Here is a 57671-nt window from a genome sequence, read left to right on the forward strand (position 1 = left end):
CCGACGTTCCCGCGGGAACGTCGGGCGCTTCGGTCTCTGTACAGAGCCTGATCAGTCCAGGGGCCGGCGGGTCGCGCCGTAGGTCGCCGAGCGCACCAGGTGCGCGTAGACCTTGAGCGCCTGGGAGACCGTCCGCTCGCGCTGCTCGGGACGCCAGGGCAGCGGGCCCTTCGCCGCGCGGCGGCGCGCGATCTCCTCCTCGGGGACGTCGAGCTCGAGCAGGCGCTTGTCGACGTCGATGATGATCCGGTCCCCGTCCTCGACGAGGCCGATCAGGCCGCCCTCGGCCGCCTCCGGGGAGATGTGGCCCAGCGAGACTCCGCTGGTGCCCCCGGAGAAGCGGCCATCGGTGATGAGCGCGCAGGTCTTGCCCAGGCCCCGCCCCTTGAGGAAGGACGTCGGGTACAGCATCTCCTGCATGCCCGGACCGCCCTGGGGACCCTCGTAGCGGATCACCACGACGTCCCCGGCCTGGACGGTCTTGTCGAGGATCTTCTGGACCGCCTCCTCCTGGGAGTCGCACACCACGGCGGTGCCCTCGAAGTGGAAGAGGTCCTCCGTGATGCCCGCGGTCTTGAACACGGAGCCCTCGCGGGCCAGATTGCCCTTGAGGACCGCGAGGCCGCCGTCCTTGGTGTACGCGTGGGGAACCGAGCGCACCACGCCGTTCTCGCCGTCGGTGTCCAGCTCGTCCCAGGTGTTCGTGGTCGAGAAGGCCTGGGTGGTGCGCACGCCGCCCGGCGCCGCATGGAACAGCGCCTCCGCCTTCGCCGAGGCGCTGCCGCCGCGGATGTCCCACTCGGCGAGCCAGCTGGACAGGTCCGGGGAGTGGACGGTGTGGATGGCATGGTCCAGCAGCCCGGCGCGGTCCAGCTCGCCGAGGATCGCCGGGATGCCGCCGGCGCGGTGGACGTCCTCGACGTGGGCGGTGCCGTTGGGCGCCACCTTGGACAGCGTGGGCACCAGGCGCGAGATGCGGTCGATGTCCTCGAGGGTGAAGTCCACCCCGCCCTCGATCGCGACGGCCAGGATGTGCAGGATCGTGTTGGTGGAGCCGCCCATGGCGACGTCCATCGCCATCGCGTTGGAGAAGGCCGCCTTGGTGGCGATCGAGCGCGGCAGCACCGACTCGTCGTCCTCCTCGTAGTACCGGCGGGCCAGCTCCACGATCGTGCGGCCGGCCTCGAGGAAGAGCTCCCGGCGGAAGGCGTGGGTGGCCAGCGTGGTGCCGTTGCCGGGCAGCGAGAGTCCCAGCACCTCGGTGAGGCAGTTCATCGAGTTGGCGGTGAACATGCCCGAGCAGGAGCCGCAGGTGGGGCAGGCGTTCTCCTCGACCTCGGCGAGCTGGGCGTCGGTGACGGCATCGTTCGCCGACAGCGCCATCGCGTCCACCAGGTCGATGCGCCCCTCGGTGACGCCCTCGACCGGCTTGCCGGACTCGGAGGGGCCGCCGGAGACGAACACCACCGGGATGTTCAGCCGCATCGCGGCCATGAGGTGGCCGGGGGTGATCTTGTCGCAGTTGGAGATGCACACCAGGGCGTCCGCGGTGTGCGCGTTGACCATGTACTCGATGGAGTCGGCGATGATGTCGCGGCTGGGCAGGGAGTAGAGCATGCCGCCGTGGCCCATCGCGATGCCGTCGTCCACGGCGATGGTGTTGAACTCCTTGGAGATGCCGCCGGCCTCCGCGATCGCGCTCGCGACGAGATCGCCCATGTTCTTGAGATGGACGTGCCCGGGGACGAACTGCGTGTACGAGTTCGCGATCGCGATGATCGGCTTGCCGAAGTCGCCGCTGGTCATGCCGGTCGCGCGCCAGAGGGCGCGAGCGCCGGCCATGTTGCGGCCGTGGGTCGAGGTGCGGGAGCGGAGCTGAGGCATGGCGCCATGCTACGCCGGTATGCGAGATGGCGGTGTCACCATCCGGACGAAGGACGAGGATCACCTCCGGCGAGCCGCCGGGTTGGCGATCCGTCCGCTGTACAGCAGCGAGGAGGCCTGATCGCCGAGGTCCACCATCTGCAGGGTGTTGCGCAGCTGCAGCCGGTTCAGGCACGAGTGGGCGAAGGTCGGAGCCCGCAGGTCCACGCCTCCGCTCGTGCCCCGACGCAGCGCGGGATGCTCCCCCTCGTACTCGTCGAGGACGGCGGCGACCTGGTCCCAGAACGCCGCGGCGGGCAGCAGGCCGTCGACGTCGAGGATCGCACAGAGGTGGCGCAGCACCCCGTCGAACACATCGGTGAGGATCGACAGCGCCTTCTCCGACTCCGGCACCTCGGCCCGGATCCGCTGGAGGCGGGCCGGCAGCGGGCCCTCGCCGAGCACGGCGACCTCCTCGCCCACGTCCTTGAGGAAGGCACCCACCACACGGTGACCCCGAAGCCGCAGCACGAGGTTCTCACCGTGCGGCATCGCCACCACCTCGTGGGCCTGCAGAGCGTGGACGAGGGGCACCAGGTACGCGCTCAGCACGTCCCGCAGCCAGGTCCGGGCCCCGATCCCGGAGGCGGCGACCAGGGCGGAGGCCAGCGCACGACCCTCGTGATCACGGTGCAGGAGCGCGGCCATCGTCATCAGCTGCTCGTCCTGCCCGACCAGCGGGACGGGGTTCTCCCGCCACAGCGCCGCGAGCATCTTGCGGTGCGGGTTCGAGGAGGCGGTGCGGTGGTAGGCGTCGCCGGTGTACCCCAGGGCCGCCCGCTCGCGGAGCACGGAGAAGCCGTGCGCCGCGAAGACGGGATCCTGCGCGACGAGGTCGGCCACCCAGTCGTTGATGGCCGGGGTGTCCCGCATGTACTCCGGCGAGAGGCCGCGCAGGAAGCCCATGTTCTGGATCGCCAGCGCGGTCTTCACGTAGGGCGCTCCGTCCCGGCCGTGCTCGAAGAAGGTGCGCAGCGACTGCTGGGGCTGCAGCGCGGCTCGGCCCGGCCCGAGGGGGACGAGGTCTCCCCGACCGATGTCGGCGGCGAAGCTGATGGCGAGACGGTGGCTCTCCTGCCAGGGATGCACGGGCAGCAGGTGGTAGCCCTCGGGGTCGAGGCCTCGTCGGCGGAGGATCCCGGCGAGTCGCTCGAGCTCCTCGGGGCCGAGGGCCGCGAGGAGATGCGCCTCCTCGTCCAGGCCCTCGCCCAGGGCGAGATGGCTGTGCTCCCGCCGCACGGCCACCCACTCGAGGTGGACTCGGGGTCCGAGCTCCGGGGCGAAGGCGCGATAGTCGTCCAGCGACCAGCCGATGCGGCCGTTGGCGGCCAGGAACCCGGGGTGCCCCTCGGTCATCGCGGCCTCGATCTGCTGGAAACCTGCGTGCACCAGCGCGGGCGTGCCCGGGCGGTCGCCGGCCAGGGCGCCGCGGAGCTTCTCCGCCCCGGCGGCCAGGGTGGAGGAGAGCTCCTCGAGGTAGGTCGAGACCAGGGCCTCGGGCAGTCCGAGCGCGTCCTGCATCTCGAGGACGAACTCGAGCGCGTCGAGCTCCGTGCGCTCCTCCTCCTGCCACCGCTGCACCGAGTCCTCCTCGATCGCCCAGTGCTCGAGCGGGAGCACGCGGGCACGGAAGGTGTAGCGCACCGGCGCGCCCGGCACCTCGAGCAGCCATCGGCCCGCGCCCAGCGGCTGCGGGTGGAGCATGCGCTCGTGGGAGAACTCGGCGATCGCCTTGGTCACGAGATGGCGGTGGGAGGCGGCCACCAGCTCCGGCGTGAGGTGCTCGTAGCGTCCCCGGGCCCTCCTGCCGATCGCGGACCGGGCGAAGTCCTCCGGGGTGCACAGGCTCAGGGCCGCGCGCTTGAGGAGGCCCTCCTGCGTCAGCTCGACCTCGTCCAGCACCCGGAAACCGGCGGCGGTGTTCTTCGCGAGGACGGGAGCGTTGCGCACGTCCGGCTCGACCACCACGCGGGCGGCTCCGAGCCGCTCGAAGCACAGCCGCATCGTGGCTCCCATGATCCGGTCGGTGAAGCCTCGCTCCCCCGCCCCGTCGGGCGGGGCGACGAGCAGGTGCATGCCGAGGTCCCCCGGCCGCTCGGCGAAGACCTCCGCGGGCAGCTGGGAGGCCGGACGGTAGGTCTCCACGTAGGCGGCGTCGCGCCCGTCGACGGAGAGGATCCAGCCGTCCTGCTCGTGATCCGCGGCGACGCCGGCGAGATGGCGCCGCACCTGCTCCGGGGAGTGCTCCTGCATCTGCCAGGCCCAGGCACGGGGATGGGTCAGCCAGGCGTGGACCGCCCCGGTGTGCTGCGGAGGGTCCAGCGGTGCCACGGTGATCTGTCCGGTCTCGACGCTCATGCGAGGTCCTCCTGGAGGGTGCGGTGCGCGGCGGGAGCCTGGTCCCCGTCCGGCAGGCCGAAGGTCTGGAAGGCGATGCGCTGCTCGCAGCGGTAGGGCTCGCGCCCGGTGACCTGGGCGAGCACCCGGGAGGCGCGCCAGGGTCCGAAGCCGAGGTCCGGGGCGGTCACGCCGTGGGTGTGCTCCTCGGTGCCCAGCAGGTGGACCTGCCCGGCGGTGTCCAGGGCGTAGTCGCGGTCCGGGGCGGGGCGCCCCTGTTCGTCGCGGCGGAGGCGGTCCCCGAGCGGATCGAGCAGGTCCAGGGAGCGCGGTGCATAGCCGGTCGCGGCGAGGATCGCCCGGGTGCGGTGGACGGCGGAGGTGCCGAGCTGGCCGTGGCGCAGGGTCAGCGCCCAGCCGTCCTCGGCCCGGCGGACGCCCTCGACGGCGGTCTCGGTGAGGAGCGTGGTCGGGACCTCGCGACCTCCGGCCGAGAGCCGGTACAGGGTCTCGTGGATGTCGTCGACCAGATCCCCGCTGATGCCCTTGTGCAGGGCGCGCTGGCTCCGGGAGAGGGCCTCGCGACGCTCCGTGCTCAGCGAGCGGAACAGGTCCGTGTACTCGGGGGAGGTCATCTCGAGGCTGAGCTTGGTGTACTCCATCGGGAAGAAGCGCGGGGAGCGGGTCACCCAGTCCACGCGGGTGCCGCGGCGGCTGCCCTCCTCGATCAGGTCGCGGTAGACCTCGGCGGCGGACTGCCCGCTGCCGACGATCGTCACCGCCCCGCTCTCGAGCAGGCTCTCGCGGGCGGCGAGGTAGTCGCCGCTGTGCACGACGGGGCCGGCCGAGGGATCGGCCGCCGCCGTCCGTGCCGCCGCGGACAGGGCCGGAGGCATCGTCGGGGCGGTGCCGACCGAGACCGCGACGTGCCGGGTCAGGTGCTCCTCGGTCCCGAGCACGGCCCCGCCGTCACCGAGCACCTCGGCCCGTACCCGCAGCAGGCCGCTGCCCGCCTCCTGGACGGCGACCACGCGGCGCCGCCAGCGCAGGGTCCCCAGCTGCGCGGCCACCCAGCGGCAGTAGTCGTCGTACTCCGAGCGCAGCGGGGTGAAGGACTCCCGGATGTAGAAGGAGTACAGCCGTCCGGTGTCCTTGAGGAAGCTCAGGAAGGAATACGGGGAGGTGGGGTCCGCCATGGTGACGAGGTCCGCGAGGAAGGGGACCTGGATGGTGGCGCCCTCGAGCATCATGCCGGGATGCCAGGCGAAGCCGTCGCGCTGGTCCAGGAACACCGCGTCGACGTCGTCCAGGGGGTCCGCGAGGGCGGCGAGCCCCAGCCCGAAGGGCCCGATCCCGATCCCCACCAGGTCGTGCACGTGCGCGCTCATCGGGTCTCCTCCGTCGCGGCCAGAGCAGCTCCGGCGAGCAGACCGCGGGCGGTGGCGCGGACCAGGTCCAGGACGGCCGTCACCTCGTCGACGCGTGTCCCGGGGTTCAGCAGGGTGAGCTTGAGCCAGGCGCGGCCGTCGACGGTGGTGCGCGCGACCATCGCCCGGCCGGACTGCATGAGGATCCGCCGGATGAGGGGCACGAGACGATCGGCCTCCTCCTCGTCCACCCCCGCGGGACGGAAGCGGAAGAGGACCGTGGAGAGGTCGCCGCGCGGCAGCACCTCCATGTCCTCGGCGTCCTCGAGGAGCCCGTGGACCTGCGCGGCGAGATCGCAGACCGCATCGACCATCTCCCCGATCCGGTCGGGTCCGACGGAGCGCAGGGTGGCCCAGAGCTTCAGGGCGTCGAACCGCCGGGTGGTCTGCAGGGACTTGTCGACCTGGTTGGGCTCCGCCTCGGGCCCCAGCGCCTCGGCGGCGGGATTGAGGTAGTCGGCGTGATGCGAGGTCGCGGCGAGGGAGGCCGGATCCCTGACGAGCACGGCGCTCGAGGAGACCGGCTGGAAGAAGGTCTTGTGGAAGTCGACCGTCACGGAGTCGGCCGCGGCGATCCCGTCCAGCAGGCCGCGGCGGCGCTCGGAGAGCAGCAGGGCCCCGCCGTAGGCGGCGTCGACGTGGAGCCAGGCGCCGTGCGAGCGGCAGATCCCGGCCAGCGGGCGGAGCGGGTCGATGAGGCCCTGATCCGTGGTGCCGGCGGTGAGGGCGACAGCGAGCACGATGTCCCCGGCGGCGTCGAGCGCGGCGAGGTCCTCGGCCAGTCGTTCGGGGTCCACGCGACCGTCGGCCGTGGTGGCGAGCGTCTGCACCGCCTCGGGGGCGAGGCCGAGCAGCTGGGCCGCGCGGCCGATCGAGAAGTGAGCGGCGGGGCCGGCGAGCACCCGCAGACGGGGCATCAGCTCCGCACGCTCGCCGCCGTGGCGGCGCAGCACGGCCTCGCGGGCCAGGAACAGCGCCTGCAGGTTGGACTGGGTTCCTCCCGAGGTGAACACGCCGTCGCCCGCGGCGTACCCCAGTCGCCCGGCGGTCCACTCGACCAGCCGGCGCTCCATGAGGGTGCCCACGAGGGACTGGTCATAGGTGTCCACGGAGGTGTTCACGGCGGCGAGCATCGCCTCGGCCGCGACGGCCGGGATGAGCACCGGGCAGTTGAGGTGAGCGAGGTAGGCGGGGTGGTGGAACCACACGGCGTTGCGCGCGTAGAGGTCGTCCAGCTCGCGCAGCGCCTCGACGTCACCGACGCCCGCACCGTCCAGGTCGGTGCTCGCGACGCGGGCGGCCAGCTGGGCCCGGTCCGGACCGACGGAGGGGGCGTCCACGGTGCGGAACCGCTCCGCGAGGGCATCGACGACCCCGTGCAGGAGGTCCGCGTAGTGATCGGCGCTGTGCGCGCCCAGCAGGGCGCCGTCGGCGGACGGCGCGGCGATCCCGACGCGCGCCGGGGCCGGGTCGAGAGGGGTGATCGTCGTGGTGGTGGTCGTCATGGGCGAGAGCGTCCTCCTGGTCCGGGCACCGGAACGTCCAGTGTCATTAGGATTGCCTACCCTAATTACGAAAAGGTCACGGTGCGCAACTCCTCAGCGGCCCATCGTGAGATCGGACACCCGGAGAGTGGGAACGGAGCGGGGCGCCGACGGCCCACACAGCACAGGACGGGCCGCCCCCTGCAGGGGCGACCCGTCCTGTGCTCGCGGTGCGTCGAGGCGCTCAGCCGACGCCGAGCTTCTCCATGATGATCTCCCGGACCCTGCCGGCATCGGCCTGGCCGCGGGTGGCCTTCATGATCGGGCCGATCAGAGCGCCGATCGCCTGGACCTTCCCGCCCTGGATCTTGGCGACCACGTCGGGGTTGTCCGCGATGGCCTGGTCCACGGCGCCGGTGAGCACCGAGTCGTCGGAGACCACCGCGAGCCCCTCGGCCTCGACGATCGCAGCCGGGTCGCCCTCGCCCTGGAGCACCTTGGCGAGCACCTGCTTGGCGATCTTGTCGTTGATCTTCTTCCCGTCGACCAGACCCTGCAGCTCGGCGATCTGCGCCGGGGTGACCACGAGGGTCTCGAGCTCGACCTCGCGGTCCTTGGCGATGCGGGCCAGCTCGCCCATCCACCACTTGCGCGCGCTCTGCGCGCTCGCACCGGCGACGACGGTCGCCTCGATGAGCTCGAGGGCTCCGGCGTTGATGACATCGCGCATCTCGAGATCGGAGTAGCCCCACTCGCCCCGCAGGCGGCGACGACGCGCCGCCGGCAGCTCCGGCAGCGAGTCCCGGATCTCCTCGATCCACTCGCGGCTCGGGGCCACGGGGACCAGGTCCGGCTCCGGGAAGTAGCGGTAGTCCTCGGCGTCGGACTTCACACGCCCGGAGGAGGTGCCGCCGGTGTCCTCGTGGAAGTGGCGCGTCTCCTGCACGATGCTCTGCCCGGCGTCCAGCACGCCCGCCTGGCGGGAGATCTCGTAGCGGACGGTGCGCTCGATGGAGCGGAAGGAGTTGACGTTCTTGGTCTCGGTGCGCGTGCCCAGCGGCGCCGAGGCGTCCGCGCGCAGGGAGACGTTGATGTCGGCGCGGACGTTGCCGCGCTCCATCCGCGCCTCGGAGACCTCGAGCGCCCGGAAGATGTCGCGCAGGGTCCGCACATAGGCGGCGGCGACCTCGGGGGCGCGGCCCCCCGTGTCAGGGATCGGCTTGGTGACGATCTCGACCAGGGGCACGCCCGCGCGGTTGTAGTCGACCTCGGAGTGGGTCGCCCCGTGGATGCGCCCGGTGGCGCCCCCGACGTGGGTGTTCTTGCCCGCGTCCTCCTCCATGTGGGCGCGCTCGATCTCGACCCGGACGATCTCTCCGTCCTCGAGCTCGACGTCGACCCAGCCCTCGAAGGCGATCGGCTCGTCGTACTGCGAGGTCTGGAAGTTCTTGGTGAGATCCGGGTAGAAGTACTGCTTGCGCGCGAAGCGGCAGGTCTCGGCAATCTGACAGTTCAGCGCCAGGCCGATCCGGATCGCGAACTCCACCGCCTTGCGGTTGACCACGGGCAGCGAGCCCGGCAGGCCCAGCGAGGTGGGGGTGATCGCAGTGTTGGGCTCGGCGGCGAAGATGTTCGGCGCGCCGTCGAACATCTTGGTGGCCGTGCCCAGCTCGACGTGGACCTCGATGCCGAGGACCGGGTCGAAGCGGGCGATGGCGTCGTCGTAGTCGACGAGCGCGGGTGCGGTGGTCATCACTTGGCTCCTCCTGCCAGGGCGGTGAGCTCGGGGGCCTTCGCCAGCAGCGGTCCGCCCCAGGCGTCCTCGAGCAGCGCCTCGAGGGCGCCGCCCACCTGGTACAGGCGCTCGTCGGCCCGGGCCGGGGCGAGGAACTGGATGCCGGCGGGCAGGCCGTCCTCGGCGAGGCCGCTGGGCACCGAGATGCCCGGGGTGCCGGCGAGGTTGGCGGGAATGGTGGCGATGTCGTTCATGTACATCGCCAGCGGGTCGTCGACCTTCTCGCCGAGGCGGAAGGCGACGGTGGGAGCGGTCGGCGAGGCGAGCACGTCGACCTGCTCGAAGGCGGCGGCGAAGTCGCGCTGGACCAGCGTGCGGACCTTCTGGGCGCTGCCGTAGTAGGCGTCGTAGTAGCCGGCCGAGAGCGCGTAGGTGCCCAGCAGGATGCGGCGCTTGACCTCGTCGCCGAAGCCGGCGCCCCGGGTGGCCTTCATGACGTTCTCCGCGGTGGGGTGGTCCTCGGGGATCACGCGGAGGCCGAAGCGCATGCCGTCGAACTTCGCGAGGTTGCTCGAGGCCTCCGAGGGCATGATGAGGTAGTAGGCGCCCAGCGCGTAGCGGAAGTTCGGGCAGGACACGCGGACGATCTCCGCGCCGGCACGCTCGAGCTGCTCGAGCGACTCGGTGAAGCGGGCGCTGACCTCGGGGGCGAAGCCCTCTCCCTCGAGCTCCTCGATGACGCCGATGCGCAGGCCCTTCACGTCGCGGCTCCGCGCCGCCCGGGCGAAGGAGCCCACGGGGTCGGTGAGCGAGGTGGAGTCGTGCACGTCGTGACCGGCGATCAGCTCGTGCAGCAGGGCCGCGTCCTCGACGGTGCGGGTCACGGGCCCGGCCTGGTCCAGGGAGCTGGCCATGGCGATGAGGCCGTAGCGGGAGACGGAGCCGTAGGTGGGCTTGACGCCCACGGTGCCGGTGACGGCGCCGGGCTGGCGGATCGAGCCGCCGGTGTCGGTGCCGATCGCGAGCGGCGCCTCGTAGGCGCCCACGGCTGCGGCGCTGCCGCCGCCGGAGCCGCCGGGGATGCGCTCGCGGTCCCAGGGGTTGCGGGTGGGGCCGTAGGCGCTGGACTCGGTGGAGGAGCCCATGGCGAACTCGTCCATGTTGGTCTTGCCGAGGATCGGCAGGCCGGCCGTCCGCAGCGCGGTGACCAGGGTCGCGTCGTACGGCGGGATCCAGCCCTCGAGGATCTTCGACCCCGCGGTGGTGGGCGTGCCCTCGGTGACCACCACGTCCTTGACGGCGACGGGCACCCCGGCGAGCGCGTGCAGCTCCTCGCCGCCGGCGCGGCGGGAGTCGATGTCCCGGGCGGTGGCCAGGGCCTCCTGCTCACCGACGTGGAGGAAGGCGTTCAGGTCGCCGTCGACGGCGGCGATGCGGTCCAGGTGGGCGCGGGTGAGCTCCTCGGAGGAGACCTCCCCGGCGCCCAGCGCGGCGGCCTGGGCGGCGGCGCTGCGGCGGATCATGTCGGTCATCAGGTCACTCCTCTCCCAGGATCTGCGGGACGGCGAAGCGACCTCCCGAGGCCTCGGGAGCGCCGGCGAGGGCCTGCTCCTGGCTCAGGGTGGTCGTCACGACGTCCTCGCGGAAGACGTTGGTCATGGCAATGGGGTGGGACGTCGCGGGCACGTCCTCGGTGGCGACCTCGGACACGGAGGCGACAGCGTCCATGATGGAGTCGAACTCGCCGGCGAAGCGGTCGATCTCCTCATCGGTGAGCTGGATCCGTGCGAGGTCGGCGAGGCGTGCGACGTCATCTCGTCCGATCGAAGGCATGGGGGCATTCTAGGTGGACGCGCGGGGCGTGCGCGCCCAGCGGTCCGCGGCGGGACGACGGGTGGGCTCGCTCACCCGTCGGACGCCACGCGGTAGTGGTAGGTGCCCACGCGCCGGGCGCCGAGGGCGCGGTAGAGGCCCTTCGCAGCGGTGTTCTCGCTCTCCACCTCGAGCAGCGCCCGCTGCGCGCCCTGCATCGCGGCGAGGGCGAGGAGGGAGCGGGTGAGGTCCCGGCCCAGGCCGCGGCGGCGGTGGGCGGGGTCGACGGCGAGCAGGTTCAGCACCGCGACCTGCTCGCGCCCGGCCTCGACCAGCGCGGCGCGGCCGACGGCGCCGGCTGCATCAGTCCCCTCAGCGGGGAGGCTCACCTGGATCGCGGGGGTGCCCGCGCAGATGTCGCGCAGCGTCTCCCGCGCGCCCTCGCCGGGGCGGGGCGCGAGGTGCCAGGCGGACTCGAACCAGTCCGGATCCAGCGCGCCGACGGCGATCCGCGCCGTGGCGGCGGGTGGGGCGGCCGCGGCGGTCCCTGCCAGCGGCAGCTCCCAGATCTCGCTGCGGCCCCGCATCGCCTCGCCGCGCTCCCGCAGCAGCGGGTCCAGACCGGTCGGGGAGACGCCCTCGACGATCCGGTGCACGGGGGCCTCCCCCGCGGCACGGACCAGGGACTCCACGCGCTCGAGGGCCGCCTCGAGCGCGTCCCGGTCCTCGGGGGCCTCGAGTGCGACCACGCTGTGGGCGCGCCGGGTCACGCCGCGGGAGCGGAGCACGGCGAACCCGTCGATATCCAGGCGCTGCAGCGGGCGCCATCCGGCGATCAGCGCCTCGAGCCGTCGCGAGGGGGACAGCGGGCGGGGCGCGGCGGGCGAGGTGCGGCGGGAGCGTCGGGTCACCGTGCCGATCGTAGCGACAGCGCGCCGCGGCGGCGGCGCCGAGTGCCACCGCCCGGTGGCCGTCGTCGAGGCCGAGGAGTAGGCTCGATACGCCCGCCGACCACCCCGGCGGCACCCTCACGCAGGGACGTAGAAGGGACCACGCCATGTCCGTCGATCCGCACATCGACCTCGAGTCTCATGACCCCGAGGACGGCGAGGAGCGCTCCGAGGACCCCCGGATCCGCGAGGCGGAGGAGCTCGAGGCGAAGATGCGCCGCGCCCTGGCCACCAAGGAGGATCCGCTGAGCGACGACGAGTCGACCTCGGAGCGTCTGCGACGGATCGAGAAGCAGAGCGGCGCCGCGGAGTCCTGAGCTCCGCTCACCGCTGCGGCGGATCGGGCGGCGGCATGAGGACGAAGGGCAGGTACAGCACGCCGGAGAGGTTGTAGGGGAAGGTGATCCGCATGATCCCCTTGATGCCCCAGTGCATCCCGAACGCCCCCAGCGCGAACAGCCGCCCCAGCCGGCGGTCCAGCACCGCCAGCGGGGCGCCGAGCTCGAGGACCAGCGAGACCGTCGCCATCGCGGTGAACAGGTGCTTGTACGGGTACAGCGCCCGCGCCAGCGGTGACCCCTGCTCCCCCAGCATCTCCTTGCGCAGGGCGTCGAAGGCGATGTGCCCCCGCATCGTGCCGCCCTCGATCCACCGCGCGCCGTCGCCCCCGGAGAGCTTCGCCAGGCCCGCGATGAGATAGGTCAGGGAGACCGCCGCGTTCATGACCGTCGGCGTCGCCCCGTACATCCACGAGCGCCGGGCGGGCAGGAGGGTGCCGTCCCGCCGCAGCGCGTCGACGCTCAGCGCGTCGGCCGACGGCGCGGCGCCGAGCACCATCGTGTGCAGGACGAGGGTGTTCTCGTGGTGGTACACCATCGACCAGGAGTTGCGGTAGGAGAAGTTCCAGGTCTGCAGCGCCGCGTGCAGCGGGCCCGTCACGCGGTGCGCGATCCCCGCGGTGAACAGCGCCCCGGTCACGAGCGAGGCGTCCAGCAGGGCGTCCGCGACCCGCGGAGGCAGCGGCCGACGCAGGATCCGGGCCGGTCCCACGGGGTCGAAGCTCGCGGCGTCGGTGCGGTGGACTCCCCGGTACAGGGACCGCCGTCGGCCCACGTGCCGGAGGTGGTAGGCGCCCACGGCCAGGCGCAGCACCGCGGGGGTGGTGGCCGCGGCAGTCGGGGCGAGGCGGCGACGGGCGGTGGAGGCGAGGCTCCGCAGCGCGGCGGGCAGGGCGGCGCGGATCATCACCGCACCCCCTGCTCACGACCGGGGACGGCGGCGGTGCCGCGCACATCCAGCCGGCTGGTGTACTCCTGCGGATCGGCGCCCAGCATGTAGGGGTCCACGAGGTAGCGGCCGCGCAGCACCTGCACCGTGACGATGTCGCGGTCCGCGCTCCGGTCCCTCGAGGCGATGCGCTCGGCGGCGAGGTCGGCGAGGTGCTGGCCCTCCCCCGCGCGCACGCGGCGCCGCAGCTGGCGCCGCACGGCGTTGAGCCCGCCGGTGCCGAGGTAGGAGTAGTGCAGAGGTCGCGCGGCGCCGTCCGCCGTCAGCCCCAGCAGGTGGGTGACCCAGTAGTGGGAGCCGCGCTTCCCGGAGAACATCGGGTAGTGGCTGAAGGGGAAGGAGTCGCGCACTTCCGTCTGGTCGCGTCCCAGGCGGCGCATCGGCAGTGCGACGGCGGTCAGCAGCGCGGCGGTCGCCGCACCGGCCAGCCACCGGGTGGTGTCGGTGTCGGGGAGGGATGCCCCGGCGGTTCCCGGGGTGGCGGTGTGCTCGCTCATGGCCTCACGCTAGGAGCGGGGCATGAGACCCCCGGTGAGAGGGTGATGAGAGGGTTCTCAGAAACTGTTCAGGTCCTGGCGTGGGACCGCTCCTCCCCCGGGCCGCTGCGTCCACGGCGGCGCCGTCGTCCCTCGCGCGTCGGCCGCAGTCGTCACACTGGGGGCATGGAACAGAGCACCGCCCCCGCCGCCTCCCCTTCTCCGCTGCGTGAGGAGGCTCGGGAGGCGCTGCGTGCCCTGACCGGCAGCGCCGAGGCCGACTTCCACCAGGGCCAGTTCGAGGCGATCTCCGCACTGGTCGAGCAGCGCCGGCGGGTGCTGGTGGTCCAGCGCACCGGCTGGGGGAAGTCCGCGGTGTACTTCCTTGCCGCGCTCCTGCAGCGCCGTCGCGGCGCCGGGCCGGCGCTGATCATCTCCCCGCTGATCGCGCTGATGCGCGACCAGGTCGCGGCCGCGCGCCGCGCCGGGGTGCGGGCGGAGGCGATCAGCTCCGCGAATCCCACCGAATGGGCGGACATCGAGCAGGCGCTCGCGGCCGATGCGCTGGACGTCCTGCTGGTCTCCCCCGAGCGTCTGGTCAACCCGCGCTTCCGCGAGGAGCAGCTGCCGCGTCTGGTGGAGCGCTGCGGCCTGCTGGTGATCGACGAGGCGCACTGCATCTCCGACTGGGGACATGACTTCCGTCCCGACTACCGCCGGCTGCGGGACCTCGTGGCGGAGCTGGGCGAGGGCGTGCCCGTGCTGGCCACCACCGCCACCGCGAACTCCCGCGTGGTCGCCGACGTCGCCGAGCAGCTCGAGGTGCAGGGCGAGGGCGCCGCGCCCGTGCTCACCCTGCGCGGTCCGCTGACCCGCGACTCGCTGCGTCTGGGATGCCTGCGCCTCGACGACGATCGTGCGCGCCTGGAGTACCTGGTCCAGCATCTCGACGAGCTGCCGGGCTCGGGGATCATCTACACCCTGACCGTCTCCGCGGCGGAGGACCTCGCCGACCTCCTGCATCGCCCGGACCGCCCCGTGCGCGCCTACACCGGCCGCACCGATGCCGAGGAGCGGGCGGAGCTCGAGCAGGCGCTGAAGGACAACCGGGTCAAGGCGCTCGCGGCCACCAGCGCCCTGGGCATGGGCTTCGACAAGCCGGACCTGGGCTTCGTGGTCCATCTGGGCGCGCCCAGCTCCCCGGTGGCCTACTACCAGCAGGTGGGCCGCGCCGGGCGCGCCACGGACACCGCGGACGTGCTGCTGCTGCCCGGCCGCGAGGACCGCGCGATCTGGGACTACTTCGCGACCGCCTCGATGCCCTCGCAGGAGGACGCGGCCACCGTCCTGGCCGCGCTGGCGGCCGCCTCCGGCCCGCTGTCCACCCCGGCGCTCGAGGCGCGGGCCGACGTGCGCCGCAGTGCACTGGAGCTGTTGCTCAAGGTGCTCGCCGTCGAGGGGGCGGTCCAGAGCGTGAAGGGCGGATGGGTGGCCACCGGGAGGCCGTGGACCTACGACGCGCCCCGCTACGAGAACGTCGCCCGCGCCCGCCGCGAGGAACAGCAGGCCATGCTCGACTACGAGGCGCTGCACCCGGGTGCAGGGCAGCAGTGCCGGATGGTGTTCCTCGCCCACCAGCTCGACGACGACACGGCGCGTCCCTGCGGTCGCTGCGACGTCTGCGCCGAGCCCTGGTACCCGCTCCCCGGCGGTGAGGATTCCTCGCGCCAGGAGGTCTCGCGCCTGCTGGACCGCGTGGGCGTGCCGGTCGAGGCGCGCAAGCAGTGGCCGCAGGGTCTGGACCGGCTGGGCGTCACCACCGTCTCCGGCGCGCCGGTGCGGGGGAACATCCCGCCGGCGGAGCGGGTCGAGGAGGGCCGGGCGCTGGCGCGGCTCTCGGACCTGGGCTGGGCGGTCCCGCTGCGTCAGCTGCTGCGCACCGACGAGGAGGGCCGGCGCGTGGACGCCACCCTCACCCCCGTGATCGCGCAGCGCGTGGTCGAGGTGCTCACCGATTGGGACTGGGAACAGCGCCCCGCCGCGGTGCTCGCCGTGCCCTCGACCACGCGGCCGCAGCTGGTCCGAGACCTGGCCTCCGGCATCGCGCGCGTGGGACGGATGCAGGACCTCGGGGAGCTGGGCCTGGCCCCCGGCGCCGGCCCGCTGGACGGAGCCCGCAACAGCGCCTTCCGTGTCGCCGCGCTCTGGGACCGCTTCGTGGTCTCCGAGGAGCTCACCGCGGCGCTCGCGGCCCTCGAGGGCGCACCGGTCCTGCTGGTCGACGACGAGATCGACACCCGTTGGACCGTGGCCCTGGCGGGCCGGGTGCTGCGACGGACGGGATCGGGGCCGGTGCTGCCGCTCGCGCTGGCTTTGGTGAGCTGAGGCGCGGGCAGCACCACGGGTCGCGCCTGTGCATCGCCGAGCTCGAACGCCTCGCGCCGTCCTCGGTCTCGTTCAGATCATGTCCCCACCGGCGGGAACGCCTTGCCCGGGTTCAACAGCCCGCGCGGGTCGAGGGCGTGCTTGATGGCGGCGTGCATCGCGAGCTCGGCCGGATCGAGCTCCGCGGCGGCGCCGGCGAGCTTCAGCAGGCCCACGCCGTGCTCCCCGGTGACGGTGCCTCCCAGCGCCCGGCCTTCCTCCGCGATGCGGTCGACGGCGACCAGGGCACGAGCCCTCGCCGCCTCGTCGCCGGCGGGCGCGACGATCAGCGGGTGCAGGTTGCCGTCCCCGGCGTGGGCGATGTTCGCGATCGTCAGATCAGCCTCGCGAGCGATGGCCTCGATCCGCCCGAGCATCTCGGCGACGCGCGAGCGGGGCACGCAGACGTCCTCGGAGAGCACGGAGCCGTAGCGCTCGAGCGCGGGGTGGGCCAGGCGCCGAGCCAGGAGCAGACGGTCCGCCTCCTCGGTGCTGCTCGCGAGCTCGACGCCCGTCGCCCCCGCACCGCGCAACAGCGCCTCGACCTCGGCGGCGAGCGCCTCCCCGGTCTCCCCCGGCTCGTCAAGGTGGATCAGGAGCATCGCGGCGGCGTCGTCCGCGATGCCGAGGTCCTGCCACGCCTGGACCGCCTGCAGGCAGGTGCGATCGATGAGCTCGAGCGCCGCCGGCACGACGCCGGCGCGCGCGATGGCCTCCACCGCCTCCCCCGCGGCGGGCAGGGAGGCGAAGGTGGCGGTGAGCGCGCGGTCCTCGCGACCGCCCAGCGGGAGCAGGCGCACGGTGGCGTCGACGACGATCGCGAGGGTCCCCTCGCTGCCCACGATCAGCGAGGTGAGGTCGTAGCCCGTCACGCCCTTCGCGGTCGCGCGGCCGATCCGCGCCACCTGCGCATCGGCCGTGACCACCGTCAGGCCCAGCACGTAGTCCGTCGTCACGCCGTACTTCACGCAGCAGATGCCGCCCGCGTTCGTCGCGATGTTCCCGCCGATCGTGCTGATCGCCCGGCTCGCCGGGTCCGGCGGGTACCAGAGCCCGTGCTCCGCCACATGCCGGCGCAGGTCCTCGTTGAGCACCCCCGCCTGGACGACGACGGTGCGCTCCGCGGCGTCGACCGGGCCGATCTCGCGCATCCGCTCGAGGCTCAGCACGATGCAGCCCTCGGTGCTGTTCGCCCCGCCGGCCAGCCCCGTGCCCGCGCCGCGCGGCACGATCGGGGTGCCCGTGGCGCCGGCGGCCTCGACCACCGCGACGACCTCCTCGAGCGTCTCGGGCAGGGCCACCACGGCCGGCGCGGCGCTGGGCGTCCAGGCGGCCGCGTCATGGCGGTACCGCTCGCGCGATGCGACGTCGGTGAGCAGCCGCTCGCGCGGCAGACGGGCGGAGAGCTCGGCGATCAGGTCCATCGGGGCCTCCTCGGGGCGGTCGCGGCACCGCGGGGCCGCGGCGGGCGGGTCCCTCCATGGTCTCTCTCAGGGGCCGCGGGCGGGGGCTACTCAGGGCCGCCGGAGTCCCCTTCGGCGCCGTCACCGGCCTCGCCCTCGGCGTCCTCGAGAGCGACCGCCTCCGGGCCGCCCTCGAGCAGGGCGACGAACCCCGCCTCGTCGAGGATCCGCAGCCCGAGGTCCCGCGCCTTGGTCTCCTTGGAGCCGGCGTTCTCACCCACCACCACGAAGTCCGTCTTCTTGGAGACGGAGCCGGAGGCCTTGCCGCCGCGGGAGATGATCGCCTCCTTCGCACCGTCGCGGCTGAAGCCGTCCAGTCCGCCGGTGACCACGACGGTGAGCCCCTCGAGGGTCTTCACGAAGCCCTCGGCCACCTCGTCGGCCATCCGCACGCCGGAGCGGGCCCAGCCGTCCACCAGCTCCCGGTGCCAGTCCACCGCGAACCACTCCACGACGGCCTCGGCGATGATGCCGCCCACCCCGTCGGTGCTGGAGAGCTCCTCGACGCTCGCCTCCCGGATCGCGTCCATGGAGCCGTAGGCGGTGGCGAGGGAGCGGGCGGCTGTGGGCCCCACGTGGCGGATCGAGAGCGCCACCAGCACCCGCCACAGCGGCTGCTCCTTCGCCTTGGCGAGCTCGCCCATCAGCACCTCGGTGGTCTTCAGCGCGGTCGGCGCCTTCACCTCCCGCCAGGCGCCCTCGCCCTTGTAGTAGCGGAACTGGGGGCGGGACCAGAAGGCGGGCTGGAGGCGCCAGTCCCCCGTCGGCTCCCCGTTGCGGCGCTCGGGCTGGTAGACCACGACCTCGCGCAGCGCCTCCGCCGTCAGGTCGAAGAGGTCCGCGCCGGTGGTGATCACGCCCGTCTGCGGCGCGGGGAGCAGCGGGTCGTCGGCGGCAGTGACCCGCAGCAAAGGCACCCCGTCGGTGCCCTCCGTGACGGCGCCGTTCTTCACCACCACGAAGCTGTCCAGGGCGGTGTCCGCCGCCTCCCGGATCGGGAGGTGGAGGGCGTGGCCCTCGGCCAGGGCCGCGAGCGCCTCGCCGCGCCGCTTGTCCGGATCCGTCAGGGCGATCGCGCTCTCCTCGCCGAGCGCCTCGATGTCGAAGGCGCCGCGGGAGCCGGCATGCTCGACCCGGCCGGTGACCTGGGCGGGGCAGTCGCGCTGATTGGGGCAGCGCCAGTCCTTGTCCCCCTCCTTCTCCGGCCGGATCTCGGTGCCGCAGGCCGGGCAGGCACTGGGCATGACGAAGGGCCGTTCGCTGCCGTCGCGCAGCGCCTCGACCGGGCCCAGGATCTCCGGGATCACGTCCCCGGCCTTGCGCAGCACGATGGTGTCCCCGATCAGCACCCCCTTGCGCTCGACGTCGAACTGGTTGTGCAGCGTGGCCTTCTCGACCGTGGAGCCGGCCACCGTCACCGGCTCCATCACGCCGAAGGGGGTGACGCGGCCGGTGCGGCCCACCTGCACCTGGATGTCGAGCAGCTTGGTGGTGACCTCCTCCGGCGGATACTTGACCGCGATCGCCCAGCGGGGCGCGCGGGAGGTGGAGCCCAGGGCGCGCTGACCGGCGAAGGCGTCGACCTTGACGACGATCCCGTCGATCTCGTGCTCCACATCGTGGCGGTGCTCGCCGTAGTGCTCGACGTAGGCGAGGACGTCCTCGACGGAGTCCGCGACCGTCATGTAGGCGCTCGTGGGCAGACCCCAGTCCGCCAACAGCTGGTACACCTCGCTCTGGGACTCGACCGGCGGGTCCGGCCAGGCGCCGATCCCGTGGACCGTCAGGTGCAGGGAGGACAGCCGCGCCTCGCCGGCCTCCCGCTCGAGGCCCTCCTTCTTCTCCAGCTGCTGGCGCAGGCCGCCGGCCGCGCTGTTGCGGGGGTTGGCGAAGGTGGGGAAGCGACGGGTGGCCGCCAGGCGCTCGCGGTCCTCGTCGAAGGGACGGGCGCTCGGGGCACGCCGGGCCTCGTGGCGGGTGCGGGCCTCGGCCACGGCGCGCTCGCGCAGCTCGAGCTGGAGGTCGTTGAGTCGCTCGAAGGCGGCGGTGGGCAGGAACACCTCGCCGCGCACCTCGACCAGCTCCGGATGGCCCGTGCCGGCGAGCTGCTGCGGGATCCCCTCGATGCGCAGCGCGTTGTCGGTCACGTCCTCGCCGGTGCGGCCGTCCCCGCGGGTCGCGGCGGTCACGAGCCGGCCGTGCTCGTAGCGGAGGTTCAGCGCCAGCCCGTCGATCTTCAGCTCGGCGAGGAAGCGGGGCGTGCTGCCCAGCTCGGCGGCGGCGTGGGTGCACCACTCGCGCAGCTCCTCCGTGGAGAAGACGTTGTCCAGGCTCTGCATCCGCTCGGCGTGGTCGATCGGGGCCAGGCCCGCTCCCCCGGCGGCTCCGCCGACGGTCCGGGTGGGCGAGTCCTCGGCTGCGAGCTGCGGGTTCGCCGCTTCGAGGGCGCGCAGCTCCTGCTCCAGCGCGTCGTACTCGGCGTCCGCCATCGTCGGCGCGTCGTGCTCGTAGTAGTCCGCCCGCGCCTGCTCGATCTGCGCGGTGAGCTCGGCGATGCGCTGCTGCGCCTGGCCGGAGGCGCCGCTCCCGGCGGTGCTGCGGGGCGGAAGGGTGCGGGGGTCCTGGTCGTGCTCGGTCACCTGCATAGTGTGACGCACGGGGCTGACAGGGCACAGCCCCGGGGTCGCCTGCCCTCTCCGTCAGCGGGGCCCGGCGACGGGGCGCTCGGCGCGGACCCTGCGCGGGGTGGTGCCCGTGCGGTCGCGGAAGACCCTGTTGAAGTGGGTGACCGTCCCGAAGCCGACGTCCTCCGCGATGCGGGCGATCGGCAGATCCGATTCGATGAGCAGGCGCCGCGCCTGGTCGACCCGGAGGTCGTTGACGTAGGAGATGACGGTGGTCCCCGTCAGCCGGCGGAACTCGCGCGAGAGGTGATGGCGGCTGACATAGAACTGCTCGGCGAGCTCCTCGAGCTCGACGTGCTCGGTGTAGTGGTCGTGCAGGTGACGGACCACCCGGGCCATCCGGGTCTCCCGGGCGGCGGTGGCCGCGTCGACCTCCTGCTGGCGCAGCAGCACCAGGAGCAGCTGGGTCAGCAGCAGCCGCAGCTCGTCCTGGGAGCGCTCCCCGAGCATCTCCTGGGTGTGCAGCATCTGGTCCACGAGAGCGCGCACGGTCGCCAGCCCCACCTCGGCGGGACGGAACACCCGGGCGCCGCCGGAGATCGCCGCGAGGGCGTGCGGGTAGAGCACCGCCTCCGGCCGGGCGTAGACCACCACCCGGCGGAAGGGGATCCCCGGCGGGCTGTAGGAGAAGTGCTCGTCCGCGGGCGGGAAGGTGATCGCCTCCGGCGCCCGGATCCTGTGGACCCGGCCGCCGGAGAAGTGATCGCGCCGCCCGTCCTCGAGGACGTAGACCTCCAGGTAGTCGTGGCGGTGCGGCCGTGCCATGTTGTCGTCGACGCCCTGGACCCGCGCGACGGCGACCTGCCGTCCGCGCGCCATCAGCTCGCCCGCGACATCCTGCATCGGCGCCCTTCCGTCGGCTCTACCCCAGCAGTCCCATCATGCCCGGGATCCCCAGGGACAGCACCGGGACGTAGGTCACCAGGAGCAGCAGCAGCACCAGCCCGAGGAAGTAGGGCATCAGGCGCGGCACGACCTTCTCGATCGAGACCCCGGAGACTCCGGTGGCCACGAAGAGCACGGATCCCACCGGCGGGGTCATCGTCCCGATGCACATGGCCATGATGAGCACCATGCCGAAGTGGACCGGGTCCATCCCCAGCTCGCCCGCGATCGGCAGGAAGATCGGGGTGAAGATGAGGATCGCCGGCGTGATGTCGAGGAAGGTGCCCACCGCCAGCAGGATCACGATCATCATCGCGAGGATGAGGACCGTGCTGTCGGTGGTGGAGATCAGCGCCTGCGTGATCGCCGCCGGGATCCCCGAGTACGCCATCACCCAGGCCATCGCGGAGGAGGCGGCGATGAGCAGCATGACCACGCCGGTCGAGGAGACCGTGCGGGTGGCGATCTGCCGCAGCGCCGCGCCGTCGATCGTGCGGTAGATGAGCGAGAGGATCAGGCAGTAGACCACGGCGACCGCCGCGCCCTCGGTGGCGGTGAAGATGCCGCCGACGATGCCGCCGACCACGACCACGATGAGCAGCAGCGAGGGGATGGCACGCAGCAGGGTGCGCAGCGCCTGCCGGACGCCGACGTGCTCGGAGCTGCGGTAGCCGCGGCGCCGGGCGACGACGAAGGCGATACCGATGACCACCGCGCCCATGAGGATCCCGGGCACGTACCCGGCCATGAACAGGGCGGCCACGCTCACTCCCCCGGCGACCGTCGAGTAGACGATCGCGGCGGTGGTGGGCGGGATCAGCAGGCCCACCGAGGCGGAGGCGATGTTCACCGAGGTGGAGTAGGCGGGATCATAGCCCTCCTTGCGCTGGCGCTCGTGCAGCGTGCCGCCGATCGCGGCGGCGGAGGCCACGGCGGATCCCGACAGCGAGCCGAACAGCATGTTCGCCAGCACGTTGGTGTGCGCCAGGGAGCCGGGGACGCGCCCGGCGATCACCAGGGCGAGATCGACCAGGCGCTGGGCGATCCCGCCGTTGTTCATGATGTTGCCGGCGAGGATGAACAGGGGCACGGCCAGCAGGGAGAAGCTCTCCACGCCCATGTTCATCTGCTGGCCGACGATGAAGGTGGTCTCCGCCCAGGGCAGCATCAGCAGGCTGGTGGCGAAGGCGGAGACGATGATGCCCACGGAGATGGGCACGCCCAGGGCGAGCAGCACCGCGAAGGTGCCGAACAGGACGACGGCGGCGAGCAGGGGATCCATCACTCGGCCTCCTTCTCGGCAGTGGTGGAGGAGTCGGACGGCTCAGGGGCGCGGAGGTCCTCGAGGATGTTCAGGACCTGCGCGAGCGCGATGCCGGCGCCGGCGATCGGCGAGATCAGGTAGACCCAGCCGCGCGAGATCCCCAGCAGCGCCGAGAAGTTCTCCCGCGAGTCCCAGGCGAGCATCGCCCCGCCCACACCGAGCACGAGCACGGCGAGCGCGAGGACGAGCACGTCGATCCCCAGGCGCAGTGCGCGCCGCGCCCGGGCCGGGAAGCGGTCCTGGAGGATCGTCAGCGCCATGTGCCCACGCTCGAGGAAGGCGTAGGTCGCGGCGATGAACGACACCCAGATCAGGGCGTAGCGGACGAGCTCCTCGGTGAAGGCCGCCGGCGTGCCCAGCACGTAGCGCGTGAACACCTGGTAGAGCACGAGGGCGGTCATGAGGACCAGCAGCACGACGGCGAACCACAGCAGGAAGGTCGCGAGGCCTCGCCGCAGGCGCTGGGCGGGCATGCCGGCCTCGGAGCGGGTCTCGGGGGCGGCGGGCGAGCTCATGAGGTCTCCTCGCTGGCGGTCTCGATGACGGTGAGCACCTCGGCGACCTCGGGATACTCGGCGGCGAAGTCGTCGACGACGGGCCGGGTCGCGGTGCGGAAGGCCTCGAGGTCGATGTCGTCGAGGAACTCGACGCCCATCTCCACCGACTCGGCCTCGGCGGCCTCGATCGCCTCGACCCACGCCTCCCGGTGGTCCAGGGAGGAGCGGTGCGCGGCCTCGGCGACCAGCTCCTGGTCCTCGGGGGCGAGCTTCTGCCAGGCCTCGCTGCTGATGAGCATGAGGTCGGGGATGATCGTGTGCCGGGTGCGGGAGAAGACCTTCGCGACCTCGCCGTGGGCGCTGTCGGTCAGGACGGTCTCGTTGCTCTCGGCGCCGTCGATGAGGCCGGTCTGCAGGGCGGTGTAGGTGTCGCCGAAGGCCATCACCACGGGGGCGCCGTCCAGCGTCTCCATGAGCTCGGTCTGCGAGCGCATGTCCTGCACGCGGATCTTCATGCCCGTCACGTCCTCCGGGGTCCGGATGGGGGTGGAGGCGGTGTAGAAGGACCGGGCGCCGGAGGTGTAGTGGGTCAGTCCCACGAAGCCGCGCTCCTCGGTGGAGCGGTAGAACTCGGTCATCTCCGCGGAGTCCATCACCGTGTGCATCTGCTCCTCGGAGTCGAACACGTAGGGCAGCCCGAAGGTGTGGTAGCCGGCGTGGTAGGTGGCCAGGCCCGGGCTCGCCACGCGCGTGATGTCGACGATGCCCTGGACCAGCTGCCCCAGCACCGCGGTCTCCGAGCCCAGCTGGCCGTTGGCGTAGATGTCGACCTGGATGCGGCCGCCGGAGGTCTCGGCGACGGACTCGGCGAAGGCGGTGATCGCGGCGGAGGTGGGGTGGGTGTCGCTGAGGTTGTGCGCGAGGCGCAGGATCAGCGGGGACTGCGGGTCGGCCTCGGCGCTGTCGGTGACGGCGCCGCGGGCGGTGCACCCGGCCGCGAGCGCGAGCGGCGCGGCCAGGAGCGCCCTCCGACCCGGGCGCGGGGGACGTGCTGCGTGTCGCATGGCCTCACATTCCGATCATGTCGAAGGTGTCGAAGGAGATCTCGAGCTCGAGGTCCTCGCCGTCGTCCGGCAGCGAGATCCTCACGGAGCCGAGCGCGGCGTCGTAGTACCAGCCGCTCTCGGCGCCGAGGAGGTCCTCGGGGCTCTCGCGGTGCGGGACGAGCTGCCCGTCGCGGAGCACGCGCAGGGGGGCGCGGTCGGGGTGGATCACGTCGAACAGGAGGGTCCGCACGGCGCTGCGGTAGGCGCCGGTCCGCTCCAGGGAGATCCGCACGGTGCTGCCCGCGCGCATGGTCACCCGGGTCTCGCGCCGCTCGCCGCGCTCATGGGCGCGGCTGTGGCCGTCGTCCTCGTGCAGGACGAAGGAGCCGTCGCGCTCGGGGGCGCACAGCAGGCGGAGGGTCTCGATCTCGTCGCGCACGAGGCTCGTGGGCTGCTCGACGGCGATCGGGAGGATGCCGCCGGCGCGCAGGTAGAGGGGGATCGAGGCCGGCCCCACCTCCTCGACGTGCGTGGTGCCGCCCTCGTGGCGCTGACGGGTGGTCAGGTCGTAGAAGACCTCGCCGGCGGGGAAGCGCACGGTCCGGGTCTCGGCGCCCTTCTCGAGCACCGTGGCGACCAGGAGCGAGTCCCCGAGCATGAAGACGTCGGTGGTGTCGTACCCCAGAGCGTCGTGCTGGAACGCGCTGAGCAGGGGCTCCATGATCGGGGCGCCCTCGCGGGAGGCGCGGACCATGAGCGAGTAGAGGTACGGGATCAGCCGGTAGCGCAGCTGGATCGCCTCGCGGATCAGCGGCGTGATCTCGGGGTACATCCACGGCTCGGTGACCGTGTTGTCGGAGTTGACCGAGTGGATGGAGAAGCGGGGCTGGAAGATGCCGTGCTGGACCCAGCGCAGCAGCAGCTCCGGCTCCGGGCGCGGGCCGTGGAAGCCGCCGATGTCGCAGCCCTGGTTCGCCACCCCGGACAGGCTCATCCCGAGGATGGTGGCGATGTTGGCGCGCAGCGTGGTCCAGGAGGTGGAGTTGTCCCCCGCCCAGGTCTGCGCGTAGCGCTGAATGCCGGCGTGCCCGGCGCGGCAGACGATGAACGGCCGCTGCTCGGGGTGCGCCTCGGCGATAGCCTCCTCGGTGACGCGGCACATGAGGTTGGACATGACGTTGCGGGCCGCGGCGAGGGTGGTGGGTGCGCCGTCGCCCGCGACGCGCGAGTCCAGGTCCAGCACGCCCTCGTACTCGCAGTTGTCGTTCCACACCGAGGCGGTGCCCTGGGCGAGGACCGCCTCGGTCAGCCACTGCTTCCAGGCCTCGCGGGCGCGGGGCGCGGTGAAGTCGACGAAGTGCCCCGGCCCGCCCCACCAGGCACCGACGGCCGCGGGCCGGGTGCCGGCGCGGGCGGCCAGCTCGAGATCGACCGCGAGCTCCGGCGCGGTCGCGGAGGACTGGTCGATCGCGTCCTCACTCGCGCCGACGAACACGTCCCGTCGGGCGAACTCCTCGAGCTGGGGGTGGACGCGCAGGATGCCGGGCTTGACGTTCGGGGAGACCACCACGCCGCGCTCGGCGAGGTCGGAGAAGAAGCGCTCGGGATCGGGGAAGCGGTCGCGGTTCCAGGTGAAGACGCAGCGCTTGGCGCCGTCGGCGGTGTCCTGGGTGGTGTAGCCGCTGGAGAGCTGGAAGCCGTCCACCGGGATGCCGTGCTCCTGCGCGCGGTCGACGAAGCGGGTGATGGCCTGGTCGCTGTCCGCATCGAGCTCGGCGTAGTACATCGAGGAGGCGAGGTAGCCCAGCGCCTGCCGCGGCAGGACCGGCGGGCGGCCGGTGAGCTCCGTGTACCGGGCCACGACGTCCCGCACCGCGGGGCCGGCGATGACGAAGTAGTCGATGTCGCCGCCGTCGGCGATCACCTGGGAATGGTGGGGGAAGTAGTTGCTGTGCGAGCGCCCCAGGTCGAAGGAGACGTCGTGGGTGCCGTGGAAGAAGTAGCCGGACGCCCGCTGCGTGGAGCGGTTGACCGTGAGGTGGAAGGGGATGTGCTTGTACAGCGGCGAGCTGTTCTCCGCGTCGTAGCCCAGGCTGTCCCGCGGGCTGAGCGTGACCAGCTGCTTGGCCTTGTCCAGCGCCCCGGTGGTCTCCCCGAAGCCGACGAAGGCGTCCCCGGGCTCGATCCGGCGGGTGTGGATCCTCCGGCCGTTCACGTCCTCCCGGTAGGCGAGATAGGGGACGTCGGCGTGGAGCACGCTGCCGTCGGCGTCGAGCACACGGATCTCCAGCGGCGACCGGCGCACCTCCACCCGCAGGCGCGGACCGTGGAGGATCGCCGCGTCCTCGTTCTCCTCGAGCCGCACCGGCGGCGGGGTGAGGCGAGTCCGCTCCGAGCCGTACACCTCGTCGAGGCCGTCCTCCCACGCCGTGGTCATGAGGCTGTAGGACTGCTCGGCGAAGTCACCGTCGAACCCGGCGCGCACGCGCACGACGTCCTCGGTCATCATCAGCACCCGCAGTGCGACACCCTCGGTGCCCACGTGCAGCACCCCCGCGGCATCCAGCGAGATCTCCTGCACCTGTGTGCTCGTGCGCATCGGTCATTCCTCCGTCGGACGATGTTTCCTGCCGCGGTGCCGGCCGATGCTGTCCACGTCGTTGCGGGTGCGTCAGTGCAGATCGGTGCAGGCGGGAGGGGCGTTCCCTCCGAGCCTAGGCAGGATGCGGTCACCGCACTGGACGGATCGTGCTGTTCCCGAGCCCGTTCTGAACCGATCGTGCTGTCTGCGTCGCGGAGGTCCGCTCCCGCGCCGCAGGTCAGGAGGAGACGCGCTCCGCCCAGGTCGGTGCGGTGCGCAGCAGGGACTCGATCGCGGGCTCGTCGAGCAGGGTCGAGGGGTCCGGCTGCGCGGAGGGGTCGACGGTGCCGGCATGGACCGCGTGGGCGATGCCGGTATGGGCGATGAGGGTGAAGCCCGCGGCCTCCGCGTCGCGATGGCCGAGCATCCGCCAGATCTCGAACATCCGCTCCAGCTCGGCGACCAGCTTCCCGCCGGGGCGGGGATCCACGACCAGCTCGAAGACGCAGCCGTCGTCGTGCGCTCGGGCGATGCCCTCCCAGAGGGCGCGGCCTGCGGCGGTTCCGAGGCCCGGGAGCCGACGCGGGCCGATCGCCATCCGGCGCGCTCCGGCGTCGCGGGCGGCGCGCAGCAGGTCGACGTGGGCTCCGACGCCGAGGGTGATCGCCTCCGCGGGCAGCCCCTCGTCGGCGAGCGCGACGAACAGGCTGCGCCACAGCGCCCCGAGCTCGGGCGCGGGCACCGCCGGGTAGCGGCGACGCCCCGAGGGAGTGGGGATGCGGCCCTCGTGGACGCCCGCGACGGCGTCCTCACGCAGCAGCAGGTGGTGCCCGGCGCCGGGCACCCGGTCCCGCAGCGCTCCCAGGTGGTCGATGATCCCCTCGGCCAGCAGCAGCGGCAGGTCGCGCACGGCGCCCGGGTCCACCAGGGTCCGCTCCCCCGAGGCCATGAAGGTCGCCCCGGACAGGGTGGCCGGCCCCAGCGCGGTGGTCATCAGCGGGCCCTCGTAGCCCAGCAGCGCGATCCGGGAGGCGTCGAGCATCCGGTCGCGCAGCTCGCGGGCGTGCTGCCAGGCGCGCCCCAGGCCGGGACCGACCCGCCAGCCGTAGCTGACCAGGTCGCCGGTGGTCTCCGCGAGCAGGGCCAGGGTGGACGGCAGCAGGTGGTCGGTCTCGTCGCTGCCGAGCGCGGCGGGCAGGTAGAGGCGCGAGGCGATCTGCTCGTCGGGGTCGTCGCCCAGCAGCGCGCGCAGCCGGATCAGGGCCGCCAGGTGCGGATCGTCCGGGAGCTCGAAGCGGAGCGTCTCGTCGGCGGTGGGGGCACGGAAGGTGCCGTCCCCGGTGAGGGTGAGCAGGGCGGTCATGCGCGGCGCTCCAGGGTGGCGGCGGCGAGGACGCGGTCCCCGTCGTAGAGGACGAGGGTCTGGCCGGGGGCGACGCCCCGCATCGGGGTCTCGAGGCGCACGCGGAGGGACCCCGCGGCCCCCTCGGGAACCTCGAGGATCCGCGCCGGGACGGCCTCGCCGTGGGCGCGGATCTGAGCGCTCACCGTGCGGCCCGGGCTCAGCGGCTCGAAGGAGATCAACTCGCCCGCGACCAGCTCGCTGGTCGAGAGCAGCTCCGCGGCCCCGACCACGACCTGGCGCGAGGCGGGGTCGATGTCGACCACGTAGCGGGGCGCACCGTCGGCCGCGGGGCGCTCGATGCCCAGGCCCTTGCGCTGACCGATGGTGAAGCCGTGGGTGCCGCGGTGGGTGCCCAGCACGGTCCCGTCGGCCTCGAGGATCTCGCCCGGGGCCTCGCCGAGGTTCCGCTCGAGGAACCCGCGGGTGTCGCCGTCGGCGACGAAGCAGATGTCGTAGCTGTCCGGCTTGGTGGAGACGCCCAGGCCGCGGGCGCGGGCCTCGGCGCGCACCGCGTCCTTGGTCTCGAACTCACCGAGGGGGAAGAGCGAGCGGCCCACGGCCTCGGGGCCCATGACGGCCAGCACGTAGGACTGGTCCTTGGCCATGTTGCGCGAGCGGTGCAGCGAGGCGGCGCCGTCCGGCCCGTCGTGGCGGAGGGAGGCGTAGTGGCCCGTGCACACGGCGTCGAAGCCGAGCGCGGTGGCGCGCTCCAGCAGGGAGGCGAACTTGATGCGCTCGTTGCAGCGCACGCAGGGGTTCGGGGTGCGGCCCGCGGCGTACTCGGACAGGAAGTCCTCCACCACCAGGTCGTGGAAATCGTCGGAGAGGTCCCACACGTAGTAGGGGATGCCGATCCGGTCCGCCGCGCGGCGGGCGTCCGAGGCGTCCTCGACGGTGCAGCAGCCCCGGGAGCCGGTGCGCGTCTGGTCGCGGTTCTTGGACAGCGCCATGTGGACGCCGACGACCTCGTGCCCGGCCTCCGCGGCGCGCGCCGCCGCCACGGCCGAGTCCACCCCGCCGCTCATCGCCGCCAGCACCTTCATGACTCCGGTCCCCTTCTGCTCCGTGGTTCCTCGGGTCGCAGGGTCCTCGTGCCCCCGTCGGCCCCCGGGCGCGATGCGCCCTCATCGAGTGTACGGAGACAGGTGTCGGGCAGAGGCCGCCCGGCGGCGTGATGTGGCCCCTCGCGGGGTGGGATGGGTCTCGCCGCGGGCGGCGCACGCCAGGCTCGGGGCGGCTCAGCTCCGCAGCGACCCCACCGCGCGGGCCCGGGCGAGCGACTCGGGCAGCGCCGCGAGCAGCATCTCCACGTCCTGCGCGCTGCTGGTCCAGCCCAGGGACAGCCGCAGCGCGCCGCGGGAGCGCTCGTCGGAGACCCCCATCGCCGCGAGCACCGGGCTGGCCTGGGTGACGCCCGCGGAGCAGGCCGATCCGGCCGAGCAGTCCACGCCCCGCTCGTCGAGCAGGAACAGCAGCGCGTCCGAGTCCGCTCCCGGGAAGACCACGTGGACGATGTGCCCGGACTGCGGGGAGTCCACGGGCAGCGTGAGGCGGGCGGAGGGATCGATCGCGAGCAGCCCCTCCCGCAGCCGGGCGGCCAGGGCGCGCGTCCGGCGGGCCTGCTCCTCGCGCTCGTCCAGGGTCTCCCGCAGCGCCGCGGCGAAGGCGGCCGCCTGCGCGGCGTCCAGGGTGCCCGAGCGCACGCCGCGCTGCTGGCCCCCGCCGGTGCTGGTCGCCGCGAACGGCACCTCCGGCGCGGCGACCAGCACGCCCACGCCCACCGGCGCCCCGATCTTGTGGCCGGACAGCGAGATCAGGTCCACGTCCTCGGCCGACGGCAGGGGCACGTGGCCCACGCCCTGCACCGCGTCGGTGTGCACGAGGGTGCCGTGGGGACGGGCGGCCGCGGCGAGAGCGGCGAGATCCTGCATCGCCCCGGTCTCGTTGTTGACCAGCGCGGCGCTGAGCACGCTGACCGCGCCGTCGGCGAGCTCCCGCTCCACCGCCTCGGGCCTCAGCACGCCGCGGGCGTCGACGGGCAGGAGCCGCGTCGCGATCGCCGGGCCGAGGGACTGCGCGGTCGCGACCACGGCGGGATGGTCCGTCGCCGCGACGGCGACCGCGGTGCGCGCGGGATCCGCCGCATGGGCGCCCAGCGGCACGGTGCGCAGCGCGAGGTTGTCCGCCTCGGTGCCGCCGGAGGTCATGATCAGCCAGCTGCGGGGCACCCTCAGCAGCGCGCCGATCTCCGCGAGCGCCTCGTCGAGCACCGCGCGGGCGCGCCGGCCCGAGGAGTGCACCGAGGACGGGTTGCCGCGGACCTCCGACGCCTCGAGGAACGCCTCCCGGGCGCCGGGGCGCAGCTCCGTGGTCGCCGCATGATCGAGATAGGCGCGGTGCTGCGGCGGCCCGCCCGGCCCCGCGCTCACCATGGCTTGACCGGGTCCTCGTCGCCGCCGCCCGGCTCCTCCTCGCCCTCGCCGCCCTGGGCGTCGCGATTGCGCTCCTCGAGCTCGTCGTCCTTCTCCTGCTGCTCGTCACCGCCGGTGGTGGGCGCCTCCTCCTCGGGCCCGTCGCCCTCGGGGTCCTCGCGAGTGGGATCGCCGGGTTCCTGCTGCTGCGGGTCCCCGCCCTCCTGGTCGCCCTCGCCGCCGCTCTCCTCACCGCGGGAGTCCGGATCGTTCCCGGCCTCCTCGTCGGCCTCGCGGCGCTTCTCCTCGACCCGCTCACCGTTCTCCTCGGTGGTCCCGGAGTCCTCGTTGCCGGAGCCGCCGCCGCCCTGGCCCTCGCCCTCGCCGCCTCCGCCGCCGCCGGCGCAGGGCGCCAGCAGCTGCTCGGCCTCGTAGAGCCGATCCGCCCGCGCCTGCGGGTCCTCGATCTCGTCGGCCTGGCGCTCGATCGAGATCGCGAGGTTGTTGAGGATCTTGCACTGGGCGTGGAGGGGCGCGTTGAGGTCCGTGCGGGCGTTCCATTCCTCGAGGGCGACGCGCAGCTCCTCCTCCGCCGCGGCGTTCTCCCCCTGCTGGAGGAGGGCCGTGCCCTCGGTCAGGTGCGGGAGGTAGGGCTCGAACCAGTTGGCGACCTCGACCGGGGCCAGCCGCTCGATCGCGGTCGGGTACTCCCCGTCCTCGTAGGCGGCCAGGGACGTGGCCTGCGTGATCGGCATCGAGACGAACTTCAGGGCCAGCAGCGCCAGGACGAGCAGCGGCAGGGCGAGGATCGCGAACACGATGATCCGGGTGCGGCGCAGCCGCCGGACGTTCAGCCCGAAGTCCTTCGCGCCGCCGCGGGTGTCCTGTGCCGGCGCGGGCGCCCGCTCGTCGGGGCGGGGCCGCTGCTCGGGCGGGGCCACGGGGGTGCTCATCGCTGTGCTCCTCGGAGGTCATGGCGGTCGAGCCGTCGCGGCAGCCGATAGGTCAGCTCGCCGAGCTCCCAGATCAGCAGCGCGGCCAGCGGGATCGAGGCCACCCAGTACCAGTCGTCGAAGCTCGCCACGTCCCGCGAGGACTCCGTGGGGACGGGACGCAGGGTGATGCCCTCCATGGTGCCCTCGATCGGCTCCTCGGGATCGGTGCGGTGGAGATAGGGCACCCCGAGCTGCCCGGCGATGGTCTCCAGCTGCCCCTCGTCGATCATCGAGAGGGCCTGCTGCCCGTCGGCGTCCTGGATGTACTCGCCGTCGGTCTCCCCGCCCTGGGCCTTCATCGGCCCTCCCTCGGCGGTGCCGTAGCCCAGCACCGCGCCGCCGTCGACGAAGCCGGCGGCCTGGCTGAAGGGCTCGGACTCCTCGCCGTCGGTGTTCTCGCCGTCGGAGAGGAAGTAGACGAGCACGCTGGACTCGGGATCCTCGCGCTTGGCCTCGGAGATCTCCGTCAGCAGCGTGGTCAGGGGCCGGTCCACGTTCGACCCCTGGGAGTAGGCGGTCGACTCCGTGGTGAGCGTGTCGACCCAGGCGCGGGCGGCCCCGGCATCGGTGGTCAGCGGGAGCTGCGAGGTGGCGGTGGAGTCGAAGGCGATGATGGAGTAGCGCGATCCCTCGGTCATCCCCATCACCCGGTCCATGTCCGCCTTGACGCCCTCGAGCCGCGGCTGGTCGCCGTCGTAGTCCTCGGCGTTCATGGAGCCCGTGCGGTCCACGACGAAGAAGACGTTGGCGTTCATGCGCTCGGTCTGCTCGGTCTCCAGCGGGGTCACCGGGCGCAGCGCGACCACCAGCAGCAGCAGGACCATCAGAGCGCGCCGAACCCAGGCCAGGCGCTGGCGGGGCCGGCGCACCAGCAGCACGACGCACAGCGCCAGCATCGCGCCGAACAGCGGGATGATCGCCCACAGCGGCATCAGGAGCTCGAGACGCATCAGCGGGCCCTCCATCCCACGACGAGGATCGCCACCAGCGACAGGAAGGTCAGCGTAAAGGCGATGCCCGGATGGTCGGTGCGGACGACCGTCGGCGTCGCGCCGAGCTCCTCCGCCTGGGTCTTCTGGATCTCGTTGATGATCGAGGGGATCGCCTCGGGGTCCGAGGACTCGTACAGCTCCCCGTCCTGGTCCTCGGTGGCGGCCTCCAGCTCCTCGAAGCACTGCGGGCCGCACTCGTAGGCGCCGGGGTAGAAGGTGTAGAGGTCGATGTCGCGCGCGGCGATCGCCTCGGTCGCCTCGTCGAGCGTGAAGATCGGCTCGCCGTTGACCTCGTTGTCCGTCGCGAAGATGATCGAGCGCGAGCGGTCCTGGTCCGCCTGGTCGAAGACCTGGCCGCAGGAGGCGAGCCCGTCGGGCACGATCGAGGCCTCGTCGGCGATGCCCCGGGTGCCGTCGACGAACTCGACGTACTGGCGCACCTTGTCGTCGGAGTACTCCGTGGTGCCCAGGCGATACCCGAACTCGTCGAAGTCGATCGCCTCGGCGCCGTTCTCGAGCTCCCGCTTGATGAGGTCGTAGTCGTTGGTCAGCGGGAACACGGTGCGGCTGGTCGAGTTGAAGATCGACAGCGCCACCCGTTCGCCCTCGAAGGTGTCCACCAGCTCAGCGAAGGTGGAGAGGATCTCGGTGTCGTACTCGTACATCGAGCCGGACACGTCCAGGCACAGCACGATGTCGCGGGAGGAGAACTCGGGGGTCTCGATGCGCTCGGTGGCGATCCGGCCCGAGAGCACCGAGGCCGCGACGACGCCGAGCACGGCGATCCCGACCTGCAGCACCCGCAGCACCCGTGCCGCCCGCTGGGCGCGCACGAAGCTGGGGATGCGGTCCATGTACTGGGAGTTCGCGATGAGCACCGGGGACCGGCGCATCGCGCGGCGGTTCCAGAAGGTGATCCCCCAGACCACCAGGGCGGCCAGGAGCAGCAGGGCGGTGACCCACCAGAAGATCATGACCATGCGCGGATCACCTCCCTCGCACGGCGGACCGAGTCCTGCAGCTCCCGGTCCGTGGCCCGCGCGAAGTCGGGCTCGTAGAGGTCGCGGATCAGCTCGCCGACGCTGCGGGTGCGCTGATCCGCCAGCAGCGTGGGGACGTCCTGGCTGGTGACGTCGTTCCCGGTGGTGCGGCGCACGAAGCGGCGCATCACCCCGGTGAGCTCGAGGTGACCGGCCCGGTCCTCGAGCTCACCGGCCTCCCGGCGATCGGCGATGTCGTTGACCGCGCGGAGGAACTCGGCCTTGAGGGCCTCGACGTCGCTGGGACGCTTGCGGTACGCGATCCGCTTCTCGATGGCGCGCGTGATCCTCAGGGTGCCCAGGACCAGCGCGGCGATCACCACGACGCACAGCACCGCCAGGATCAGCCACGCGATCGAGTACTGCGGCGGAGCGATGATCTCCGCCGGTGCGGGCTCCGCGAGGAGGGCGAGTGCGGCGACGGCCTCAGGCAGGAGCATGGCGGTACTCCCTCGCGCGCAGCATGGCGATCATGTCCTCCACCACGGTGCTCTCCCCCTGGGTGAGGACATGGCTGACGTGCAGCCGGTCCAGCATCTCGGAGATCCCGTCCCGGCGCTCCCGGCGATAGGCGGCCACGTCCCGCGCGACCCGCTTGGAGGTGCGCGCCATCGACCCCACCTCCCGGGGGGAGTCCACGTCGATCACGTCGAGGTCCAGGGCGGTGGACTGGAGGGGGTCGGCGTCGGCGATGCGGACCACCATGACGTCGTGCCGGGTGGTCAGGCGTCGCAGGAGCGTGAAGTCCTCGACGGTGGGGTGGGCCTCGTCGGTGATGATCGTCATGAGGGTGGAGTGGGCGGTGACCCGGAAGGCGCGCTCGAGCAGCCAGGAGCTGTCCGCGGTGTGCGAGGCGGTGGTGGTGGCCTGCTGCGCCGTGCGCAGCAGCAGCTCCAGATGCCCGTCGCTCGAGCGGGACGGCAGCTGGATGGGACGTGCATCGCTGCCGGCGACCATGCCCACGAGGTCGCCGTTCTTCTGGGCGAGGAAGCAGATCATGCCGGCGGCGAGGATCATCGCGTCGCGCTTGGAGGTGCCGTCGGCCGCGGTCGCCGCCATGGCGGAGGAGGTGTCCGCGACGATCGACAGGTGCCGCACCCGCTCCTCGTTGAACTGCCGGATCAGCGGCTCGCCCGAGCGCGCGGTGGCCTTCCAGTCGATGTCGGAGATCTTGTCCCCGGGCTGGTAGTACTTCAGGTCGTCGAAGTCCTCGCCGCTGCCCTTGAACAGCGAGCGGCCGCGGCCCTGGATGAGCCCGCGCGCGCGGTTCGAGGTGTGCAGGTCGACGCGGGCCTTGACCCGGGTCAGCAGCGAGGTCGCCATGGGGCGCTCACGGCATCGGCACGGCGTGGAACACCGCGTCGATGATCTGCTCGGGCTTGATGCCGCTGGCCAGCGCGTCGAAGGTGAGCACCAGGCGGTGCCGCAGCACGCCGTAGCGCATCGCCCGGACGTCGTCCGGGGTGACATAGTCGCGGCCGGCGAGCAGGGCGTGGGCCTGGCCCACCCGCATCAGCGCCAGGGAGCCGCGAGGACTGGCCCCGACCCGGACCGACTGGGTGAGGTTGGGGACGGGGCGCGGGCCCGAGCCGCGGGTGGTGAAGACCAGGTCGATGATGTAGCGCTTGACCGCGGGGTCCACGTAGACCTGGTCGACCATCGACTGCAGGAAGCGGACGTCCTCGAGGCTCACCGTGCCCACCGCCTGCCGGGGGCCGGTGAGGCTGCCGGAGGTGGAGCGGTCCAGGATCTCGTGCTCCTCCCCCGGGCGCGGGTAGGTGAGGATCTCCTTCATGAGGAAGCGGTCCATCTGCGCCTCGGGCAGGACGTAGGTGCCCTCCTCCTCGATCGGGTTCTGGGTGGCGAGCACCATGAACGGCTCGGGCAGCCGGTGCACCTCCCCGCCGATCGACGTCTGGCGCTCCTGCATGGCCTCGAGCATCGCGGACTGCGTCTTGGCGCTCGAGCGGTTGATCTCGTCGAGCAGCACGACGTTCGCGTGCACCGGACCCAGCTGGGTGGTGAAGGTGCCGGAGCCGTAGTTGAAGATCTGTGTGCCGATGATGTCGTTCGGCATGAGGTCCGGGGTGCACTGGATGCGCGCGAAGGAGCCGGTGATCGAGGAGGCGAGGGCGCTCGCCGCCGTGGTCTTGGCCAGGCCCGGCACGGATTCGAGCAGCACGTGGCCGCCCGCGGCGAGCGCGGCCAACAGGGTGAGGCGGAGGTTCTCCTGGCCCACCACGCGCGACTGGAACACCTGGGTGATGGTGCGCACGATCGCGGCGCTGCGCTCCAGCTCGCGCGGCGGGATCGCCGGCGCCGCGGGCGAGAAGTCCCCGCGGCGCGCCGGCGCGCCCTGCGGCGCGGCGGGTCCCGGCCCGGCCGAGGGTGCCGAGGGACCCGGCCCGGCCGACGGGGCCGAGGGGCCGGCCGGTGCGCCGGGCGGAGGCGGCACGGCGGGCGCTCCGGGACGTCCCTGGTTCCCCGGCTGCTGGGTGGGTGGATTGCTCATGCGCTGGGACTCCCCCGTCATGCGGTCGACTCGTGGTGCGTACGGCGGCGGCTGGCTCCCCGCCGGGCGCTCGCCCCGACGATCCTAACGGCACGGCCGGGAGGGCGGGCGCTCCCGCTCCGGCGCGGTGGACGGCGCGCGGCACGATGCGGGGGCCGCGGGTGGGAGGATGGGGCGATGGCAGAACTCCGGGTCGATCGCGTCGATCGTGCGACCCCTCCGCTCGCCCCCACCGCCCCGGGCCTCGTGGTCGACGAGCAGGGTCGCGGCACCTTCGCGGTCGCCGCCCCCCGGGCACGCTCGGTGGACCTGTGCATCCGCCGCGGACGGGCCGAGCACCGCCAGCGCCTCCGTCACGTCGACGGCGGCCTGCACTGGGGCGAGGTGACGGGGATGACGCCCGGCACCCGGTACGGCCTGCGGGTGGACGGCCCGTGGGACCCGTCGGCCGGGATGTTCTGCACGCCCAGCATGCTGCTGCTGGATCCGCGGGCCCGCGGCATCTCCCACTCCTCCCCGCTGCTGAGCTCCTTCTTCCCCTTCGAGGTCGACGCGATGCTGGAGCGCCCCGGCGGCGCGATGGTGCCCCGGGAGGTCGACAACGGGGACGACGCGGTGTGGTCCGTCGTCGTCGCCGACGACTTCGACTGGCAGGACGATCTGCGCCCGATGGTGGACTGGGATGCCACGGTCCTCTACGAGCTGCACGTCAAGGGCTTCACCCGGCGGCACCCGGAGCTGCCGGAGGCGCAGCGAGGCACCTATGCGGGGCTGGGCCACCCGGCGGTCACCGGCTACCTGCGCAGCCTGGGCGTGACGAGCGTCGAGCTGCTCCCGATCCACGCCGCGATGGACGAGCCGCACCTGACCCGGCTGGGGCTGACCAACTACTGGGGCTACTCCACGCTCTCGTACTTCGCCCCGGATCCCTCCCTCGCCACGGCCGCGGCCCAGCGCGCCGGGGCCCAGGCGGTGCTCGACGAGGTCAAGACCATGGTCCGCAGTCTCCACGCCGCCGGCTTCGAGGTGATCCTCGACGTGGTCTACAACCACACCGCCGAGGGCGGGGCCGACGGCCCCTCCCTGTCGCTGCGAGGGCTCGACAACCTCGAGCACTACTGGACCGACCACGGACGGTTCTTCGACGTCACCGGCACCGGCGGGACCCTCGATCCACGCTCGATCCACGTCATGGACCTGATCCTGGACTCGCTGCGGTACTGGGTCACGGAGGTCCATGTCGACGGCTTCCGCTTCGACCTCGCCGCGACCCTGGGGCGGGACGACCACGGCTTCCGCGCCGACCACCCGCTGCTGCGCGCCCTGGCCACCGACCCGGTGCTGCGCACCGTCAAGCTCATCGCCGAGCCCTGGGACGTGGGCACCGGCGGGTGGCAGACCGGCGGCTTCCCCCACCCCTTCGCCGAATGGAACGACGCCTTCCGCAACGACGTGCGCTCCTTCTGGCTCGCCGACCGGGCCCTGCGCGAGCGGACCGGGCACGACGCCCACGGCGGGGTCCGCGACCTGGCCACGCGCCTGGCCGGCTCGAGCGACCTGCTGACGGCCCAGGACCCGCCGGAGCTGCCCGCGGGGCGCAGCCTGCGCGCCCCCTGGGCCTCGATCAACTACGTCACCGCCCACGACGGCTTCACCCTGCGGGACCTCACGGCGTACGAGGCCAAGCACAACGAGGCCAACGGTGAGGACAACCGCGACGGCACCTCGGACAACCGCTCCTTCCACCACGGTCACGAGGGGCCCCTGCCTCCGGACGATCCCCGGGCCGAGGCGATCGAGACGGCGCGCCGGCGCACCGCCCGGAGCGTCCTGGCGACCCTGCTGCTGGCCTCGGGCACCCCGATGCTCACCGCGGGCGACGAGCGCGGCCGCACCCAGCAGGGCAACAACAACGCCTACTGCCAGGACAACGAGATCTCCTGGGTCAGCTGGCGGCGGGACCGCCGGGCGGACCAGATGACCCGGACGGTGACCCGGATCCTCCAGCTGCGCGGTGAGCACCCCCAGCTGCGGGCGCCGGAGTTCCTGCGCCCCGCCGATCCCCATGCACTCGACGCCGGGCAGGTGGCGTGGTTCGGGGCGGACGGCGAGCCCATGGACCACGCGAGCTGGATGGATCCCTCCCGTCATCTGCTGGCCATGCTGCGTCCGGCGATCCGCGGCCGCGAGGGCGCGGAGCATCTCCTGGTGGTCCTCTCCGCCGAGCGCGTGGGGCGCCGGGTGCGCCTGCCCGGCCCACCCTGGCCGCAGGGCACCGCCCGGGTGCTGCTGGACACCGCGCTGGAGTCCCCGGAGGACCTCTCCCCCGCCCCGGTCACCGAGGGCATGGTGACCGTCGCCCCGGCGAGCGTCGTCGTGGTCGGGATCAGCGCCGACGGTCCGGGGAGCCCCTGAGAGCGACTAGGGTGAGGAGCGTCACCGCGAGGCAGGAGAGGCCATGTCCCAGACCACTGACCGCACGGGGCTGGACGCCGGGATCGGGCGCATCCCGATCATGGATGTCCAGCCGGTCGTCGACGGGGGACGCTTCCCCGCCCGCTGCGTCGAGGGCGAGACGGTGACCATCCGTGCGAACGCCTTCCGCGAGGGGCACGACGCGATGGGCGTGCAGGTGGTCCTCGTCGCCCCCGACGGCACCGAGGAGCGCCAGCGGCTGCGGTGCGTGAACCCCGGGCTGGACCTCTGGGAGACGACCTTCCGCCCCACCGCCACCGGGCACTGGAGCTTCCGCATCGAGGCCCACTCCGCCCCCTACGACACCTGGGCCCACACCGCCGAGGTGAAGATCCCGGCGGGGATCGACGAGGAGCTCGTGTGCGCCGAGGGGGCGCTGGTGCTGGACCGGCTGCTCGCCGAGATCGAGGCCGGGGACCGGCCCGCCGCCGACGGACCCGTGGTGCGCGCGGCACGCGAGCGGCTCGTGGACTCCGGCCCGTCGGCCGCCGCCCGGGTCGCCCCCGCGCTGGCCGCGGACCTGCGCGGCGTGCTCGCCGAACGCCCGCTGCGCGAGGGAGTCACCGTCGCCGGGCCCTTCGAGCTGGTCGTCCACCGCCACCGGGCGCTGGTCAGCTCGTGGTACGAGTTCTTCCCCCGCTCCGCGGGAGCTCATTTCGACCCCGAGCGCGGCTGGACCTCCGGCACGCTCCGCACCGCCGCCGACGCGCTGGACCGCATCGCCGCGATGGGCTTCGACGTCGCCTACCTCACGCCGATCCATCCCATCGGCTCGACCTTCCGCAAGGGCCGCAACAACTCCCTGGACCCGCAGGAGGGGGATCCCGGCTCGCCGTACGCGATCGGCGCGGCCGACGGCGGCCACGAGGCCATCCATCCCGACCTCGGCACGATGGAGGACTTCGACGCCTTCGTGGCCCGGGCCAAGGAGCTCGGGCTGGAGGTCGCCCTGGACATCGCGCTGCAGTGCTCCCCCGATCACCCCTGGGTGCAGGAGCATCCCGAGTGGTTCACGGTCCGCGCCGACGGCACCATCGCCTATGCCGAGAACCCGCCGAAGAAGTACCAGGACATCTACCCCCTGAGCTTCGACACCGACTACGAGGGGCTCTACGCCGCGATCCGCGACGTGCTCGAGCACTGGATCGCGCACGGGGTGACGCTGTTCCGCGTCGACAATCCCCACACCAAGCCGGTGCGCTTCTGGGAGGAGCTGCTGGCGGAGCTCGACGCGCGCCACCCCGAGGTGATCTTCCTGGCCGAGGCGTTCACCCGGCCCACGATGATGCACACCCTCGCCAAGGTCGGCTACCACCAGTCGTACACCTACTTCACCTGGCGCGAGAGCGCCGCGGAGTTGCGGGAGTACCTCGAGGAGCTGGTCGCCTCCGCCCGCTACATGACCCCGAGCTTCTGGCCCACCACGCACGACATCCTCACCCCGTACATGTCCGCCGGCGGGCGCAGCGCCTTCGTGCTGCGCGCGATCCTGGCCTCCACCCTCGTGCCCACCTGGGGCATCTACAGCGGCTACGAGCTGGTCGAGGACGTGCCGCGGCCCGGCGCCCAGGAGCAGATCGACAACGAGAAGTACGAGTACAAGCCGCGCGACTTCGCCGGTGCGCTCGCCCGTGGCGAGAGCCTCGAGCCGCTGCTGGCGCGCCTCAACCGGATCCGGCACGAGCACCCCGCCCTGCAGACCCTCACCACCATCCGCTTCCACGAGACCGACGACGAGCAGGTGCTGGCCTTCTCCAAGCATCTCGCGGCGGAGGAGACCGGCACCGGCGCCCCGGACACCGTCCTGGTGATCTCCCTGACCGCCCACGACCGCGACGCCTGGACCACCGTGCACCTGGACCGCGACGCCCTGGGCCTCGAGGACACCGGGAGCGCCGCGGCGGCGCTCGAGGTCGAGGACCTGCTGACCGGCGAGCGGTTCCGCTGGGACAGCGACCCCACCGTGATCCTCAGCGCGAGCGACCGGCCCGCGCACATCCTGCGGATCATCCGACCCGAGGAGAGTTGACATGAGAACCGAACCGGACCCCGCCGCTCTCCCCGCGATGCCGCTGGGGGAACAGGAGCTCGCCGCGACCGCGGCCGGCACCCACCACGAGCCGCATGCCGTGCTGGGGGCGCACGAGTACCAGGGCGCGGTCACCGTGCGCACGCTCAAGCCGCTTGCCCACGAGGTCTCGGTGCTGCTCCCGGACGGCACCGCCGTGCCGATGACCCACGAGCTGGACGGCATCTGGGTGGCGGTCCTGGATCGCCGGGAGCCTCCGGCCCACCGGATCCGGGTGGTGTGGTCCCCGGGGGCGGAGCCGGTGGAGCTCGAGGAGCCCTACCGCTTCTGGCCCACGATCGGCGAGCTCGACCTGCACCTGATCGCCGAGGGACGCCACGAGGAGCTGTGGCGGGCGCTCGGCGCGCACGTGCGGAGCATCGAGGAGGTCGACGGGACCTCCTTCGCCCTGTGGGCGCCGAATGCGCGCGCCGTGCAGGTGGTCGGCTCCTTCAACGGCTGGGACGGCCGCCAGCACGCCCTGCGCAGCCTCGGTTCCTCCGGGGTCTGGGAGCTCTTCGTCCCCGGCGTCGGGGACGGGGACGTCTACAAGTTCCGGATCCTCGGGGCCGACGACCGGTGGCGAGACAAGGCGGATCCGATGGCGCGTCGCGCCGAGGTGCCGCCCGCGACCGGCTCCGTGGTCACCGACAGCGACTTCGACTGGACCGACGGGCACTGGCTCGCCGAGCGCGCCGGGCACGACGCCCTCGCGGCGCGGATGTCGATCTACGAGGTGCACCTGCCCAGCTGGCGCCCGGGGCTGGGGTACCGGGAGCTCGCCGTCGAGCTCACCGAGTACGTCACCTCGATGGGGTTCACCCATGTGGAGTTCATGCCGGTGGCCGAGCACCCCTTCGGCGGCTCCTGGGGCTACCAGGTCACCGGCTACTACGCGCCGACCTCGCGCCTGGGCTCCCCCGACGACCTGCGTCACCTCGTCGACACCCTGCACGGCGCCGGCATCGGCGTGATCATGGACTGGGTCCCGGCGCACTTCCCCAAGGACGAGTGGGCCCTGGCCCGCTTCGACGGCACCGCGCTGTACGAGCACGCCGATCCGCGCCGCGGCGAGCACCCCGACTGGGGCACCCTCGTCTTCGACACCGGCCGCCACGAGGTGCGCAACTTCCTGGTCGCCAACGCCTGCTACTGGCTCGAGGAGTTCCACGTCGACGGTCTCCGCGTCGATGCCGTCGCCTCGATGCTCTACCTCGACTACTCGCGCGAGGACGGCCAGTGGACCCCCAACCGTCACGGCGGGCGCGAGGACCTCGAGGCCATCGCCTTCCTGCAGGAGGCCACGGCGACCGCGTACAAGCGCGCCCCCGGCATCGTGATGATCGCCGAGGAGTCCACCTCCTTCCCCGGGGTCACGCGGCCCACGGAGACCGGCGGGCTGGGCTTCGGCTTCAAGTGGAACATGGGCTGGATGCACGACACCCTCGAGTACCTCGGCGAGGATCCGATCCACCGCCAGTACCACCACGGCGAGCTGACCTTCTCGATGGTGTACCAGTACTCGGAGAACTTCGTGCTGCCGTTGAGCCATGACGAGGTGGTCCACGGCAAGGGCTCGCTGCTGCGCAAGGCGCCGGGCGACGACTGGCAGCAGGCCGCCTCGCTGCGCGCCTTCCTGACCTACCAGTGGGCCCATCCGGGCAAGCAGCTCGTGTTCATGGGGATCGAGTTCGCCCAGGGCACCGAATGGTCCGAGCAGTCGGGTCTGCCGTGGTGGCTGCTGGAGTACCCCCTGCACCGCGGCGCCCAGCAGCTGGTCAAGGACCTCAACGCCCTCCAGGCGCGGTACCCGGCCCTGTACGAGCGGGACCAGGACCCGGGGGGCTTCGAGTGGCTGCTCGCGGACGACGCGGGCCACAACACCCTCGCCTTCGTGCGCCGCGACCGAGCCGGGAATCCGGTGGTCGTGGTCCTGAGCTTCTCCCCCGAGCCCTGGCGCGACTACCGGGTGCCGCTGCCCGAGGGCGGCCCGTGGCTCGAGGTGCTCAACACCGATGCGCCCGTCTACGGGGGCAGCGGGGTGGGCAACCTGGGACGGGTCCACGCCGAGGCCCTCCCGCTGCACGGTCGCGACCACTCCGTGCGGCTGAGCGTCCCGCCGCTGGCCGCCGTCGTGCTGATCCCCGAGCGCCTCCGCGAGGACTGAGCACGCCGCGGCGCCCTCACCCGGGCCCCACGTCTGCCCGCTCCGGCCCGCGCCGGCGCCGGCCCCGGCGCCGGCCCCGGCCCCGGCCCCGGCCCCGGCCCCGGCCGACGAGAATGGTGCAGATCCGTGCCATCTGACGCCCAGATCTGGATCCGAATCGCACCATTCTCTGCCAATGGGCCCACGATCCGGGCGAGCGGGCGGGGCGAAGCGCGCGGGCGGGCGGCGAGCAGGCCGGTGGCCGCCTGCGGGGCGGGCCGGCCGGCTAGCAGCCGGCCGGCCGGGCAAGCGCGGAACGGCCGGGCGAGGACGGCCGGGCGAGCGCGCTCGCCGCAGCCGGATCAGTACAGGAGGTTCGCGAGTCGCTTGCGGGCCTGCGCCACGCGCGGATCAGCCGTGCCGGCCACCTCGAACAGCTCGAGCAGGCGGGCACGCACAGTGTCCTTGGTCTCCTGGTCGGCGCCGCGCAGCTGATCCAGCAGCCGCGAGAAGGCGTCCTCGACGTGCCCGCCGAGCATGTCGAGATCCGCGGCCAGCATCTGGGCCTCGAGGTCGCCGGGGCGCTGCGCCGCGGCGTCGCGGACCGCGGCCGGGTCCGTGTCCCGGCAGCGGCTCATGAGCGAGACCGTCGCCAGGCCCGCCGTCGCCTCGGCATCGGCCGGGGACTCCTGCAGCTGCTTGCGGTAGGCGGCAGCCGCGGCGTCGAGGTCACCGCGCTCGATCGCCTCGTAGGCCTCGGCGATCAGCGGGGGCAGCGGCTCCTCGGGCTCCTCGGCGGCGTCCGCGGTCGCCTCGGCGTCCGAGACGTCCATCCCCTGCTGCTTGGCCACCTCGAGGACCTGCGTGATCAGGCTGGCGATCTCCGCCTCCGGCAGGACCGACTGCACGATCGGCTGCAGCTGTCCCTTGAGGAGCAGCAGCAGCGTGGGCAGCTGCTGGACCTGCAGGGCCCCGGCGACGCGCTGCTGGGTGTCGGCGTCCACGGTCGCGAGGCGGACTGCGCCGCCCTGAGAGTCCACGCCCCGGCGCAGCGCGTCGAGGAACTGCTCGCCCTCGGGCACCCGGGCGCTCGTGACCAGCAGCAGGGTCGGGACCTGCTGGGAGTCGGCGATGATCTGCTCGAGCCCCTGCTCGGTGACCGCGACCTCGTGCGGCGAGGGCGTGCCGGCGGTGGCGCCGCCGGCGGCGGACCCGGCGGGCTGCTTGAGCGCGGCGAGGTCGATGATTCCGTACGGATCGGTCACGAGTGAGCTCCTTCGACGAGGGATGTACGCCCTCAGTCTAAGGAGTTCGGCTCCGGACGTGCTGACCGAAGGCCGGGCCCGGCCGTCACTCCCCGCTCGCGGTCAGCGTGGTGCGCGTGGCGCCGATCGGCTGCACCTGTCCGCCGCCGTCCGCCGAGGGGATGTACAGCGCGACGTGGGTGCCATAGGTGCGCACGTACTTCGAGGTGAACTCGGTGCGCCCGATCACGGTGGTGAAGCGGTTCTCCTCCGTGTAGCGGACGGTCGCGCCCTCGGCGACGGTGACCGTGCGGGTGGACAGCAGGGTGCCCAGCACCACGGCCCCGCCGTCATCGGTGCGCAGACCCGCGAACTCCTCCTCCTTGACCGCGTAGGACTCGCGGACGGTCGCCGCCTCGTCCCGCTCGACGCCCTCGTTGAGCTTGGCGCGCTCGGCCTGGATGCCCTCGTGGACGCCGGTCTGGAACGGGTTCGGGGCGAGCTGGTCGTCCGGATCGGCCCGGTCGCCGTCGGTCAGCACCTTCGCGTACAGCGAGAGCGCCGCCGCAGGCGTCATGACGAGAGACTCGTCGTCGACGGCGACCTGCTCGGAGCCCTTCAGGGCGCTGGGGACCGTCGGCATCTCGATCCCGACGGCCTGCTGGGCCCACCCCCAGCTGGTGTACGAGGACTTCGCGTCGCTCTGCTGGAGCGCCATGAAGTACGGCACGCCATCCTCGGCGGAGTCCTCGACCAGGGCGATCGCGACGCGGGGGAAGTCGGACGTCACCGAGGACATCGGCACCACGAGCTCGGCACCGGGCACCGTGAGCTCCGCGGCGAACTCGTCGGACTTCTCGATGAGCGCGTAGGACGCCTTGCGGAAGTGGACGGCGGAGCCGCTGACGCGGGGCGACAGCAGCGAGGCGTCGCGGGCCTCGTCCGCCTCGACCACGTCGGCGTTGACCTCGCCGACGATGGTCGTGAACTGCTCCTCGGTCTGGACGGGAGTGGGCTCGGCGAGCTCCTTGCCCGTCGGCGGGGCCGGCGGCGGGGCGGGCTCGTCGGAGCACGCGGCCAGCAGGCCGGAGACGAAGAGCGTGCCTGCCCCGAGGACGAGGCCTCGGCGGCCGACGGGTCGACTGGTCATCGGGACGTCCTTCCGCGCGCTGCGCAGGTCATGGCGGGTCATCGGCGCTCTCCGCCCTCGTCGTCGTGCTCGGCCCCGGGCTCGGTCTCGGCCTCGGGCTCCTCCACGGGCTCGTCGGTCGCCGCCGGCTTCTCCTCGTCCTCGTCGTCGGCTTCGGACACCGGGTCCGCGGCGGCCTCGGATCCGTCCTCGGGCTCGACCCGGGACCCGGCCTCGACGGCAGCACCGTCCTCGCCGAGCGCCCACACCGTCTCCTCGGGGACGTCGGTCCCCTCGGCGCGGTGCGACTCGTCCTCGACCTGCTGATCGACGTCCACGGGGTCCTCCTCGCCCTCGCCGCGGCGACGACCCAGGGAGACCACCAGGAGCACCAGGCCCACCACGGCGACCGCGGCGCCGCCGGCATAGGCGTAGGGCACCCACTCGTTCTCGGCCTCGACCGGCCAGGTGATCGAGACCTGGTCCGCGCCCGGCGCGGCGCCGTCGGTGACGATGAGGATCGCGCGGTAGACCTGCTCGTTCTCGCCGTTCTCACCGGCCCAGAACTCCTGCACGTCCAGGGTGTACGGGCTGGGCCCGGTGTCCACGGTGCGCCAGAGGTCCGAGGAGGTGGGATCGGTCAGCTCGGTCTCGCCCTCGGGGTCGACGGTCTCGGTGCTCAGGGTGGTCCAGTCGCTCGCCCCGGTGATGCGGGTGTGCCGCACCCCCTCGAGGTAGGCCGCGATGTCGTCGTTGGAGGCGGTGATGACGGAGACGTCGGAGGCACCCTCGATGACCACCTCTCCCTGCTCACCGCCCACGTAGAGCACGCCGGGATCGAGGACCACGGCGGGGCCGGGATTCTCGAGCGCGACCGTGGCGGTGGTCTCGGTGGCCGGTGCCCAGGTGGTCTCGCCCAGGCGGCCCAGCACGAGTCCGGCCAGTCCGATGAGGACCAGGAGGACGGCCAGGAGTCGTTGCACGGTGGTAGCTCCTTCGAGGTGAGCCGGGCGGTGCCCCGGCGAGCAGACTGATCCACGATACGAGCGGAGGGGCCGGCTGACCAGGGCTGAGTGAGCACTGGCACCTGGGTAAAGCTCTTCTCATGCACGTCTCATCACCCCCTCATACCCACCCCACGAGAGCGCCGCCCACGGCCCGCCGAGGGGAGCGCCGCGCTGTCCCGTCCTCGCCCCCGCGGACGGTGCGGAGCCGCGGCCGGTGGTGTCGTACGCTGTCGGGGTGCGTCTCGTCGTTGCCCGCTGCTCCGTCGACTACACCGGTCGACTCACCGCCCACCTGCCGCTCGCCCCGCGCCTGCTGATCGTCAAGGCCGACGGCAGCGTGCTGGTCCACTCCGACGGCGGCAGCTACAAACCCCTGAACTGGATGAGCCCGCCGTGCACGCTGCGCACCACGCGCCGCGAGGAGGAGGACGTGTCCGCCGAGGGCGAGACGGTCCCGGGCGAGCCGTGGATCGAGCAGTGGGACGTCACCCACGACAAGTCGGGCGATCGCCTGCGGGTGCGGCTGCACGAGATCCTCTCCGACTCCTCCCACGAGCTCGGCGTCGACCCCGGACTGCAGAAGGACGGCATCGAGGCCCACCTCCAGGCCCTGCTCGCCGAGAACATCGAGACCCTGGGCGACGGCTGGTCACTGGTGCGCCGCGAGTACTACACCGCGATCGGGCCGGTCGACATCCTGGCGCGCGACGAGGACGGCGGCTCCGTCGCCATCGAGATCAAGCGCCGCGGGGAGATCGACGGCGTCGAGCAGCTGACCCGCTATCTCGAGCTGCTCAACCGCGACCCGCTCCTGGCCCCTGTGCGCGGCATCTTCGCCGCCCAGGCCATCAAGCCCCAGGCCCGCGTGCTCGCCGCGGACCGCGGCATCGACTGCGTGACCCTCGACTACGACGCCCTGCGCGGGATCGACGACGTCGAGTCCCGACTGTTCTGACCACGCGCGACCACGACCGGGAGAGACCATGAGCACCGCTGAGAGCCCCGCCCCCGGATCGACGGCCGCCGAGCTCGCGGTGCGCGGCAGCGCCGTGCTCGAGAACGGGCTGGTGCCCGATGCGCTGCTGCTCGTGGCCGGCGGGGAGATCCTCTGGGCGGGACCTGCCGCGCACGCCCCGCCGCACACCGCCGCGGAGCGCCTCGAGCACGACGGGCTGCTGCTGCCGGGCCTCGTGGACCTGCACTGCCACGGCGGGGGCGGATCCTCCTTCCCGGACGCCTCCTCCCCCGCCGAGATGCGCGCGGCCGTGCAGGAGCATCGCCGCCACGGCACCACGAGCCTGGTCGCCTCGCTGGTCACCGCCGACGCCGCGGTGCTGCGCGAGCGCGTCGCCCTGCTCGCCGAGCTCGCCGAGCAGGGGGAGATCGCGGGGATCCACCTCGAGGGCCCCTTCGTCTCGGTCGCGCGGCGCGGCGCCCAGAACCCCGAGCACATCACCGCGGGCGACGAGGACCTGGTGCGGGAGCTCGCCCAGCTCGCCGGCGGGGCGCTCGCGACCATGACCCTCGCCCCCGAGGCCGAGCGGGCCGACGCCGTCATCACGGCGCTCGCCGAGGTGGGCGCCGTGCCGTCCCTCGGCCACACCGACTGCTCGAGCACGCAGATGACCGGAGCCGTCGAGCATGCCGCCGCCGAGCTGCGCCGCGAGCAGGGCCGCTCCCCGCTGCCCACCGCCACTCACCTGTTCAACGGCATGCGACCGATCCACCACCGCGACCCCGGACCGGCACTCGCGGCGCTGGACGCCGCCGCGCGCGGCGAGATGATCCTCGAGGTGATCGGCGACGGGGTGCACCTGGACGCACGCACGGTGGCCCACGTGTTCGCGCTCGCCGCCGAGGACCACGTCGCGCTGGTCACCGATGCCATGGCGGCCGCCGGGATGCCGGACGGGCAGTACCGGCTGGGCGCCCTCGACGTCACCGTCGAGAAGGGCATGGCGACCCTCACCGGCGGCTCCGCGATCGCCGGGGGCACCGCGCACCTGCTGGACGTGGTCCGCTTCGCGGTGCAGGAGGCCGGCGTGGACCTCGTGGCCGCCGTGCGCGCGGCCTCCGTCGTGCCCGCGCGCGTGCTCGGCGTCCAGGATCGGATCGGCTCCCTCGCCGCCGGCCGACGGGCCGACATCCTCCTCGTGGATGCGCAGCTGCACCCGGTCACGGTGCTGCGCGGCGGGGCGATCATCGCCGACTGACGCGTGCCCGCGAGCCCACCGCGGCGGCGACGTGGTCCCGGGGGGATCGGCAGTGTGCTCGACGGCGACCGGATCACCCGCTCGGTCCGACGTCGGGAGCCCGCTCCCGTGACGGGTGGGGCCTCAGTCGGCGTCGCCCAGCACCAGGCCCGTCGGCGCGGCCTCGAGCCAGGAGTTCAGCGCCGCCCCCGAGACGATATCCACGATGGCACGGACGGTCCTTCCCTCCCGCAGCGTGAACTCCAGCAGATAGCTGTCCGCCCCGCCCTCGACCCGAGAGGGCAGGCGCCGGCGCGAGACGTCCAGGATGTCGGCGCGGCGGATCACCACCTCCGGGCGCAGCCTCAGGGAGAACGGACGGAACCACCGCAGCCGGTCGGTGCCGAAGCGCATCAGCCCCGTCTGCCACCCGGCGCCGCCCACCAGACCGCGCCGCTCCAGGGTGCATTCGAAGGCGCCGCGCCGCCGCGCGATCGCCAGCTGGCGGAGCAGCACGAGCGCCGCCGCCACGACGAGGAGCATCCCGATCCCCAGGACGAGGATCGGGATGCTCAGGTCGCTCATGGACGGTGTCGCAGCCGGGTCAGACCCGGGACGTGCCTGCCGGAGCGGTCTCCGCGTCGTCGACGCCGATGGTCACGACATCGCTGTCCACGGAGACGAAGCCGCCATGGACGATGCGCTCCTCGACCGCGCCGGACTCGTCGACGATCCGGATGGCACCGTCGCCGAGGATGGCGAGGGTCGGCTGCATCTGCGGCAGGATGCCCATCGAGCCGTCGACCGCCGGCACGACGACCTGCGCGGCCCGACCCGTCCAGACGGTGCGATCCGCGGTGACGAAGGTGACGTCGAGCGCACTCACGCGCCGAGCTCCTTGTCGATGCGGTGCTGGTTCTCGAGCACCATGTCGATCCCGCCGACGTTGAAGAAGGCGGACTCGGTGATGTGGTCGAACTCGCCGTCGCAGATGCCCTTGAAGCCCTCGATGGTGTCGCGCAGCGGGACATCGGAGCCGTCCACGCCGGTGAACTGCTTGGCGAGGTGGGTGTTCTGCGAGAGGAACTGCTGGATGCGGCGCGCCCGCGAGACGATGACCTTGTCCTCCTCGGACAGCTCGTCGACGCCCAGCATCGCGATGATGTCCTGGAGCTCCTTGTTGCGCTGCAGGATCTGCTTGACGCGCACCGCGGTGTCGTAGTGGTCCTGGCCCACGTAGCGGGGGTCGAGGATCCGCGAGGTCGAGGCCAGCGGGTCGATCGCCGGGTAGAGGCCGCGGGAGGCGATCTCTCGCGAGAGCTCCGTGGTGGCGTCGAGATGGGCGAAGGTGGTCGCCGGCGCCGGGTCGGTGTAGTCGTCGGCCGGGACGTAGATCGCCTGCATCGAGGTGATCGAGTGGCCGCGGGTCGAGGTGATGCGCTCCTGGAGCACGCCCATCTCGTCGGCGAGGTTCGGCTGGTAGCCCACCGCCGAGGGCATGCGGCCCAGCAGGGTGGAGACCTCGGAGCCCGCCTGGGTGAAGCGGAAGATGTTGTCGATGAACAGCAGCACGTCCTGCGCCTGCTCATCGCGGAAGTACTCCGCCATGGTCAGCGCGGACAGCGCCACGCGCAGACGGGTGCCCGGCGGCTCGTCCATCTGGCCGAAGACCAGCGCGGTCTTGTCGATGACGCCCGACTCGGTCATCTCCTCGATGAGGTCCCAGCCCTCACGGGTGCGCTCGCCGACGCCGGCGAACACGGAGACGCCGTCGTGGTTGTTGGCCACGCGGTAGATCATCTCCTGGATGAGCACCGTCTTGCCCACGCCCGCGCCGCCGAACAGGCCGATCTTGCCGCCCTGCACGTAGGGGGTCAGCAGGTCGATCGACTTGATGCCGGTCTCGAACATGGTCGTCTTCGACTCGAGCTGATCGAAGTTCGGGGCCTTGCGGTGGATCGGCCAGCGATCGGAGATCTGCAGCTCGTCGGCCGACTTGTTCAGCGGGTTGCCGACCACGTCGAACACGGTGCCGAGGGTCGCATCGCCCACGGGCACGGAGATCGCCGAGCCGGTGTCGACGACGGCCTGACCGCGGACCACGCCGTCGGTCGGCTTCAGCGCGATCGCGCGGACCATGCCGTCGCCGAGGTGCTGGGCGGTCTCGAGGGTCAGGGTCGAGGCCTCGAGGCCGGAGCCCGTGTCCTCGATCTGGATGGTCAGCGCGTTGTACAGCTCCGGGATGCTGCCCGGGGGGAACTCGATGTCGATGACGGCACCGGTGACGCGGGCGACGCGCCCGGTGGCGGCCTGGGTCGGTGCAGGGGCAGTGGTGGTCATGTCCGTACTCTCCATGTCGGGCCGCCGCGCGGGGCGATCGGCCAAGGTCTCAGCGTTCGGTGCGGCCGGATCCGGAGAGGGCGTCGGCCCCGCCGACGATCTCCGTGATCTCCTGGGTGATCTCCGCCTGACGGGCGGAGTTCGCCAGCCGGGTGAACTTGTGGATCTGGGTCTCCGCGTTGTCGGTCGCGGTCTTCATCGCACGCTGGGTGGAGGCGTGCTCCGAGGCCATCGCCTGCAGCAGGATGTTGATGATCCGCGACTCGACGTACCGCGGCAGCAGCTCCGCGATGACCGACTCGGGATCCGGGGCGAAGTCGTAGAGCGGGAAGGCCTGATGATCCCCGGCGTCCTCGGCCTCGACCAGGCCCATCGGCACCAGGCGGACCGAGCGGGTCTTCTGGAGGAAGCGGCTCTCGAACCGGGTGCCCACGACGTAGAGCTCGTCGATGTGCTGGGCCGGGTCCTCGGCGAGGAGGTCCTCGGTGACGACGCCGGCGATCTCGCGTCCGAGGTCCGGCAGGTCCGGCTCCTTGTACGGAGTCCAGGAGCGCTGCGGCGGGCGGTTGCGGAACCGGTAGTACGAGTCGCCCTTGCGGCCGACGACGTACATCACCGGATCCTTGCCCTGGTCCCGCAGCGTGTTCGCGAGCTGCTCGGACGCCCGGATCACATTGTGCGAGTACGGCCCGGTCATGCCGCGGTCGGCGGTGATCGAGAGGATCCCGACCCGCCCGGTCTCGTGGCGGTCGGCCTGCAGGAACGGGTGCGAGACCTCGCTCGAGTGCGTCGCGACCGAGCCGATGGCGCGGGTGAGCGCGTCGGCGTACGGCGTCGTCGCCAGCACGCGGGCGTGCGCCTTGGCGATGCGCGAGGCCGCGACCATCTCCTTGGCCTTGAAGATCTTCTTCATGCCCTGTGCGGACTTGATCCTCTGCTTGTAGACCCTCTGCTGGGCTCCCATGTCTCTCCTCGTGCGGGGGTGGATGCGTCCTCGGCGGTGCCGCCGCCCCGCAGGGCGGCGGCCACTCGCATCAGCCGCGGACGATCTGCTCCTGCTCGATCTGGTCGGCGTCCAGGCGGCGGTCCTCGTCGGTGCGCTGGGCGCTGTCCGCCTTGCCGGCCAGGAAGTCCTTCTTGACGTCGGCGAGCAGCGCGTCGAGCTCCTCCTCGGTGGAGGACTCGAACTTGCCGGTGCTGCGGATCGCCTCGAGCACGGTGCCGTTGTGGTGCAGGTGCTCGAGCAGACGGGTCTCGAACTCGCGGACGTCCTCGACCTCGATGTCGTCGAGCTTGCCCTTGGTGCCGGCCCAGATCGAGACGACCTGGTCCTCCATCGGGAACGGCGAGTACTGGGACTGCTTGAGCAGCTCCATGAGGCGGGCGCCGCGGTTGAGCTGCTGCTTCGAGGCGGCGTCCAGGTCCGAGGCGAACATCGCGAAGGCCTCGAGGTCGCGGAACTGCGCCAGCGAGATCTTCAGGGTGCCCGAGACCGCCTTCATGGCCTTCGTCTGCGCGGAGCCGCCGACGCGGGAGACCGAGATGCCGACGTCGACCGCCGGGCGCTGGTTCGCGTTGAACAGGTCCGACTGCAGGAAGCACTGGCCGTCGGTGATCGAGATGACGTTGGTCGGGATGTACGCCGAGACGTCGTTCGCCTTCGTCTCGATGATCGGCAGGCCGGTCATCGAGCCGCCGCCCATCTCGTCCGAGAGCTTCGCGCAGCGCTCGAGGAGACGGGAGTGCAGGTAGAAGACGTCACCCGGGTAGGCCTCACGGCCCGGCGGACGACGCAGCAGCAGCGACACGGCGCGGTAGGCCTCGGCCTGCTTGGACAGGTCGTCGAAGACGATGAGGACGTGCTTGCCCTCGTACATCCAGTGCTGACCGATGGCCGAGCCCGTGTAGGGGGCGATGTACTTGAAGCCCGCCGGGTCGGAGGCCGGAGCCGCGACGATCGTCGTGTAGTCGAGCGCGCCGTTCTCCTCGAGGGTCGCCCGCACCGAGGCGATGGTCGAGCCCTTCTGACCGACCGCCACGTAGATGCAGCGCACCTGCTTGTCCGGGTCGCCGGACTCCCAGTTGGCCTTCTGGTTCAGGATCGTGTCGATGCCGATCGCGGTCTTGCCGGTCTGGCGGTCGCCGATGATCAGCTGACGCTGGCCGCGGCCGATCGGGGTCATCGCGTCGATCGCCTTGAGCCCGGTCTGCATCGGCTCCTTGACGGCCTTGCGCTGCATGACGCCGGGGGCCTGGAGCTCGAGGGCGCGACGGCCGACGGTCTCGATCTCCCCGAGGCCGTCGATGGGGTCGCCGACGGGGTCGACCACACGGCCCAGGTAGCCGTCACCGACCGGCACGGAGAGCACCTGGCCGGTGCGACGGACCTGCTGGCCCTCCTCGATGCCCGAGAACTCGCCGAGGACGACGACGCCGACCTCGCGCAGCTCGAGGTTCAGGGCGAGGCCGACGGTGCCGTCCTCGAAGGTGACGAGCTCATTGGCCATGACGTTGGGCAGGCCCTCGACACGCGCGATGCCGTCGGCGGCCTCGCTGACGCGGCCGATCTCCTCGCGCTCGGTGGCGCTTGCCTGGTAGGTGGACACCGCGGTGTCCAGGGCGTTCCGGATCTCCTCCGGGCTGATCGTGAGCTCCGCCATCTGCTGCTTCGCTTCCTCTCGGTCTCCCCGTGCGGGGAGGGTCTACACAATGCTGGGGACGCCGGGGCGTCGGGACTGGTTCAGGCCACCAGGCGCTGCCGGGCTCGGGTGAGCCGTGCCAGGACGGTGGCGTCGTAGAGGTCGTCGCCGACCTGGATCCGCAGACCGCCCACGACGTCGGGATCGACGTGGAGGATCATCTGGATCTCCCGGCCGTAGATGCCCGCCAGGACAGCGGCGAGCCGGCTCTGCTGGGTCTCGTCGAGCGCGACCGCGCTGGCGACCGAGGCGAAGGCGAGCCGACGCCGGTCGGAGGCGAAGCGGGCGAACTCCTCGATGCGCCGCGCCGGCTTGATCCCGGTGCGCCGTCCGACGGCGCGGGCCGCGAGGGCGACCGTGATCGAATGGGCGCGACCGTCCAGCAACCTGCGCAGGAGGGTGGCGCGCTGCGAGGGGTCCTCCCGCGAGCCGTCCAGGGCGATGGTGAGGTCGCCGCTGTCGTCGATCATCCGGGAGATCTCGAAGAGCTCCCGCTCGACCTGCTCGAGCACTCCGTCGGCCTGGGCGCGGGAGAGCAGCGCCGAGACGCCGAGCAGCTCGAGGGCATCGAGGATGTCCTCCTGCTCGGACCAGCGGTGCCGCACGACGTCGAGGGTGATCTCGAGCGCCGCCGGGCTCACCTGTGCGCCGAACAGCGAACGCACGGTGTCCTCCTTGACCGCGGCCGGACGGCCGGGGTCGGAGAGCACGCGGACGAGCTGGTTGCTGGCATCGACGGCGTCGGCCGTCGAGAACAGCTCCTCGGCGGTGGACTCCTGCGTGCCGGACTGCGCCGAGAAGGCGCCTTCGGCCTGCTGGAGCACCTCACCGAAAGAGGTGGAGGAGGTTCCTCGCATCACGGTTCCTTATCGGGTGGTGGCCTGGCTCGACTCGAGGTCGTCCAGGAACCGGTCGATCACACGGCGGGAGCGCTCGTCGTCGGTGAGGGACTCCCCGACGATCTTCGAGGCGAGATCGCTCGCCAGCGTGCCCACCTCGCCGCGCAGCTCGGTCGAGGCGGCGATCCGCTCGGCGCTCAGCTGATGGCGGCCGGCCTGCAGCACGCGCTCGGACTCGGCCTCGGCGCGGGTGCGCGCCTCGTCGACGATCTTCTGACCGTCCGCACGGGCCTTCTCGCGGATGCTCGCTGCTTCCTGACGGGCAGCGGCGAGCTCCGCCTCCTGGTCCTGCTTGAGCTGGTCGACCTGCTCCTGGACCTTCTCCGCATTGCGGATGCCGCCCTCGATCTTCTCGGACCGCTCGTCGAGCACGGCGTTCATGCGCGGGAGCACGAACTTCATGAAGACGGAGGCGAAGATCGCCAGGAAGATCGCAGACCACACGATCTCCTCGGGGAGCGGGATGAGCAGCCGCCAGCCGGGGACTTCTCCCCCTGCTTCTGCCAGAATCATGTGCTCGACCTCAGACGAAGATGAGGCCGGTGACGATCGCCAGCAGCGCGAGGATCTCGGTGAACGCGACACCGATCAGCATGGTGGTCTGCAGCTGCGAGCGCATCTCGGGCTGACGGGCCTGAGCCTCAGCGGTCTTGCCGACCAGGATGCCGAGGCCGATGCCCGGGCCGATGGCGGCGAGGCCGTAACCGATGGTGCCGATGTTGCCGGACACCTCAGCGAGGATCGTGGACTCCATGGGGTGTTTCCTTTCGTTGTGCCGCATGGGGGCGGCGATCAGGTCTTGACGGGGGTGGGATGAGCCGCGCGGCGCGGCAGCGTCGCTGCCGACCGCGGCGGAGGTCAGTGCTCGTCGCTGGTGGCGAGCTGGATGTACACAGCGGTCAGCATCGTGAAGATGAAGGCCTGCAGCGCCGCGACGAAGATCTCGAAGCCGTAGATGCCCAGGGCCATCGCACCGGCGAAGGGGCTGATCGCGATCAGCCAGGACCCGGAGAACAGCAGCGCGTGGGTCATGCCGATGAAGACCACGATCATCATGTGGCCGGCGACCATGTTCGCGAGCAGTCGGATCGTCAGCGAGGCCCAGCGGATGATGAGCACCTGCAGCAGCTCGATCGGGATCAGCAGGATGTAGATCGGCCAGGGGATCCCGGGAGGCATCGTCTCGGACTTGAAGTAGCCGAGGAATCCGTGCTTCTTGATGCCGGCGCCCACGTAGGTGACGAAGGTCCACATCGCGAGCAGGAGCGGGAGGCCGATCACGGAGGTTCCGGCCAGGTTCAGCCCGGGGATCACTCCGGCGAGGTTCATCGACAGGATGAAGAAGAACATCGTGATGAGCATCGGCGCGAATCGCTTGCCGTCCTTGAGGCCCAGCGTGTTCCCGATGATCGAGGTGTTCACGAAGTCCATGACGATCTCGACGGCGCTCTGCACGCGGCCCGGGACCAGCTTGGCCCGCGAGGCGATGATGCACATGGCCACGAGGACCACGAGGAGGACGATGAGGCGCACCAGCTGGACGCGGTTGAACTCGAACCAGGTCCCCTCGAAGAAGATCGCCGGCGGGAAGAACTCCGACAGGGTCGGGATGTGGAAGAGCTCGTCGCCCTCTGCGTGCAGCGTGGGGCTGAGGTCTGCGGTGTTCAGCGCGATCTCCCGTGGTCGTGAGGCGCGATGCGGGGCATCGGCCGTGGCCGTCAACTCGATCTTCACCGACCCGGGCGCGGCCACCGTGCGTACGGCGATGGATGACGCCAGAGCGCTCCCGGGTGGTCGATCAGTGGTCGAGCTCGCTGCGGTATTGCACCGTGATCAGCGCTCGAGCACCTCCGGAAGCATAACAGAGAGTCACTGGCCCTCCTGGCGCCCAGGGTTCTCCGATGCATCGTGGACGGGGGCCACAGACAGCGGCTGACGGGTCCGCACGAGGAGGATCGCCTCCACGAGCACGGCCGAGACCGCGCCGACCAGCAGTGCGAGGCCGATCCAGAGAGTCGAGACCGCCGCCGTGTCCCGCACCAGGACCAGGACGAGGATCACAATGAGCATCTTGGCCGCCCAGGAGCCGAGCACCGCGGCCGCCATGCTCACGGGCGTCAGGCGCGGTCCCGCGTAGGTGATCGCGACCGAGGGGACCACGATCACCAGCGTCAGACCGGTGCCGATGAGGGCGCCCACGAGCGCCGAGGACTCGTCCCGGGTCGCGGCGACGGCGATCACCGCGAGGTCGAGCACGAGGCCGACGAGGACCGCGACGACGGTGGCGCGCTGCATGCCGCGGTCACCGACGGCGCGGCCGGTCCGCCGTGCCTGCGGCGGCGTGGCCGACGAGGTCTCTGCGGGGGTGTCAGGGTCGGTGGGCATCGGTGAGGTCCTTCCGGTGGCGGCCGGACCGCCATCTGAGAGGGTCGAAGGTGAGCACGAGGGCGAACAGCAGTCCGCACGCCCAGAAGATCAGCACGGCCGTGGTGGGCAGGAGCAGGGGCACCAGCAGGCCCACCGAGATGACGACCGTCCAGGTGTACATGATGAGCACGGCCGCGCGCTTGGAGTGGCCCAGGCTCAGCAGCCGGTGGTGCAGGTGGTACTTGTCGGCGTGGAACGGGGACTTGCCCGCGCCGATCCGTCGCACCACGGCGAGAGCGAAGTCGAGGAAGGGGATCACCATCACCCCGATCGGCAGCAGGATCGGCAGGAACTGGCCGAAGAAGTCCGCGCCGGAGAGGCTGGCCGGATCGACCTGGCCGGTGACGGCGATCGTGCTCGCGGCCAGCAGCAGCCCCAGCATCATCGATCCGGAGTCGCCCATGAAGATGCGGGCCCGGGCGAAGTTGTGCGGCAGGAAGCCCAGACAGGCGCCGATCAGCACGGCGGTCAGGAGGGCGGCCAGCGAGGAGTAGTCGGTGCTCGAGGAGTTGCGGGTGAGCATGTAGGCGTAGAGGAAGAACGCGGAGCCGCCGATCGCCATCACCCCGGCGGCCAGACCGTCGAGGCCGTCCACGAAGTTGACGGCGTTCATGCTGACCACCACGACCAGCACGGTGAGGATCAGCGCCGTCCGACCGGAGAGCACGGTGACGCCGTTGATCGGCAGCGTCACCAGGCTCACGCCCTGCCAGGCCAGCAGCAGCGCGGCGAGCACCTGTCCGGCGAGCTTGGTCACCCAGTCCAGGTCCCAGCGGTCGTCGGCCGCACCGAGCAGCGTCACCACACCGGCGGCGGAGAGGATCGCCCAGGGCTGGCGGGAGTCGCGGAAGAGCCCCTCGAGGAAGGGGACGTTGCTCGCGATGAGCAGGGCGGCGGCGACCCCGGCGAACATGGCCAGCCCGCCCAGCCGTGGCGTCACCGCATCGTGCACATCCCGCTCCCGCACCGCGGTCATCGCCCCGGCACGCCGTGCCATCAGCCTCACACCAGGCGTGACCAGGAAGGTGATCGCGGCGGAGACCAGCAGCAGGAAGAGATAGATCCTCACCCGGTCGTGGTGCCCGGGCGGGGCCCGTCGGCGCTCCCGTCGCCGATATCGGTCAGAGGCGTCTCCGCGGCCACCTGCGCCGTGGTCGCCTCACCGCTCTCCGGCTCGGACGGGAGGTTCAGGACACCGCCGGGAGCGGGCGCCTCGGAGGACGGCCCGTCGGCCTCCGGCGCATCGGCGGCCGGCGCATCGGCGGACGGTGCCGCGGTCTCGCCGTCCGCGGCGGCGTCCTCAGCGGGCTCCACCTCCTCGGCGACCTCCGGCTCCTCGGGCTCGGGAGTGGTGA

The 57671-nt window shown here is 72.3% G+C and carries 48 protein-coding genes (1 of these 48 running past the window's edge); 7 read left to right on the forward strand and 41 right to left on the reverse strand.

All coding sequences use genetic code 11. The features are described 5' to 3' along the window. Positions 1-51 precede the first annotated feature (51 nt). From ilvD to CXH06_RS11325, 8 genes are all read right to left on the reverse strand, one after another. Positions 52-1884 carry a dihydroxy-acid dehydratase gene (gene ilvD, locus CXH06_RS11290; protein WP_114855297.1) on the reverse strand — a complete coding sequence of 611 codons (1833 nt, stop codon included), beginning with the start codon at positions 1882-1884 and terminating at the stop codon, positions 52-54. A gap of 60 nt (positions 1885-1944) precedes the next feature. Continuing rightward, complete coding sequence (locus CXH06_RS11295) at positions 1945-4281, reverse strand: GNAT family N-acetyltransferase (protein ID WP_114855298.1); 2337 nt, start codon at positions 4279-4281, stop codon at positions 1945-1947. Further along, positions 4278-5648 carry a lysine N(6)-hydroxylase/L-ornithine N(5)-oxygenase family protein gene (locus CXH06_RS11300; RefSeq protein ID WP_114855299.1) on the reverse strand — a complete coding sequence of 457 codons (1371 nt, stop codon included), beginning with the start codon at positions 5646-5648 and terminating at the stop codon, positions 4278-4280. The genes CXH06_RS11295 and CXH06_RS11300 overlap by 4 nt, the downstream gene beginning before the upstream one ends. Next, positions 5645-7192 carry a pyridoxal-dependent decarboxylase gene (locus CXH06_RS11305; RefSeq protein ID WP_114855300.1) on the reverse strand — a complete coding sequence of 516 codons (1548 nt, stop codon included), beginning with the start codon at positions 7190-7192 and terminating at the stop codon, positions 5645-5647. The genes CXH06_RS11300 and CXH06_RS11305 overlap by 4 nt, the downstream gene beginning before the upstream one ends. Positions 7193-7415: 223 nt before the next feature. Beyond that, the gene (gatB, locus tag CXH06_RS11310; RefSeq protein ID WP_114855301.1) at positions 7416-8924 is read right to left on the reverse strand and encodes an Asp-tRNA(Asn)/Glu-tRNA(Gln) amidotransferase subunit GatB; all 1509 of its coding nucleotides are present in this window, start codon (positions 8922-8924) and stop codon (positions 7416-7418) included. Next, the gene (gene gatA, locus CXH06_RS11315) at positions 8924-10438 is read right to left on the reverse strand and encodes an Asp-tRNA(Asn)/Glu-tRNA(Gln) amidotransferase subunit GatA (RefSeq protein WP_114855302.1); all 1515 of its coding nucleotides are present in this window, start codon (positions 10436-10438) and stop codon (positions 8924-8926) included. The genes gatB and gatA overlap by 1 nt, the downstream gene beginning before the upstream one ends. Before the next feature lie 4 nt (positions 10439-10442). Beyond that, entirely contained in the window at positions 10443-10739 is a 297-nt protein-coding gene (gatC, locus tag CXH06_RS11320) for an Asp-tRNA(Asn)/Glu-tRNA(Gln) amidotransferase subunit GatC (protein ID WP_114855303.1), read from the reverse strand. 71 nt (positions 10740-10810) lie between these two features. After that, on the reverse strand, positions 10811-11629 hold the full coding sequence (locus CXH06_RS11325) for an N-acetyltransferase (protein ID WP_114855304.1): 819 nt from the start codon (positions 11627-11629) through the stop codon (positions 10811-10813). Between the two features lie 146 nt (positions 11630-11775). Between CXH06_RS11325 and CXH06_RS11330 the strand changes: the two genes are divergently transcribed. Beyond that, positions 11776-11985: a hypothetical protein gene (locus CXH06_RS11330; protein WP_114855305.1), complete on the forward strand. Its 210-nt coding sequence runs from the start codon at positions 11776-11778 to the stop codon at positions 11983-11985. A gap of 7 nt (positions 11986-11992) precedes the next feature. Here CXH06_RS11330 and CXH06_RS11335 read toward each other — a convergent pair whose 3' ends face one another. Together CXH06_RS11335 and CXH06_RS11340 are read right to left on the reverse strand one after the other, a co-directional pair. Then, positions 11993-12913: a hypothetical protein gene (locus tag CXH06_RS11335; protein ID WP_232820319.1), complete on the reverse strand. Its 921-nt coding sequence runs from the start codon at positions 12911-12913 to the stop codon at positions 11993-11995. Then, positions 12913-13452 carry a hypothetical protein gene (locus tag CXH06_RS11340; RefSeq protein WP_114855306.1) on the reverse strand — a complete coding sequence of 180 codons (540 nt, stop codon included), beginning with the start codon at positions 13450-13452 and terminating at the stop codon, positions 12913-12915. The genes CXH06_RS11335 and CXH06_RS11340 overlap by 1 nt, the downstream gene beginning before the upstream one ends. A 165-nt stretch (positions 13453-13617) precedes the next feature. Here CXH06_RS11340 and CXH06_RS11345 point away from each other — a divergent pair, with 165 nt between their 5' ends. Then, a complete protein-coding gene (locus CXH06_RS11345; RefSeq protein ID WP_114855307.1) occupies positions 13618-15816 on the forward strand; it encodes an ATP-dependent DNA helicase RecQ in 2199 nt (732 codons plus the stop codon). Positions 15817-15893: 77 nt separating this feature from the next. Here the strand turns inward: CXH06_RS11345 and CXH06_RS11350 are convergent, their stop codons facing one another. The 16 genes from CXH06_RS11350 to CXH06_RS11425 form a co-directional block, all read right to left on the reverse strand. Then, positions 15894-17279 carry an FAD-binding oxidoreductase gene (locus tag CXH06_RS11350; RefSeq protein ID WP_114855308.1) on the reverse strand — a complete coding sequence of 462 codons (1386 nt, stop codon included), beginning with the start codon at positions 17277-17279 and terminating at the stop codon, positions 15894-15896. An 86-nt stretch (positions 17280-17365) separates the two neighbouring features. Next, on the reverse strand, positions 17366-19963 hold the full coding sequence (locus CXH06_RS11355; protein ID WP_157975707.1) for an NAD-dependent DNA ligase LigA: 2598 nt from the start codon (positions 19961-19963) through the stop codon (positions 17366-17368). Between the two features lie 54 nt (positions 19964-20017). After that, entirely contained in the window at positions 20018-20845 is an 828-nt protein-coding gene (locus tag CXH06_RS11360) for an AraC family transcriptional regulator (protein WP_114855310.1), read from the reverse strand. 19 nt (positions 20846-20864) lie between these two features. Continuing rightward, positions 20865-22169 (reverse strand): TRAP transporter large permease, encoded by a 1305-nt coding sequence (locus CXH06_RS11365; protein ID WP_114855311.1) that lies wholly within the window; start codon positions 22167-22169, stop codon positions 20865-20867. Continuing rightward, the gene (locus CXH06_RS11370; protein WP_232820320.1) at positions 22169-22726 is read right to left on the reverse strand and encodes a TRAP transporter small permease; all 558 of its coding nucleotides are present in this window, start codon (positions 22724-22726) and stop codon (positions 22169-22171) included. The genes CXH06_RS11365 and CXH06_RS11370 overlap by 1 nt, the downstream gene beginning before the upstream one ends. Beyond that, entirely contained in the window at positions 22723-23772 is a 1050-nt protein-coding gene (locus tag CXH06_RS11375) for a TRAP transporter substrate-binding protein (RefSeq protein ID WP_114855312.1), read from the reverse strand. Before CXH06_RS11375 ends, CXH06_RS11370 begins: the two co-directional genes overlap by 4 nt. A gap of 4 nt (positions 23773-23776) precedes the next feature. Continuing rightward, the gene (locus CXH06_RS11380) at positions 23777-26353 is read right to left on the reverse strand and encodes a TIM-barrel domain-containing protein (RefSeq protein WP_114855313.1); all 2577 of its coding nucleotides are present in this window, start codon (positions 26351-26353) and stop codon (positions 23777-23779) included. Positions 26354-26573: 220 nt separating this feature from the next. After that, positions 26574-27698 carry a hypothetical protein gene (locus tag CXH06_RS11385; RefSeq protein ID WP_114855314.1) on the reverse strand — a complete coding sequence of 375 codons (1125 nt, stop codon included), beginning with the start codon at positions 27696-27698 and terminating at the stop codon, positions 26574-26576. After that, positions 27695-28783, reverse strand: a complete 1089-nt coding sequence (gene mnmA, locus CXH06_RS11390; protein ID WP_114855315.1) for a tRNA 2-thiouridine(34) synthase MnmA — start codon at positions 28781-28783, stop codon at positions 27695-27697. The genes CXH06_RS11385 and mnmA overlap by 4 nt, the downstream gene beginning before the upstream one ends. Before the next feature lie 195 nt (positions 28784-28978). After that, complete coding sequence (locus tag CXH06_RS11395; RefSeq protein WP_114855316.1) at positions 28979-30172, reverse strand: cysteine desulfurase family protein; 1194 nt, start codon at positions 30170-30172, stop codon at positions 28979-28981. Further along, positions 30166-31104, reverse strand: coding sequence for a hypothetical protein (locus CXH06_RS11400; RefSeq protein WP_114855317.1), 939 nt, complete (start codon positions 31102-31104; stop codon positions 30166-30168). The genes CXH06_RS11395 and CXH06_RS11400 overlap by 7 nt, the downstream gene beginning before the upstream one ends. Beyond that, positions 31101-32096, reverse strand: a complete 996-nt coding sequence (locus CXH06_RS11405) for a VWA domain-containing protein (protein WP_114855375.1) — start codon at positions 32094-32096, stop codon at positions 31101-31103. Before CXH06_RS11405 ends, CXH06_RS11400 begins: the two co-directional genes overlap by 4 nt. Beyond that, positions 32096-33118: a VWA domain-containing protein gene (locus tag CXH06_RS11410; RefSeq protein WP_114855318.1), complete on the reverse strand. Its 1023-nt coding sequence runs from the start codon at positions 33116-33118 to the stop codon at positions 32096-32098. Before CXH06_RS11410 ends, CXH06_RS11405 begins: the two co-directional genes overlap by 1 nt. Continuing rightward, complete coding sequence (locus CXH06_RS11415) at positions 33109-33618, reverse strand: hypothetical protein (protein WP_114855319.1); 510 nt, start codon at positions 33616-33618, stop codon at positions 33109-33111. The genes CXH06_RS11410 and CXH06_RS11415 overlap by 10 nt, the downstream gene beginning before the upstream one ends. After that, complete coding sequence (locus tag CXH06_RS11420; protein ID WP_114855320.1) at positions 33605-34501, reverse strand: DUF58 domain-containing protein; 897 nt, start codon at positions 34499-34501, stop codon at positions 33605-33607. The genes CXH06_RS11415 and CXH06_RS11420 overlap by 14 nt, the downstream gene beginning before the upstream one ends. Positions 34502-34508: 7 nt before the next feature. After that, positions 34509-35690, reverse strand: coding sequence for a MoxR family ATPase (locus tag CXH06_RS11425; RefSeq protein WP_114855376.1), 1182 nt, complete (start codon positions 35688-35690; stop codon positions 34509-34511). Between the two features lie 177 nt (positions 35691-35867). Between CXH06_RS11425 and glgX the strand changes: the two genes are divergently transcribed. From glgX to glgB, 3 genes are read left to right on the forward strand one after another with little or no spacing between them, the layout of a single operon-like run. Then, on the forward strand, positions 35868-38105 hold the full coding sequence (gene glgX / locus CXH06_RS11430) for a glycogen debranching protein GlgX (protein WP_114855321.1): 2238 nt from the start codon (positions 35868-35870) through the stop codon (positions 38103-38105). 43 nt (positions 38106-38148) lie between these two features. Continuing rightward, positions 38149-40194, forward strand: a complete 2046-nt coding sequence (locus CXH06_RS11435; protein ID WP_114855322.1) for an alpha-1,4-glucan--maltose-1-phosphate maltosyltransferase — start codon at positions 38149-38151, stop codon at positions 40192-40194. Between the two features lies 1 nt (position 40195). After that, complete coding sequence (glgB, locus tag CXH06_RS11440) at positions 40196-42400, forward strand: 1,4-alpha-glucan branching protein GlgB (protein ID WP_114855323.1); 2205 nt, start codon at positions 40196-40198, stop codon at positions 42398-42400. 341 nt (positions 42401-42741) lie between these two features. On the opposite strand, the gene CXH06_RS11445 is transcribed toward glgB, so the two are convergent. The 3 genes from CXH06_RS11445 to CXH06_RS11455 all read right to left on the reverse strand — a co-directional run bounded on the left by CXH06_RS11445 (position 42742) and on the right by CXH06_RS11455 (position 45735). Continuing rightward, positions 42742-43644, reverse strand: coding sequence for a co-chaperone YbbN (locus tag CXH06_RS11445; RefSeq protein ID WP_114855324.1), 903 nt, complete (start codon positions 43642-43644; stop codon positions 42742-42744). An 85-nt stretch (positions 43645-43729) separates the two neighbouring features. Beyond that, a complete protein-coding gene (locus CXH06_RS11450) occupies positions 43730-44773 on the reverse strand; it encodes a hypothetical protein (RefSeq protein WP_232820321.1) in 1044 nt (347 codons plus the stop codon). A gap of 38 nt (positions 44774-44811) precedes the next feature. Beyond that, positions 44812-45735 (reverse strand): hypothetical protein, encoded by a 924-nt coding sequence (locus CXH06_RS11455; RefSeq protein ID WP_232820322.1) that lies wholly within the window; start codon positions 45733-45735, stop codon positions 44812-44814. A 259-nt stretch (positions 45736-45994) separates the two neighbouring features. Here CXH06_RS11455 and nucS point away from each other — a divergent pair, with 259 nt between their 5' ends. Beyond that, on the forward strand, positions 45995-46714 hold the full coding sequence (gene nucS, locus CXH06_RS11460) for an endonuclease NucS (protein ID WP_114855377.1): 720 nt from the start codon (positions 45995-45997) through the stop codon (positions 46712-46714). Between the two features lie 28 nt (positions 46715-46742). Then, the gene (locus CXH06_RS11465) at positions 46743-47972 is read left to right on the forward strand and encodes an N-acetylglucosamine-6-phosphate deacetylase (RefSeq protein ID WP_114855326.1); all 1230 of its coding nucleotides are present in this window, start codon (positions 46743-46745) and stop codon (positions 47970-47972) included. Positions 47973-48095: 123 nt separating this feature from the next. Here CXH06_RS11465 and CXH06_RS11470 read toward each other — a convergent pair whose 3' ends face one another. The 12 genes from CXH06_RS11470 to CXH06_RS11525 all read right to left on the reverse strand — a co-directional run. Further along, positions 48096-48536, reverse strand: coding sequence for a DUF2550 family protein (locus CXH06_RS11470; RefSeq protein ID WP_114855327.1), 441 nt, complete (start codon positions 48534-48536; stop codon positions 48096-48098). Positions 48537-48555: 19 nt separating this feature from the next. Continuing rightward, positions 48556-48837, reverse strand: a complete 282-nt coding sequence (locus CXH06_RS11475) for a F0F1 ATP synthase subunit epsilon (protein WP_114855328.1) — start codon at positions 48835-48837, stop codon at positions 48556-48558. Then, complete coding sequence (atpD, locus tag CXH06_RS11480) at positions 48834-50291, reverse strand: F0F1 ATP synthase subunit beta (protein WP_157975709.1); 1458 nt, start codon at positions 50289-50291, stop codon at positions 48834-48836. The genes CXH06_RS11475 and atpD overlap by 4 nt, the downstream gene beginning before the upstream one ends. Positions 50292-50340: 49 nt before the next feature. Beyond that, positions 50341-51255: a F0F1 ATP synthase subunit gamma gene (locus CXH06_RS11485; protein WP_114855330.1), complete on the reverse strand. Its 915-nt coding sequence runs from the start codon at positions 51253-51255 to the stop codon at positions 50341-50343. 70 nt (positions 51256-51325) lie between these two features. Beyond that, a complete protein-coding gene (gene atpA / locus CXH06_RS11490; RefSeq protein WP_114855331.1) occupies positions 51326-52951 on the reverse strand; it encodes a F0F1 ATP synthase subunit alpha in 1626 nt (541 codons plus the stop codon). A gap of 80 nt (positions 52952-53031) precedes the next feature. Then, positions 53032-53847 carry a F0F1 ATP synthase subunit delta gene (locus CXH06_RS11495; RefSeq protein ID WP_114855332.1) on the reverse strand — a complete coding sequence of 272 codons (816 nt, stop codon included), beginning with the start codon at positions 53845-53847 and terminating at the stop codon, positions 53032-53034. Between the two features lie 9 nt (positions 53848-53856). Beyond that, positions 53857-54402, reverse strand: a complete 546-nt coding sequence (locus CXH06_RS11500) for a F0F1 ATP synthase subunit B (RefSeq protein WP_114855333.1) — start codon at positions 54400-54402, stop codon at positions 53857-53859. 10 nt (positions 54403-54412) lie between these two features. Beyond that, positions 54413-54643 (reverse strand): ATP synthase F0 subunit C, encoded by a 231-nt coding sequence (atpE, locus tag CXH06_RS11505; RefSeq protein WP_114855334.1) that lies wholly within the window; start codon positions 54641-54643, stop codon positions 54413-54415. Between the two features lie 104 nt (positions 54644-54747). After that, positions 54748-55491, reverse strand: coding sequence for a F0F1 ATP synthase subunit A (atpB, locus tag CXH06_RS11510; RefSeq protein ID WP_114855378.1), 744 nt, complete (start codon positions 55489-55491; stop codon positions 54748-54750). Positions 55492-55758: 267 nt separating this feature from the next. Further along, entirely contained in the window at positions 55759-56274 is a 516-nt protein-coding gene (locus tag CXH06_RS11515) for a hypothetical protein (protein WP_114855335.1), read from the reverse strand. Beyond that, positions 56258-57385 (reverse strand): glycosyltransferase family 4 protein, encoded by a 1128-nt coding sequence (locus CXH06_RS11520; RefSeq protein WP_114855336.1) that lies wholly within the window; start codon positions 57383-57385, stop codon positions 56258-56260. The genes CXH06_RS11515 and CXH06_RS11520 overlap by 17 nt, the downstream gene beginning before the upstream one ends. Beyond that, positions 57382-57671: the final stretch of an L-threonylcarbamoyladenylate synthase gene (locus CXH06_RS11525; protein WP_114855337.1), read on the reverse strand. 631 nt of this gene lie beyond the right edge of the window; only the last 290 of its 921 coding nucleotides appear in the window; its start codon lies off the right edge, out of view; its stop codon occupies positions 57382-57384. The genes CXH06_RS11520 and CXH06_RS11525 overlap by 4 nt, the downstream gene beginning before the upstream one ends.

It is taken from the genome of Brachybacterium sp. YJGR34 (assembly GCF_003347015.1).
GTDB lineage: Bacteria > Actinomycetota > Actinomycetes > Actinomycetales > Dermabacteraceae > Brachybacterium.

Coding starts and splice junctions, on each gene's coding strand:
- gatC (WP_114855303.1), bottom strand. CDS start 10,739: ATGCCTTCGATCGGACGAGATGACGTCGCACGCCTCGCCGACCTCGCA.
- CXH06_RS11295 (WP_114855298.1), bottom strand. CDS start 4,281: ATGAGCGTCGAGACCGGACAGATCACCGTGGCACCGCTGGACCCTCCG.
- mnmA (WP_114855315.1), bottom strand. CDS start 28,783: ATGAAGGTGCTGGCGGCGATGAGCGGCGGGGTGGACTCGGCCGTGGCG.
- CXH06_RS11435 (WP_114855322.1), top strand. CDS start 38,149: ATGTCCCAGACCACTGACCGCACGGGGCTGGACGCCGGGATCGGGCGC.
- CXH06_RS11380 (WP_114855313.1), bottom strand. CDS start 26,353: ATGCGCACGAGCACACAGGTGCAGGAGATCTCGCTGGATGCCGCGGGG.
- CXH06_RS11515 (WP_114855335.1), bottom strand. CDS start 56,274: ATGCCCACCGACCCTGACACCCCCGCAGAGACCTCGTCGGCCACGCCG.
- glgB (WP_114855323.1), top strand. CDS start 40,196: ATGAGAACCGAACCGGACCCCGCCGCTCTCCCCGCGATGCCGCTGGGG.
- glgX (WP_114855321.1), top strand. CDS start 35,868: ATGGCAGAACTCCGGGTCGATCGCGTCGATCGTGCGACCCCTCCGCTC.
- CXH06_RS11395 (WP_114855316.1), bottom strand. CDS start 30,172: ATGGTGAGCGCGGGGCCGGGCGGGCCGCCGCAGCACCGCGCCTATCTC.
- CXH06_RS11420 (WP_114855320.1), bottom strand. CDS start 34,501: ATGGCGACCTCGCTGCTGACCCGGGTCAAGGCCCGCGTCGACCTGCAC.
- CXH06_RS11360 (WP_114855310.1), bottom strand. CDS start 20,845: ATGCAGGATGTCGCGGGCGAGCTGATGGCGCGCGGACGGCAGGTCGCC.
- CXH06_RS11500 (WP_114855333.1), bottom strand. CDS start 54,402: ATGATTCTGGCAGAAGCAGGGGGAGAAGTCCCCGGCTGGCGGCTGCTC.
- CXH06_RS11425 (WP_114855376.1), bottom strand. CDS start 35,690: ATGAGCAATCCACCCACCCAGCAGCCGGGGAACCAGGGACGTCCCGGA.
- CXH06_RS11465 (WP_114855326.1), top strand. CDS start 46,743: ATGAGCACCGCTGAGAGCCCCGCCCCCGGATCGACGGCCGCCGAGCTC.
- CXH06_RS11300 (WP_114855299.1), bottom strand. CDS start 5,648: ATGAGCGCGCACGTGCACGACCTGGTGGGGATCGGGATCGGGCCCTTC.
- CXH06_RS11495 (WP_114855332.1), bottom strand. CDS start 53,847: ATGCGAGGAACCTCCTCCACCTCTTTCGGTGAGGTGCTCCAGCAGGCC.
- CXH06_RS11470 (WP_114855327.1), bottom strand. CDS start 48,536: ATGAGCGACCTGAGCATCCCGATCCTCGTCCTGGGGATCGGGATGCTC.
- CXH06_RS11385 (WP_114855314.1), bottom strand. CDS start 27,698: ATGACCGCCCTGCTCACCCTCACCGGGGACGGCACCTTCCGTGCCCCC.
- CXH06_RS11415 (WP_114855319.1), bottom strand. CDS start 33,618: ATGCTCCTGCCTGAGGCCGTCGCCGCACTCGCCCTCCTCGCGGAGCCC.
- gatA (WP_114855302.1), bottom strand. CDS start 10,438: ATGACCGACATGATCCGCCGCAGCGCCGCCGCCCAGGCCGCCGCGCTG.
- CXH06_RS11345 (WP_114855307.1), top strand. CDS start 13,618: ATGGAACAGAGCACCGCCCCCGCCGCCTCCCCTTCTCCGCTGCGTGAG.
- CXH06_RS11330 (WP_114855305.1), top strand. CDS start 11,776: ATGTCCGTCGATCCGCACATCGACCTCGAGTCTCATGACCCCGAGGAC.
- CXH06_RS11485 (WP_114855330.1), bottom strand. CDS start 51,255: ATGGGAGCCCAGCAGAGGGTCTACAAGCAGAGGATCAAGTCCGCACAG.
- CXH06_RS11350 (WP_114855308.1), bottom strand. CDS start 17,279: ATGGACCTGATCGCCGAGCTCTCCGCCCGTCTGCCGCGCGAGCGGCTG.
- atpE (WP_114855334.1), bottom strand. CDS start 54,643: ATGGAGTCCACGATCCTCGCTGAGGTGTCCGGCAACATCGGCACCATC.
- CXH06_RS11365 (WP_114855311.1), bottom strand. CDS start 22,169: ATGGATCCCCTGCTCGCCGCCGTCGTCCTGTTCGGCACCTTCGCGGTG.
- CXH06_RS11305 (WP_114855300.1), bottom strand. CDS start 7,192: ATGACGACCACCACCACGACGATCACCCCTCTCGACCCGGCCCCGGCG.
- atpA (WP_114855331.1), bottom strand. CDS start 52,951: ATGGCGGAGCTCACGATCAGCCCGGAGGAGATCCGGAACGCCCTGGAC.
- gatB (WP_114855301.1), bottom strand. CDS start 8,924: ATGACCACCGCACCCGCGCTCGTCGACTACGACGACGCCATCGCCCGC.
- CXH06_RS11410 (WP_114855318.1), bottom strand. CDS start 33,118: ATGGTCATGATCTTCTGGTGGGTCACCGCCCTGCTGCTCCTGGCCGCC.
- CXH06_RS11405 (WP_114855375.1), bottom strand. CDS start 32,096: ATGCGTCTCGAGCTCCTGATGCCGCTGTGGGCGATCATCCCGCTGTTC.
- ilvD (WP_114855297.1), bottom strand. CDS start 1,884: ATGCCTCAGCTCCGCTCCCGCACCTCGACCCACGGCCGCAACATGGCC.
- atpD (WP_157975709.1), bottom strand. CDS start 50,291: ATGACCACCACTGCCCCTGCACCGACCCAGGCCGCCACCGGGCGCGTC.
- CXH06_RS11375 (WP_114855312.1), bottom strand. CDS start 23,772: ATGCGACACGCAGCACGTCCCCCGCGCCCGGGTCGGAGGGCGCTCCTG.
- CXH06_RS11340 (WP_114855306.1), bottom strand. CDS start 13,452: ATGAGCGAGCACACCGCCACCCCGGGAACCGCCGGGGCATCCCTCCCC.
- CXH06_RS11400 (WP_114855317.1), bottom strand. CDS start 31,104: ATGAGCACCCCCGTGGCCCCGCCCGAGCAGCGGCCCCGCCCCGACGAG.
- CXH06_RS11370 (WP_232820320.1), bottom strand. CDS start 22,726: ATGAGCTCGCCCGCCGCCCCCGAGACCCGCTCCGAGGCCGGCATGCCC.
- CXH06_RS11355 (WP_157975707.1), bottom strand. CDS start 19,963: ATGCAGGTGACCGAGCACGACCAGGACCCCCGCACCCTTCCGCCCCGC.
- CXH06_RS11450 (WP_232820321.1), bottom strand. CDS start 44,773: ATGACCAGTCGACCCGTCGGCCGCCGAGGCCTCGTCCTCGGGGCAGGC.
- CXH06_RS11335 (WP_232820319.1), bottom strand. CDS start 12,913: ATGATCCGCGCCGCCCTGCCCGCCGCGCTGCGGAGCCTCGCCTCCACC.